This window comes from Sphingopyxis soli, assembly GCF_018682675.1.
In the GTDB taxonomy this organism is placed as follows: Bacteria; Pseudomonadota; Alphaproteobacteria; order Sphingomonadales; family Sphingomonadaceae; genus Sphingopyxis; species Sphingopyxis soli.
Window position 1 is genome coordinate 1 of the sequence record NZ_JAFMTR010000068.1, and the last position, 55,773, is coordinate 55,773.

General features: G+C 66.3%; 55 protein-coding genes (1 of these 55 only partly in view). 31 read left to right on the plus strand and 24 right to left on the minus strand.

Annotated elements, in window-relative coordinates:
- Positions 1–94: 94 nt before the first annotated feature.
- On the minus strand, positions 95–1,066 hold the full coding sequence (locus tag J1N50_RS11035; RefSeq protein WP_215353510.1) for an NAD(P)H-dependent flavin oxidoreductase: 972 nt from the start codon (positions 1,064–1,066) through the stop codon (positions 95–97).
- Between the two features lie 67 nt (positions 1,067–1,133).
- Positions 1,134–2,024, minus strand: coding sequence for an AraC family transcriptional regulator (locus tag J1N50_RS11040; RefSeq protein WP_215353511.1), 891 nt, complete (start codon positions 2,022–2,024; stop codon positions 1,134–1,136).
- A gap of 136 nt (positions 2,025–2,160) precedes the next feature.
- On the opposite strand from J1N50_RS11040, the gene J1N50_RS11045 reads away from it, so the two are divergent.
- Complete coding sequence (locus J1N50_RS11045) at positions 2,161–2,916, plus strand: SDR family oxidoreductase (protein WP_215353512.1); 756 nt, start codon at positions 2,161–2,163, stop codon at positions 2,914–2,916.
- Positions 2,917–3,135: 219 nt separating this feature from the next.
- On the opposite strand, the gene J1N50_RS11050 is transcribed toward J1N50_RS11045, so the two are convergent.
- Together J1N50_RS11050 and J1N50_RS11055 are read right to left on the minus strand one after the other, a co-directional pair.
- Entirely contained in the window at positions 3,136–3,630 is a 495-nt protein-coding gene (locus tag J1N50_RS11050; RefSeq protein WP_215353513.1) for a hypothetical protein, read from the minus strand.
- A 59-nt stretch (positions 3,631–3,689) separates the two neighbouring features.
- Positions 3,690–3,848, minus strand: coding sequence for a hypothetical protein (locus J1N50_RS11055; protein ID WP_246553391.1), 159 nt, complete (start codon positions 3,846–3,848; stop codon positions 3,690–3,692).
- 18 nt (positions 3,849–3,866) lie between these two features.
- On the opposite strand from J1N50_RS11055, the gene J1N50_RS11060 reads away from it, so the two are divergent.
- Positions 3,867–4,049, plus strand: a complete 183-nt coding sequence (locus J1N50_RS11060; RefSeq protein ID WP_215353514.1) for an SRPBCC family protein — start codon at positions 3,867–3,869, stop codon at positions 4,047–4,049.
- On the opposite strand, the gene J1N50_RS11065 is transcribed toward J1N50_RS11060, so the two are convergent.
- The 3 genes from J1N50_RS11065 to J1N50_RS11075 all read right to left on the minus strand — a co-directional run bounded on the left by J1N50_RS11065 (position 4,050) and on the right by J1N50_RS11075 (position 5,987).
- Entirely contained in the window at positions 4,050–4,844 is a 795-nt protein-coding gene (locus J1N50_RS11065; protein ID WP_215353515.1) for an arylamine N-acetyltransferase family protein, read from the minus strand. It lies immediately after the preceding gene.
- Positions 4,841–5,296 (minus strand): nuclear transport factor 2 family protein, encoded by a 456-nt coding sequence (locus J1N50_RS11070; protein ID WP_215353516.1) that lies wholly within the window; start codon positions 5,294–5,296, stop codon positions 4,841–4,843. Before J1N50_RS11070 ends, J1N50_RS11065 begins: the two co-directional genes overlap by 4 nt.
- 67 nt (positions 5,297–5,363) lie before the next feature.
- On the minus strand, positions 5,364–5,987 hold the full coding sequence (locus tag J1N50_RS11075) for a TetR/AcrR family transcriptional regulator (RefSeq protein WP_215353517.1): 624 nt from the start codon (positions 5,985–5,987) through the stop codon (positions 5,364–5,366).
- Between the two features lie 80 nt (positions 5,988–6,067).
- On the opposite strand from J1N50_RS11075, the gene J1N50_RS11080 reads away from it, so the two are divergent.
- Positions 6,068–6,745 carry a DUF6445 family protein gene (locus J1N50_RS11080; protein WP_215353518.1) on the plus strand — a complete coding sequence of 226 codons (678 nt, stop codon included), beginning with the start codon at positions 6,068–6,070 and terminating at the stop codon, positions 6,743–6,745.
- A gap of 9 nt (positions 6,746–6,754) precedes the next feature.
- On the opposite strand, the gene J1N50_RS11085 is transcribed toward J1N50_RS11080, so the two are convergent.
- The 7 genes from J1N50_RS11085 to J1N50_RS18030 form a co-directional block, all read right to left on the minus strand.
- On the minus strand, positions 6,755–6,949 hold the full coding sequence (locus J1N50_RS11085; protein ID WP_215353519.1) for a hypothetical protein: 195 nt from the start codon (positions 6,947–6,949) through the stop codon (positions 6,755–6,757).
- A gap of 28 nt (positions 6,950–6,977) precedes the next feature.
- A complete protein-coding gene (locus tag J1N50_RS17965; protein ID WP_281414833.1) occupies positions 6,978–7,112 on the minus strand; it encodes a hypothetical protein in 135 nt (44 codons plus the stop codon).
- Positions 7,113–7,263: 151 nt separating this feature from the next.
- Positions 7,264–7,527, minus strand: a complete 264-nt coding sequence (gene infA / locus J1N50_RS11090; protein WP_058457547.1) for a translation initiation factor IF-1 — start codon at positions 7,525–7,527, stop codon at positions 7,264–7,266.
- Between the two features lie 2 nt (positions 7,528–7,529).
- Positions 7,530–7,736: a cold-shock protein gene (locus J1N50_RS11095; protein ID WP_093508668.1), complete on the minus strand. Its 207-nt coding sequence runs from the start codon at positions 7,734–7,736 to the stop codon at positions 7,530–7,532.
- A 255-nt stretch (positions 7,737–7,991) separates the two neighbouring features.
- Positions 7,992–8,924 (minus strand): hypothetical protein, encoded by a 933-nt coding sequence (locus J1N50_RS11100; protein WP_215353520.1) that lies wholly within the window; start codon positions 8,922–8,924, stop codon positions 7,992–7,994.
- A gap of 84 nt (positions 8,925–9,008) precedes the next feature.
- Positions 9,009–9,908: an ImmA/IrrE family metallo-endopeptidase gene (locus tag J1N50_RS11105; RefSeq protein WP_215353521.1), complete on the minus strand. Its 900-nt coding sequence runs from the start codon at positions 9,906–9,908 to the stop codon at positions 9,009–9,011.
- A 1-nt stretch (position 9,909) separates the two neighbouring features.
- Entirely contained in the window at positions 9,910–10,413 is a 504-nt protein-coding gene (locus J1N50_RS18030) for a helix-turn-helix domain-containing protein (protein ID WP_343227866.1), read from the minus strand.
- Between J1N50_RS18030 and J1N50_RS11115 the strand changes: the two genes are divergently transcribed.
- A complete protein-coding gene (locus tag J1N50_RS11115; RefSeq protein WP_215353523.1) occupies positions 10,384–10,605 on the plus strand; it encodes a DUF2188 domain-containing protein in 222 nt (73 codons plus the stop codon). The genes J1N50_RS18030 and J1N50_RS11115 overlap by 30 nt on opposite strands.
- A gap of 27 nt (positions 10,606–10,632) precedes the next feature.
- Entirely contained in the window at positions 10,633–11,565 is a 933-nt protein-coding gene (locus J1N50_RS11120) for a hypothetical protein (RefSeq protein WP_215353524.1), read from the plus strand.
- A gap of 3 nt (positions 11,566–11,568) precedes the next feature.
- Here J1N50_RS11120 and leuA read toward each other — a convergent pair whose 3' ends face one another.
- The 3 genes from leuA to J1N50_RS11135 all read right to left on the minus strand — a co-directional run bounded on the left by leuA (position 11,569) and on the right by J1N50_RS11135 (position 14,467).
- Positions 11,569–13,233, minus strand: coding sequence for a 2-isopropylmalate synthase (leuA, locus tag J1N50_RS11125; RefSeq protein WP_215353525.1), 1,665 nt, complete (start codon positions 13,231–13,233; stop codon positions 11,569–11,571).
- 261 nt (positions 13,234–13,494) lie between these two features.
- Complete coding sequence (locus J1N50_RS11130) at positions 13,495–13,983, minus strand: rhodanese-like domain-containing protein (RefSeq protein WP_215353526.1); 489 nt, start codon at positions 13,981–13,983, stop codon at positions 13,495–13,497.
- A gap of 73 nt (positions 13,984–14,056) precedes the next feature.
- Positions 14,057–14,467 carry a hypothetical protein gene (locus tag J1N50_RS11135; protein WP_425516938.1) on the minus strand — a complete coding sequence of 137 codons (411 nt, stop codon included), beginning with the start codon at positions 14,465–14,467 and terminating at the stop codon, positions 14,057–14,059.
- A gap of 141 nt (positions 14,468–14,608) precedes the next feature.
- Here J1N50_RS11135 and J1N50_RS11140 point away from each other — a divergent pair, with 141 nt between their 5' ends.
- From J1N50_RS11140 to J1N50_RS11210, 15 genes are all read left to right on the plus strand, one after another.
- Positions 14,609–15,094 (plus strand): YHS domain-containing (seleno)protein, encoded by a 486-nt coding sequence (locus J1N50_RS11140; RefSeq protein ID WP_215353528.1) that lies wholly within the window; start codon positions 14,609–14,611, stop codon positions 15,092–15,094.
- A gap of 481 nt (positions 15,095–15,575) precedes the next feature.
- Positions 15,576–16,163, plus strand: coding sequence for a hypothetical protein (locus J1N50_RS11145; protein WP_246553393.1), 588 nt, complete (start codon positions 15,576–15,578; stop codon positions 16,161–16,163).
- Between the two features lie 293 nt (positions 16,164–16,456).
- Complete coding sequence (locus J1N50_RS11150) at positions 16,457–17,350, plus strand: OmpA family protein (protein WP_215353530.1); 894 nt, start codon at positions 16,457–16,459, stop codon at positions 17,348–17,350.
- Positions 17,351–17,775: 425 nt separating this feature from the next.
- A complete protein-coding gene (locus J1N50_RS11155) occupies positions 17,776–19,014 on the plus strand; it encodes a glycosyltransferase family 4 protein (protein ID WP_215353531.1) in 1,239 nt (412 codons plus the stop codon).
- Between the two features lie 243 nt (positions 19,015–19,257).
- Positions 19,258–19,626: a BlaI/MecI/CopY family transcriptional regulator gene (locus J1N50_RS11160; RefSeq protein WP_215353532.1), complete on the plus strand. Its 369-nt coding sequence runs from the start codon at positions 19,258–19,260 to the stop codon at positions 19,624–19,626.
- Positions 19,623–21,314, plus strand: coding sequence for a M56 family metallopeptidase (locus J1N50_RS11165; RefSeq protein ID WP_215353533.1), 1,692 nt, complete (start codon positions 19,623–19,625; stop codon positions 21,312–21,314). Before J1N50_RS11160 ends, J1N50_RS11165 begins: the two co-directional genes overlap by 4 nt.
- Before the next feature lie 157 nt (positions 21,315–21,471).
- On the plus strand, positions 21,472–22,389 hold the full coding sequence (locus tag J1N50_RS11170; protein ID WP_215353570.1) for an MBL fold metallo-hydrolase: 918 nt from the start codon (positions 21,472–21,474) through the stop codon (positions 22,387–22,389).
- Positions 22,374–22,604, plus strand: coding sequence for a hypothetical protein (locus J1N50_RS11175; RefSeq protein ID WP_215353534.1), 231 nt, complete (start codon positions 22,374–22,376; stop codon positions 22,602–22,604). The genes J1N50_RS11170 and J1N50_RS11175 overlap by 16 nt, the downstream gene beginning before the upstream one ends.
- Entirely contained in the window at positions 22,601–23,248 is a 648-nt protein-coding gene (locus J1N50_RS11180; protein WP_215353535.1) for a DUF4230 domain-containing protein, read from the plus strand. The genes J1N50_RS11175 and J1N50_RS11180 overlap by 4 nt, the downstream gene beginning before the upstream one ends.
- Before the next feature lie 61 nt (positions 23,249–23,309).
- Positions 23,310–24,023 (plus strand): adenylate cyclase, encoded by a 714-nt coding sequence (locus tag J1N50_RS11185; RefSeq protein WP_215353536.1) that lies wholly within the window; start codon positions 23,310–23,312, stop codon positions 24,021–24,023.
- A gap of 71 nt (positions 24,024–24,094) precedes the next feature.
- Positions 24,095–25,084 (plus strand): quinolinate synthase NadA, encoded by a 990-nt coding sequence (gene nadA, locus J1N50_RS11190; protein WP_215353537.1) that lies wholly within the window; start codon positions 24,095–24,097, stop codon positions 25,082–25,084.
- Positions 25,085–26,192: 1,108 nt separating this feature from the next.
- Complete coding sequence (locus J1N50_RS11195; protein WP_197410113.1) at positions 26,193–26,465, plus strand: GlsB/YeaQ/YmgE family stress response membrane protein; 273 nt, start codon at positions 26,193–26,195, stop codon at positions 26,463–26,465.
- Between the two features lie 301 nt (positions 26,466–26,766).
- Positions 26,767–27,951 (plus strand): efflux RND transporter periplasmic adaptor subunit, encoded by a 1,185-nt coding sequence (locus J1N50_RS11200; RefSeq protein ID WP_215353571.1) that lies wholly within the window; start codon positions 26,767–26,769, stop codon positions 27,949–27,951.
- Positions 27,952–27,997: 46 nt separating this feature from the next.
- A complete protein-coding gene (locus J1N50_RS11205) occupies positions 27,998–31,414 on the plus strand; it encodes an efflux RND transporter permease subunit (protein WP_215353538.1) in 3,417 nt (1,138 codons plus the stop codon).
- Between the two features lie 70 nt (positions 31,415–31,484).
- Positions 31,485–32,750 (plus strand): DUF445 domain-containing protein, encoded by a 1,266-nt coding sequence (locus tag J1N50_RS11210; RefSeq protein WP_246553395.1) that lies wholly within the window; start codon positions 31,485–31,487, stop codon positions 32,748–32,750.
- A gap of 28 nt (positions 32,751–32,778) precedes the next feature.
- Here J1N50_RS11210 and J1N50_RS11215 read toward each other — a convergent pair whose 3' ends face one another.
- On the minus strand, positions 32,779–33,570 hold the full coding sequence (locus J1N50_RS11215) for a Rossmann-fold NAD(P)-binding domain-containing protein (protein ID WP_215353539.1): 792 nt from the start codon (positions 33,568–33,570) through the stop codon (positions 32,779–32,781).
- A gap of 47 nt (positions 33,571–33,617) precedes the next feature.
- Between J1N50_RS11215 and pepN the strand changes: the two genes are divergently transcribed.
- A complete protein-coding gene (pepN, locus tag J1N50_RS11220; protein WP_215353540.1) occupies positions 33,618–36,218 on the plus strand; it encodes an aminopeptidase N in 2,601 nt (866 codons plus the stop codon).
- Positions 36,219–36,278: 60 nt separating this feature from the next.
- On the opposite strand, the gene J1N50_RS11225 is transcribed toward pepN, so the two are convergent.
- Positions 36,279–36,926 (minus strand): TetR/AcrR family transcriptional regulator, encoded by a 648-nt coding sequence (locus J1N50_RS11225; protein ID WP_281414834.1) that lies wholly within the window; start codon positions 36,924–36,926, stop codon positions 36,279–36,281.
- A gap of 112 nt (positions 36,927–37,038) precedes the next feature.
- Between J1N50_RS11225 and J1N50_RS11230 the strand changes: the two genes are divergently transcribed.
- From J1N50_RS11230 to J1N50_RS11240, 3 genes are read left to right on the plus strand one after another with little or no spacing between them, the layout of a single operon-like run.
- Complete coding sequence (locus J1N50_RS11230) at positions 37,039–38,205, plus strand: efflux RND transporter periplasmic adaptor subunit (RefSeq protein WP_215353541.1); 1,167 nt, start codon at positions 37,039–37,041, stop codon at positions 38,203–38,205.
- A gap of 10 nt (positions 38,206–38,215) precedes the next feature.
- A complete protein-coding gene (locus J1N50_RS11235) occupies positions 38,216–41,383 on the plus strand; it encodes an efflux RND transporter permease subunit (protein ID WP_215353542.1) in 3,168 nt (1,055 codons plus the stop codon).
- Positions 41,376–42,776 (plus strand): efflux transporter outer membrane subunit, encoded by a 1,401-nt coding sequence (locus J1N50_RS11240; protein WP_215353543.1) that lies wholly within the window; start codon positions 41,376–41,378, stop codon positions 42,774–42,776. The genes J1N50_RS11235 and J1N50_RS11240 overlap by 8 nt, the downstream gene beginning before the upstream one ends.
- A 15-nt stretch (positions 42,777–42,791) precedes the next feature.
- Here J1N50_RS11240 and J1N50_RS11245 read toward each other — a convergent pair whose 3' ends face one another.
- A complete protein-coding gene (locus J1N50_RS11245; protein ID WP_215353544.1) occupies positions 42,792–43,763 on the minus strand; it encodes an XdhC family protein in 972 nt (323 codons plus the stop codon).
- 33 nt (positions 43,764–43,796) lie between these two features.
- Between J1N50_RS11245 and J1N50_RS11250 the strand changes: the two genes are divergently transcribed.
- Positions 43,797–44,375, plus strand: a complete 579-nt coding sequence (locus J1N50_RS11250; RefSeq protein WP_215353545.1) for a nucleotidyltransferase family protein — start codon at positions 43,797–43,799, stop codon at positions 44,373–44,375.
- A 16-nt stretch (positions 44,376–44,391) separates the two neighbouring features.
- Here the strand turns inward: J1N50_RS11250 and paoC are convergent, their stop codons facing one another.
- From paoC to paoA, 3 genes are read right to left on the minus strand one after another with little or no spacing between them, the layout of a single operon-like run.
- Positions 44,392–46,599 (minus strand): aldehyde oxidoreductase molybdenum-binding subunit PaoC, encoded by a 2,208-nt coding sequence (gene paoC / locus J1N50_RS11255; RefSeq protein ID WP_215353546.1) that lies wholly within the window; start codon positions 46,597–46,599, stop codon positions 44,392–44,394.
- A 4-nt stretch (positions 46,600–46,603) separates the two neighbouring features.
- The gene (locus J1N50_RS11260; RefSeq protein WP_215353547.1) at positions 46,604–47,554 is read right to left on the minus strand and encodes an FAD binding domain-containing protein; all 951 of its coding nucleotides are present in this window, start codon (positions 47,552–47,554) and stop codon (positions 46,604–46,606) included.
- Positions 47,551–48,195: an aldehyde dehydrogenase iron-sulfur subunit PaoA gene (gene paoA, locus J1N50_RS11265; RefSeq protein ID WP_215353548.1), complete on the minus strand. Its 645-nt coding sequence runs from the start codon at positions 48,193–48,195 to the stop codon at positions 47,551–47,553. Before paoA ends, J1N50_RS11260 begins: the two co-directional genes overlap by 4 nt.
- Before the next feature lie 262 nt (positions 48,196–48,457).
- Here paoA and kduI point away from each other — a divergent pair, with 262 nt between their 5' ends.
- The 3 genes from kduI (at position 48,458) to J1N50_RS11280 (ending at position 51,227) form a co-directional block, all read left to right on the plus strand.
- Positions 48,458–49,300, plus strand: a complete 843-nt coding sequence (gene kduI / locus J1N50_RS11270; RefSeq protein WP_215353549.1) for a 5-dehydro-4-deoxy-D-glucuronate isomerase — start codon at positions 48,458–48,460, stop codon at positions 49,298–49,300.
- A gap of 139 nt (positions 49,301–49,439) precedes the next feature.
- Complete coding sequence (gene kduD / locus J1N50_RS11275; RefSeq protein WP_215353550.1) at positions 49,440–50,207, plus strand: 2-dehydro-3-deoxy-D-gluconate 5-dehydrogenase KduD; 768 nt, start codon at positions 49,440–49,442, stop codon at positions 50,205–50,207.
- Positions 50,208–50,216: 9 nt separating this feature from the next.
- Positions 50,217–51,227: a sugar kinase gene (locus tag J1N50_RS11280; protein ID WP_215353551.1), complete on the plus strand. Its 1,011-nt coding sequence runs from the start codon at positions 50,217–50,219 to the stop codon at positions 51,225–51,227.
- 6 nt (positions 51,228–51,233) lie between these two features.
- Here the strand turns inward: J1N50_RS11280 and J1N50_RS11285 are convergent, their stop codons facing one another.
- Positions 51,234–52,286 (minus strand): LacI family DNA-binding transcriptional regulator, encoded by a 1,053-nt coding sequence (locus J1N50_RS11285; protein ID WP_215353552.1) that lies wholly within the window; start codon positions 52,284–52,286, stop codon positions 51,234–51,236.
- 275 nt (positions 52,287–52,561) lie between these two features.
- Between J1N50_RS11285 and J1N50_RS11290 the strand changes: the two genes are divergently transcribed.
- The 3 genes in view from J1N50_RS11290 to uxaC are tightly spaced (at most 24 nt apart) and all read left to right on the plus strand, a layout consistent with a single transcriptional unit that may run on beyond the window.
- Positions 52,562–53,245 carry a 2-keto-4-pentenoate hydratase gene (locus J1N50_RS11290; RefSeq protein WP_343227867.1) on the plus strand — a complete coding sequence of 228 codons (684 nt, stop codon included), beginning with the start codon at positions 52,562–52,564 and terminating at the stop codon, positions 53,243–53,245.
- Positions 53,246–53,269: 24 nt separating this feature from the next.
- Complete coding sequence (locus J1N50_RS11295) at positions 53,270–54,577, plus strand: MFS transporter (protein ID WP_215353554.1); 1,308 nt, start codon at positions 53,270–53,272, stop codon at positions 54,575–54,577.
- Positions 54,574–55,773, plus strand: partial view of a glucuronate isomerase gene (gene uxaC / locus J1N50_RS11300; RefSeq protein ID WP_215353555.1) — the 5' portion only. It continues 213 nt past the right edge of the window; only the first 1,200 of its 1,413 coding nucleotides appear in the window; the start codon lies at positions 54,574–54,576; its stop codon lies off the right edge, out of view. Before J1N50_RS11295 ends, uxaC begins: the two co-directional genes overlap by 4 nt.

A 55,773-nucleotide genomic window follows, 5' to 3' on the forward strand; every position in this document is an offset into this window, starting at 1 on the left:
AGCCCATGGATGCTGAAACGAGTTCAGCATGACGAGAATTGAAAGGCTGGAATCCACCCCAAAACCGTCATCGCCGACAGATCGGCGGCGGGGCTCAAAGGCGCACCTTCGCCTCCAGTTCGCGGCGGGCGGCGAGGTATTGCGCCTCGAGTTCGGCGACGAATTCGGCGACCGGGCGCACCGCGGAGACCGAACCGATGCCCTGTCCCGAACCCCAGATATCCTTCCACGCCTTCGCCTTGGTATTGCCACCCGAACCGAAGTTCATCGTCTTGAGGTCGCCCTCGGGCAGGTTGTCGGGGTCCATGCCTGCAGCGACGATCGACTGGCGAAGATAATTGCCGTGGACGCCGGTAAAGAGGTTCGAATAGACGATGTCGGCCGCGCGGCCCTCGACGATGCCGTTTTTGTAGCCCGGATCGGCGTTGGCTTCGGCGGTGGCGATGAAGGCGCTGCCGATATAGGCTAGGTCGGCACCGCACGCCTGCGCGGCAAGGATCGAGCGGCCGTGGCCGATCGCCCCCGACAGCGCAATCGGACCGTCGAACCATTCGCGGATTTCCTGCACCAGCGCGAACGGCGACTGGCGGCCGGCGTGGCCGCCCGCACCCGCGGCGACGGGAATCAGGCCGTCGGCGCCCTTTTCGACCGCCTTGCGCGCGAAGCGGTCGTCGATGACGTCATGGAGCGTGATGCCGCCCCAGCTGTGGACCGCCTGGTTGAGTTCCTCGCGCGCGCCGAGCGAGGTGATGGTGATCGGGACTTTCCACTTGGCGCAGGTTGCGATGTCCTGCTCGAGCCGGTCGTTCGATTTGTGGACGATCTGGTTGACGGCATAGGGCGCCGAAAGGCGGTCGGGATTGTCGCGATCCCACGCGGTGAGTTCCTCGGTGATCTGGTGGAGCCATTCGTCGAGCAGCGACTGCGGGCGCGCGTTGAGCGCGGGAAAGCTGCCGACGACGCCGGCCTTGCACTGCGCGATGACGAGTTCGGGCCCCGACACGATAAACAGCGGCGAGCCGATGACGGGCAGGCGCAGGCGGTCGAAGATCGGGGGAAGGCTCATGAATCACACTCTCCGGTTGCGGTTTGAAACTTACCTTAACGTAAAGGGAAGGTCGCGCAAGAGGGGATCAGGCCGCCGCGAGGGTGCGGCCCCGGGCGATTTTCATATCCTGCACGGGCGGGAGTCCGAACATCCGGCGATATTCGCGCGTGAACTGGGGGACGCTTTCGTAACCGACCGCGAAGGCGGCGCTGCTGGCGTTTGCACCCTCCGCCAGCATCGTCCGGCGTGCCTCGATCAGCCGCAAATGCTTCTGAAACTGGATCGGCGAGAGCGAGGTGACCGCCTTGAAATGCTGGTGAAAGGAGGAAGGCGACATGCCAGCGGCCGCGGCCAGCCGCTCGACCGCGATCGGCTGCGCATAGTCGGTACGCAGGATCGCCACCGCGCGCGCGATGCGGGGAACGTGGCCGTCGGGCCATCCGAGGCGGCGGATCGCCGCGCCATGACGGCCGGCGAGCAGCCAGTAATGAATCTCGCGCACCAATTGCGCCTGCAGCACCGGCACCGACTGCGGGCGGTCGAGCAGCCGGATCAGCCGCGCCGCGGCGTCGGCGACCTCGCTGTCGGTGGCGCCGATCCGTACCGGCGCTTCGTCGACCGGCTCGACCGCGTTCATCTCCGCCGACAATTCCGCGATCACGGCGGGGTCGAGTTCGAGCACGAAGGAATAATAGGGCGCCGCGATGCTGGCGCGCGTGATCTGGCTGACGGTCGGGACGTCGGCCGTGATCAGCAGCGATTCTCCGGCGCCGAAGGCGAAGCCCTGCGTCCCCATGGTCACATGTTTCGCGCCCTGAACGACGAGCGCGACCAGAGGGCGCGAAATCGCATAGCTGATATCGCTGGGCGCCAGCGCGCGGATCGTCGAAAGCCCGGCGATCGGCGTCGGGGCGACGCCATCGGGCCCGACATGCGCATCGGTGTAGCGGCGGACGGCCAGAAGGAGATCGTTCATGGCATCGTCATAGCAGCCTTTGCCCGGACCTGCACGGGCTTTGGAGGATCAGGCAAGAATTGGAAAGGGCGAGGCAACACGGCCCCCGCCTGGGCGGCCATAAGGATGAGGCCAACCAAGCCAAGGAGTGAAGACCATGACCAAGATCAGCCTTATCACCGGTGCCAGCCGCGGTCTCGGCCGCAACATGGCGCTCAGCATCGCCAGGCGCGGCGGCGATGTCGTCCTGACCTATCATAGCAACGCCAAGGCCGCCGACGCCGTTGTTTCGGAAATCCGCGCCATGGGCCGTAAAGCGGCGGCGATCCAGCTCGACACCGGCATGGTGTCGGCTTTCCCCGGGTTCGCGGAGAATCTGGCAACCATTCTTCGCGACGTCTGGGGCCGCGACACGATCGACCATCTGGTCAACAACGCCGGCCATGGCGACTATGCCCTGATCGGCGAGACGACCGAAGCGCAGTTTGACCGGCTGGTCGATGTGCATTTCAAGGGCGTCTATTTCCTGACGCAAACCCTGTTGCCGATGATCGCCGACGGCGGCCGGATCGTGAACCTGTCGTCGGGCCTGACGCGCGTCGCCTATCCCGGATATGCGGCCTATGCCGCGGTCAAGGGCGCGATCGAAGTGGTGACGCGCTATCTGGCGAAGGAAATCGGCAGCCGCGGCATCGCGGTCAACACGGTGGCGCCCGGCGCGATCGAGACCGATTTCGGCGGCGGGGCAGTGCGCGACAACCCCGAACTCAACGAACAGTTCGCCGCGATGACTGCGCTCGGCCGGGTCGGCCTGCCCGACGATATCGGACCGATGGTCGCGAGCCTGCTGTCCGAGGACAATCGCTGGGTCACCGCGCAGCGGATCGAAGTGTCGGGCGGTCAGGGCATCTGATTCAGGGCATCTGATCGGGCCACCGATTGCGGTGCGCCATGGGGCGCCGGGTCATCCCGGCGCCCCTAGAGCGCGTTCGGTTCTGATTGAATCAAAACCGGCACTCCAGATTCTTGTTTTGCCGTGTTTTCCGAGTCGCCAGGTGATTCCACCAGCGGGGGATGCAAGTTCGGATCGGCCGGCGATGGATCCCCGCCTGCGCGGGGACACCAGGGCTTCTCAGGCCGCAGCGCGTTTGCGGCTGGCCCGGAAGGCGAAATAGCCGAGGGCGAGCATCGCGATCAGCAGCGAGCCTTGCGCGGCGGCGAACGGCGGCTCGTTGCCGTTGGGAGCAAGCGCGTTCAGCGCGGGCACCTTCAGGAACGACTGGACGACCAGCACGAACAGGTTGAGCCACAGGCCGATCGTGGCGGCGATGGCGTAGATCGCCCCGGCGCGCCCGGCGAGCTTGCGGCCGTACCAGGCCCAGAGCGCGACCGCGAGGATCAGCGTCGAGAAGATGCCCACACCGAGCGCGGGGGTGAAGGCGACGATCGGGAATAGGAAACCGGTCAGGCTGGTGAGCAATGTGAACCACAGGAAAATCACGTTGGCGCGGGGCAGAATGTGGCCGCGGGCGAAGGCGGGGAGGGCGATCAGGCCGGCGACGATGCCGACGAAGCTGATCAGGACATGCAGCGTGGTGAATTGCGGAATGGTCAGACCGAGGATCATGGCACGTCTCCTTTGGAAAGAGAGGAGGCGCGGTTGGGGGAGCCCGCGCCTCCGGTGTATCAGCTGTTGATGAAGTCGAGAAGGTCGGCGTTGAACCGGTCCTGATGGCTGACCGTCAGGCCGTGGTCGGCGCCCTCGTGGATCTTCAGCGCCGCATGCCTGACGATCTTGACGGTCGAGCGCGCCGTGGCATCGAGGCGCCCGACGAATTCCCGCACCGGGAGGATTGCAGGCGCGTGACTTCGTTTATCGAACTCGAACCTGCCGGCGATGCGACGCGCGTGCGACTGACGTCGACCGGCTATCCGGACAATGAGGGCGGCCGGGCGCTGCTGTCTTTCTTTGCCAAGGGCAATGCGGCGACGCTCGACGCGCTGCGCCGATCGTTCGCCAAGCCCGAGGACCTGCCGGCGCCCTGACTATCCGAGCCGCGCCCAGATCGCGGCGGCGTCGGCCGGATCGAGCCCGAAGCGGTCGCGGAGCGCGGCGGCATAGCCGGCCTGGTCGGCAAGCTCGCGCCGTTCGGTGCCGCCGGCATTTGTGCGCATCAGCGCGGGACCGACGAGAGAGTCGAGGCCGTTCGGGCCGTAACGCTGGATCACGACATTCTGGCGGAAGGGCGAGCCGGGGTCCGACTGCAGCCATTGGCACGCCCCCTCCAGCAGCGCCTCGTCGCGGACGTCGGGGGAGAAGTCGAAGCTGGGCGGCAGCACATCGGACTGGTTGTGGAAGCGCCACCAGCCGTCCGCCAAAGGGCGCAGGCCGAAGGTCGCGTGGCGCTGGACATAATCGCCCTCGGCAAAGGGGATCGGTTCGACCAGCCCCGACCCGAGTCCGACGTCGGCGAGATAATCGCGATCGAGATGAACGATGAGCAGGAGGTGATTGCCGATGGCATTCTCGCCGAGCTGTTCGCGCATCACCCCCGCCGCGAGATGTGTCACCGAAAAGCCGATCGCCTCGAGCATCCAGCCGAACAGCCCGTTCATCTCGTAACACCAGCCGCCGCGGCCGCCGGTGACGATCTTGTCGAACGCGGCGCGCGGGTCGCGGGTCGTCGGGCGGCCGAGGAAGCAGTCGATGCACTCCCACGCGACGCTGTCGACATGCGCGCGGTGAAGCGCGGTCAGCGTTGCGAGATCGGGGCGCACGTCGCCCACGCCCCCGATGCGCGCCAGATAGGCGGCGAGCTGCTCGGGCGTCGCGCCGGTCATGCCGCAACCTCGTCGCACGCCCCGACGCCGAGCTGCGCCTGGATCGCGGCGAGGTCGCACCAGACCTGTTCGCTGCGGATCAGGTCGCCCTCGAATTCGAAGACGTGAAGCATCCGGAAGGTCACGCTGCCGGTGCGGCCGTCGCACAGGAAGATCGAACCGTCGATCACGCGCCCCTGCCACAGCACCTCGTCGACGACGAAATCGGGGCCATAGAGGCGGCGAACCGGCGTGACCTGTTCCCCGGCGAGCGCGTCGAACAGACGGCGGTAGAAGGCGCGCGCGGCGTCGCGGCCGCGGATCGGGCCGACGGGCGAGGGGACGACATGGTGCGCGGCGTCGGGGGTCAGGCTGGCGACGACGGCGTCGACATCGTCGGTCGCCTCATAGCGGAAATGATCGTCGATGAGCTGGTCGATACGCTCGCGGGTGAGGGCGGGGGCGGGACTCATGGCGCAATTCTCCTGGAACAATGGCGCACCTATATTGAGACTTGCGTCTCATGTAAAGATCAATATCTCACGCTTCTGCCTTGAGCGCCGCGGCGAGCAGCGCTTCGGCCGCCCAAGCCAGCGTCGCGCGCGCCTCGACGTCGTCGGCGCGGCAGACATCCTTCATCACGACGAGCGGTTCGATCCCCATCGTCAGCGCGAGCGCGGCGTGCAGCCGCCGCGCCTGCGCGGCCGGCAGCGCTGCGAGTTCGGGAGCAAGCGCGGTCGCGATCCAACGCATCCGCCGACCCTCGCGGACGTCCGGCGCCGCCTCACCCTTTTCGCGCGCGGTGAACCAGGCGTCGAGATAGGCGCGCAGCGCGGCGCGCATCGCGGCCTCCTCGGCGATCGCCGTGTCGAGGAATCCCGTCTGCAGCTTCAGCAGGTGCGCGCGGGCGTCGTCGCCGGGCGCGCGATCGAGCAGCGCCTCGACCGCGTCGGCGGGGCGATGCGCCGCGACTTCGACGAGCAGCGCGTCCTGTGTCGGGAAATAGCGATAGGCGGTCGCGCGCGACACTTTCGCCGCCGCCGCCGCCTCCGCGACGGTCGGGCGAACGCCGGTGCCGAGCAGCTTGATCGCCGCCTCGACAATCGCGCTGCGGGTGCGCTGTTTCTGGTTGGCGCGGGAGTCGTGTCCGGGTGAGATATTCATTTCGCCATGATACACCTGTCTCTCGATTCGCCAAGCCGCGCGGACTGGCCCTTCGCCCGTCCCGTCTCTATGCTCGGCGCATGACAACGGCGACGGTCCGGATCGGGAGTATCGGCGGGGAGGCGCAGCCGATTGCGGTCATCGAGGATTTCGCGCCCGATCCCGGCGCATTGCGCGCCTTTGCCGCCGGGGCGGCGTTCGGGCCCGCACGCAACCACTATCCCGGCGTCCGCGCCGCCTTGCCCGCCGCCTATCTTGCCGACCAGCTTCCGGTCATCGTCGCCGCGGTCGCCGATGCGTTCGGGCGGCGCGGCGCGGCGGAGGTGATCGATGCGAGCTTTTCGATCGTCTCGACGCCGCCCGGGGCGCTGGCGGTGCCGCAGCGGCTGCCGCACGTCGACGCCTTCGGCGCCGACCGCATCGCGCTGGTCCATTATCTCGACCCGGCGGGCGGCGACGGCACCGCCTTTTTCCGCCATCGTGCCACCGGGTTCGAGACGGTGACCGAGGCGCGGCGCGAGCTGTTCTTTCGTCACCTCGACACCGAGCTGCGCTATGGCGGACCACCGCCCGCCGCCTATGTCGCCGGCGACACGCCGCTGTTCGAATGCATTCGTACCGAGCCCGCGGCGTATAACCGCGCGCTGCTCTATCCGAGCTGGAACCTGCACAGCGGGGCGATTTCGCCCGGTGCGGCGCTGTCGGCGGACCCGCGGCGCGGGCGGCTGACGGTCACCGCCTTCCTGTCGATCGGCTGAGACGTCGGGTCAGACCTTCGCGGCGGCGATCGCCGCTTCCTTTTCGGCGCGCAGCTTTTCGGAATGGAGCAGCTTGTCGGCCATCGCCTGCCACGCCGCGGCGGCGCGGAGGTTGCGGTCGCGGACCTGGTTCAGCGGCGAGGCCTTGGCCTCTTCCGAACATTTGCCCGCCTGCGTGAGGTAGAATTCGATCGTGGCCGACATGGCTGCTTCCTTAAGGTTGGGCGGTCGATCAATCGACCATATCGGCGATCAGACGCCTGAGCTCGCGGCGCGACAGCGTCGGGCGGCGGCGGCGCGACGGGCTGGCCGTCTGCGCCTTGCCGGCCAGCGACAGCGCGGGCAGAGCAGGAAAAATAGAGTTCATATTCATAGGGATAGTCATCATCTTTATCTTTGATTTTACATGTTTGTTGGTTGGAAGCGGCGCGCGGTGCGCCGCCTCCCGGATCGGAGCCCGCGCCGTTTGCGCTGGCCCCTCATCTTAGGGCCCGCGCCGTTTGCGCTGGCCCTTCAGCTTAAAGCCCGCGCCGCTTGCGCTGGCTGGGCGGAACCGGCCCGCCCCCGCGTTCGCGGTAGACAAGGCGGCCCTTGCTGAGGTCATAGGGCGTCATCTCGACGCGCACGGCGTCGCCGACGACCGACCGGATGCGGAAACGCCGCATCCGGCCCGCCGTATAGACGATCACCCGATGACCATTTTCGAGTACGACGCCGAAGCGTCCGTCGGGCAGGATCTCGTCGATCTGCCCCTCGAACGTCATCAGTTCCTCTTTTGCCAAAATCAGGCCGACTGGAGGTTGATCGCCGAGACCTTGCCGTTGCGGCCGGTTTCGAGTTCGTAGGAGACGCGCTGTTCCTTGTGGAGCGTGTCCATGCCCGCGGCCTGAACCGCGGTGATGTGGACGAAGCTGTCGCCCGAGCCGTCTTCATTTTCGATGAAGCCGTAGCCCTTGTCGGTGTTGAAGAATTTTACGGTGCCGATGGCCATGGGGTGTTTCCTTTCACGAGAAACGGGAATCCACCGGCAAAAGCACCGGCGGAGCTGGTAGCGTGTGAAGGGAAGAGTCTGCCCCAAGGGGCCGTCAAATTCCGTCGCATGCGACGTTAGCCTTGCCGATATGGGCGGTTTTTCCTGAAAAGTCAAGGTTGGGGGCCGGGCGGGGTACGCCGCGGCGCAAAACGGGCACCAGAATCCACTCCTTTCGTCACCCCGGGTCAAGCCCGGGGTGACGATCGGGATGGGTTAACCGCTCGCGCTTTTGCGGACCGTCCCGCCTTCGAGCGCCGGGTCGTTGGCGGGGGCGGGGAGGGCGAAGAAGGCGCGGCGGGCGGCTTCGCCGGCCCGGTACAGCGGAGCGACCTCTGCCATGCGCCGCACTTCATAAAGTTCGAGCTCGTCGTCGTCGAGCTCGCGGGCATAGGCGGGATCGCCGAACTGCCCTTCCTCATAGCCGTAGAAGCCCTCGGGCGGCGGGAAGTCGGTGCGCCACTCCCCGGCGCGGTCGTCGAACCAGACGGTCATCGCCGCGGCGGCCTCTTCGGGCGTTTCGGGGGTTGGGCCATCGCCGTCGAAACCGCCGGAAATCTGCGCAACTTCACTCGCGATTGCATCGTCCGCGGACAGGGCGACGAGCGGGTTGGCGCGGTTGTCGCGGCCGGCGAGCCAGAGCGCGAGGGCGGCGTTATGCCCCTCGGCTTCGGCGTTATCCGCGTCCACGTCGAAAAGCGAGAGGAAGCCCGGCCAGTCGCCGGCGATGATCTGCGCCAGCATCTCCTCGCCCGCCTGCGCGCGCGTTTCGACCATCTTGTCGAGCCGCGCGAGCATCGCGAGGCCAAGGCGCGATTCGATGCGGCGGCGTTTGGTGAAGCTGCGGTCGTCCTCGCGGGTGACGGTGGTGATCTCGTCATGCCCCCAGATTGCGCGGTCGAGCAGCTCGTCGGCGAGCCGCCCGCGCGCGATCAGAATGGCCGCCGCCCAGCCGAGCCGGAACGCCGCGCCCTGCGGCTTGTGCCGAAGGTCGTAGGTCGCGCGCGGCGACATGCCGACCGAGGTGCTGGCGATCTTCACCGACCCGGTGGTCGCCAGGCTCTCCAGAAACGCGCGCTGGAGTGCGGGCGTCCAGTGATAGCTGCCGGGGGCGGGGATGTCGGCGGGATTGGGGGCGGCGTCGTCCATCGATTCGTCCTTTCGGTTGGGTGAAACCGTAAGAGTGAACCATATGGGTTAAATGTAGGAAGGGGAGATTTGTGTGTTGGAAACCTAGAATCGGTGTTTCGCTTCCATTCGGTCGCGATATCTCTCTTTTGCCGTTTTCCCTTCCTCAGGATCGTAATCCTCGTCGTCCTCGCTTTCCTCGCACCACAGCATGATCAGGGCGAAAGTGTCTTTTTGAAATAGGACTTGTTCATAAACTCGCGGAAGGCGCTTTCCCCATTCGCTTTCCAGCCAAAACTCGCTTCGGCCAATTTCCATTCTGGAGAGTGAACCGGGCGACGATGTAGGAACGTTGAGCCGCGGTAGCGTTGATCCGGGAGCAACACACAACTTTGGAAGCGTCGAGGAGCGGTAGATTCTCAGAATACGATTGTTGTGTGCTACTACGACGGCCACTCTGCCCCGGTGATGGGAAGCGTAGGCTCGAGCGGCCGCCTCCTTCGACACGTCGAAGTGTTCATGAATGGCAAGAGCCTGCTCCAAGTGCGGATTGCCAAAGCCGTTCATGAAGCGTCGCAAATGTGGGGGAGGGAGAAGAATTGCAGCAGCAAACCTGTTTGCCTCGGCTTCCATCCTTACTGCTCGGTCTTGTTGATTGTTCGACCACTTGTTGAGATCGCGAGCGGAGCAGAGAAACCCTTGAGGGGTTGCGGGTCTATGAGTGGGGATCAGGAAATGGCCAAGTTCATGCCCAATCGTGAAGCGCCTGCGATGTCGATTCATTCCCTTGCGAACAAGGACTATTCCGGAACTTCGAACGTCGTCAGTGATTAGGCCGCCTTCAAATCCCTCCGTTGTTAATTCTGCAATATCTTGAATGTCGAGCTGCCGCGCTAGATCTTCGATTGGCACAGGTATTACGAGACTTGGCTCGGCCTCCAATATCTTGCCTGCCAATCCAAGGGGTGAGCCTGTTCCATCTAGATCCAGCCGCGTGACCTGCATCCTACTCCCGACGTTTAAGGCGCTCCATCATTATCTTTATTGTTTCCCGATCATTTTCGGATAGTTCTTTTAAATCTCGGAACATTGCAAGCACTTCTGGCTCATCGCCATCAGAGTCAGCGCTCTCTCCGATCAACTCGGCAACGCTGGTGCCAAGGGTGTTGGACAGCTTCACCAGTAGTTCAATCGTCGGATTTTTCGCCCGCCCCGTTTCTAAATCCCAAATGTGCGCTTTTGATGCACCAACTTTGGTCGCTAAGTCTTGGAGCGACATCGCATTTTTAATTCGAAGTTCTTTAATTTTATTGGCCAGCGCCATGATTACTCCCCAGCGGAATCGGCATTGGCCGAAACCGCTGCGCGGTTTCGGCCACCAGACGGTATCGTACCACGTGAGTTGACAGCGCGCAACCGTACGGATATAACAGTACGTAATCGTCGGCAATCGTGCCGCGGGATGTTTGGGAATGAGCGTATGGGAAAGAACCAACATGTGGTTCCGCATGGCGATGGCTGGGCCGTTCGCGGTGCGGGCAATGAACGGGTGACATCCACTCACCGCACCCAAGCCGAAGCGCAGGCTGCGGCTAGGGAAATCGCGATCAATCAGAGGAGCGAGGTGGTGATCCACCGCCCCAATGGTCAGATCAGGGACAAGGACTCGTACGGGAACGATGACTTCCCGCCGCGTGGATAACTAGGGCCGCCGAAAGGCGGCTTTTTTTTGGAGATTTTTGAAATGCGAATTGGTCGAAAGAGAGTTCGAAATATCGATCTTTACTGGGGCGTTGTGCCTGAGGGCGAAGGCTTCCGCCTCATGTACGAGATCGAAAATCCCGATGAATTGACGCGCATGGGTCTGAGCGAAGATCCCGGCGCGGGCGAGACGATCTTGCCGTCCATCGTGGGGCCCATTTCTCGTTTTAATGCTGAGGGTCGTTGGATCGCTCGGCGCGATCTGCCCAGAGAGATGAGGTATATTCGCACCATCAGTTGGTCCTGGACCACGTGGGATGGCACAGAGCACACCGAGCACAAGGACATCACTCGCCTTTGTTATCAGCGTGATTTGGTTTCGCCGCCGAGCGTTGAATTGACTTACGTTGAGAATGACACGCAGCGCATAGTGATGTCCGACGTTCTTTACCGCTCAGTCACTCATCGCGATCGTGCATTGCATACGATCAACCTGTTCCTCGAACTATTCGGTTCGTGCGAGATCGCTACGGTGCAACTGGACCGCATCGTCTTGCCTGCAATTCGGAAAGCGAACTGGAAGCTGCTTCCCACCGGAAAATATCCTTGGGAACAAATCCAAGAGCACGTCGACCAAGCCACTGCACGCATGAACCCCAAATCGCGCGAGATTGTTCTTGATCGACAGAAGGCGCTTGAAGACTTCGGTCCAGATGAGCGTTGGGTCGGCGAAGGCGGGTTCGACGACTATATGGCTTACGTTTTTCGGGGCGACGGCATTATCGTCCTTGAAAGCCTCCGAAGGGACAACGCCATCTACGTCTTTACGGGCGATTGGCGGCCTATTTCGAAACTTACCAAGGGTGAAATTCTGAGGGAGAGCCTTCACCACGCTCGGATTGTGCACTCCGAAGGCTGGAAGGGGCGCTTGGCCGCGCTGTTCAGAAAGCGTGCAGCCTAGCTGCTAAGCCCCATTCGCCGCGCTAAGTATCGCCCGCACGCTCGCCGTCGCGACGTCGGTATCCAGCCCGCACCCGAACAGGCTCTTGCCGTCGGCGGTGCGGCATTCGACGTAGGCCGCGGCCTGCACATTGCTGCCCTGGCCGATCGCGTGCTCGCTGTAGTCGACGATGTCCATCACGGGGCCGCCGCTTTCGCGGAGCGCGGCGATGACGCTCGACATCAGGCCGTTGCCGCGCCCGCTGACGCTGCGGGGGGTGCCGTCGATGGTGAGCTTGCCGGCGAAGATGCGGTCGGCGCCGCTGTGCGTTTCCGACCAGTCGACGAGCTGGAAGCGCTTGGCTTCGGTCGTCAGATACTGGCGTTCGAAGGCGTGCCAGATGTCCTCGGCGCCGAGTTCGCGGCTGGTTTCGTCCGCCAGCGCCTGGACGACATGGCTGAAGCTCGCCTGCATCTTCTTGGGCAGTTTCAGCCCCTTGTCCTGTTCGAGCACCCAGGCGACGCCGCCCTTGCCCGACTGGCTGTTGACGCGGATCACCGCTTCGTAGCTGCGCCCCAAGTCGGCGGGGTCGATGGGCAGATAGGGGACTTCCCAGCGCTCGTCATTCTGGCGCTCGCGCGCGGCGAAGCCCTTTTTGATCGCGTCCTGATGGCTGCCCGAGAACGCCGTGTAAACGAGCTCGCCGCCATAGGGGTGGCGCGGGTGGACGGGCAGGTTGTTACAATATTCGACCGTCTGGATGACCTCGTCGATGTTCGAGAAGTCGAGTTCGGGATCGACGCCCTGCGTGTACAGGTTGAGCGCGACGGTGACGAGGCAGGTGTTGCCGGTGCGCTCGCCATTGCCGAACAGGCAGCCCTCGACGCGGTCGGCGCCCGCGAGCAGGCCGAGCTCGGCCGCCGCGACGCCGGTGCCGCGGTCGTTGTGGGTGTGCAGGGAGATGATCGCGGTGTCGCGGTTCGGCAGGTTCTTGCAGAAATACTCGATCTGGTCGGCGTAGATGTTCGGCGTCGACGCCTCGACCGTTGCGGGGAGGTTGAGGATGATCGGGTTCTCGGCCGTCGGCTGGAGGATCTGCATCACCGCCTCGCAGCATTCGATGCTGAAATCGAGTTCGGCGGTCGAGAAGGTTTCGGGGCTGTACTGGAAGCGCCAGTCGGTGCCGGGGAGGCGCGCGGCATTGTCGCGGAGCTGCTTCGCGCCCTCGATCGCGATGCCCTTGATCTCGGGCATTTCCATGTTGAACACGATCTTGCGCCACGCGGGGCTGACCGCGTTATAGACGTGGACGATCGCGGTCTTCGCGCCTTCGAGGCTGTCGAAGCTGGTGCGGATGAGGTCGGCGCGGCTTTGCGTCAGCACCTGCGGGGTGACGCCCTCCGGGATGCGGCCGCCGCGGACGAGGCCCTGGATATAGTCGAAGTCGGTCGCGCCGCTGGCGGGGAAGCCGACCTCGATCTCCTTGAACCCGCACTTGACCAGCAGGTCGAAGAAGCGGGTCTTTTTCTCGGCATCCATCGGGTCGATCAGCGACTGGTTGCCGTCGCGCAGGTCGGTCGAGAGCCAGATGGGCGCCTTGGTGGTGACGCGGCCGGGCCATTCGCGGTGGCTCAAGGGAACCTGCGGGAAGGCGCTATATTTGACCGAGGGGTCGCGGAGCATGGTCATGGGGTGTAAACTTCTTCTGCGGAGTTGGTGTCGCTTGTCGATCGGACCCTTGAGCGGGTGGCCGCGACAGCTGCGCAGCCAGTGTCACGCCCAAGGGCGTGTAAGTCGCAGAAGAAGAAGGGCGTTGCCGCGCATGGGGGTGCCAATGATGCAAAATGTCGCGCTTGGCAAGGGGGGAGTGCGAAAATTGCGTGGCTGCCACCCTTCCGTCATCCCGGCGAAGGCTGCGACGACGAGGGTGGCTTGGGCCGCCTGCTCCGGTTACCCCGTCACCCACTCGACCTTCGGATCGCGCAGATCGACGACGTCGGCGAGCTCGGCGACGTTGGGATAGCCATAGCCGACGAGGTTGATGAAGGTCTGGATATTGAGTGCGAGCGCGGCCGCCTTGACGGGCACGGGGCTTTGGTTGTTCGAGAAATTATTGTTGCAATAGATGAGGATGGGGCGGTTCGCATCGGGACCGATCACCGCCGCGAGGCTCTCCGCCGTGAAATCGGTGAGCGGCAGGTTGACCGCGCCCGCGATATGCCCCGCGGCAAAGGCGTCCTTCGAGCGCGCGTCGAGGAGCAGGGCGCCAGGCTTCGCGGCCTCGGCCTTGAAGCGATCGAAGGCGAGCAGGCGGTCGGCGCGCTGCGGCGCGACGCGGGCGGTGAGCGTCTGGAACGCGGGATAGTCGATCTGGGGGTTGGCCTGCGCCAGCGCAGGGGTGGCGACGAGCGCCGCGGCGACCAGCAAGGCTTTGCGCATGATTTCCTCCCTTGAAGAGCGGCGACGTTATGCGCGCGCCATGCTGGCTCTGCGATGAATGCGGCTTGCTGCCTCAGGGGGTTCCGGCGCGGCGCGCCTCGAACCATTGGCGCAGCGCCGCGGCGGCGCAGCCGGTGAAGCCGTAGCTGCCGACGGGCGAGCAGCTGTCGGGACGCGTCTGGCGCGCGACAGCGTCATACCCCTCGACCTTCGACGCCCACGAGCCTCCGCCGGCGGGCGCCTCCTCATTCTGGTGGCGCAGATCCTTGGGTACGCGGTAGCGGTCGGATTCGGGCTGCTGCGCGCAGACGACGATTTCGTCGCCCGTCGTCTCGGGGCAGGGATCGTCGCCATAGGTGTAGAGGATCGACGTCCTTTGCGGTGGAGACCCGGTCTGCGCGAGATCGTCGTCCTGCGCGTGCGCGTGCGCGGGCGCGGCGAGCGCCGCGAGGAGGAGGATCGCATAAGGGGCAGGTGTCTTCATCGCGCGCATTCCCTGATCCCCGGAAGATAGGGGTTAACACGTCAAGATGAACGCCAGCCGAACCGGGGCCGCGCCAAGCGGGTGTAACCGTGCGCCATTTTCCGGCGAACTGGCGGCATAATGTCTGTCGGAGTCGGTCCCATGAAGAAGCCATTTCTGTTCGCGCTGCTGGCGGCGGCGGCGCTGCCGCTGTCGGCGGCGGCGTTCACCCCCCATGCCTGGGCCAAGCCGGTCTATGTCGGGGTCGAGGGCGGCCATATCGCGGTCAGCGGCTATGATGCGGTCAGCTATTTCGAAGGCGACGGCGTGCCGGTGAAGGGCGACGCCGCCTTTGCCGTCGAGCATGACGGGGCAATCTATCATTTCGCGAGCGCGGCGCATGCCGCGATGTTCAAGGCCGATCCCGCGGCCTTTGCGCCGCAATATGGCGGCCATTGTTCGTGGGCGATGTCGCGCGGCTATCTCGCGCCCGGCGACCCGCTGGCCTATGCCGTGGTCGGCGGCAAGCTGTACCTGAATTTCAACCAGGATGTGAAGGCGAAGTGGGACCAGGACCGCGCCGGCTTCATCGCCGCCGCGGAGAAGAATTGGGCGGTGATCCCCGATGATGCGAAGTTCGGGGGGTAGGGGATCGGTTCGGGTTGGGTTGGGGAGCGGATGTTCGATCCTCCCCGCTTGCGGGGCGGTGGCTGCGCCCTTCGATTGTCTTGCAGGCGCTCAGGATAAACTGCGTCTCCGGCGCAGCGCTGACGGAGGGGCTCGCGTCGTGCCGCAGCGCCGCTTCAGGACGCCAGCCCCTCCACCGCCTTCGGCGGTCCCCCTCCCCGCAAGCGGGGAAGATTTTGTGGCAGCACATTCGACAGCCGGTCGAGCCGACGACAGGCGGCCGCCTTGCCGGGTGCGCCCGCGATCCCGGGGCGAGCCCCTTCGGTGAAAAGGCCGCTTCGGAGAGAAGCTCGCCCGCGCTCCGTTCGTCCCGCCGTTGCCACGGCTCGACCGAACGGGGGTATTTTCGGGCGCGCTGGCGCGTTTGACGGGCATCGCAAACCCCATGCATTCCCGATGCAATCCAAGGAGAAAGCCCGAAATGCGCAAATATGCAGGCCTGATGACGTCCCTCTCCCTCGCCCTTGCCGCCACGACCGGCACCGCCGCGCTGGCGCAGGCGCAGCCTGCCGCGTCGACCGTCAAGCTCGACGTCGGCGCGAAAGTCCATGATTCCGAAGGCGTCGAACTCGGCCCGATCGCCAGCAACGACGGCAGCGTCGTCGTGGTCGACTTCGGCGGCCGCCAGGCGGCGCTGCCCGCGAACGTCTTTGCCCAGACCGACAAGGGTCTGGCGATCACGATCACGGCTGCGCAACTGACCGCTGCGCTCGACAAGCAGGCCGCCGACGCGGCGGCCGCGCTGGAAACCGCCCTGGTGCCGGGCGCCGAAATTCGCGGTGTCGGCGGCACGTCGGTCGTCGGCAAGGTGAAGTCGGCCGATGCCGACGGCGTTGTCGTCGCGACCGACAAGGGCGAGGTGCGCGTGCCGCGCAAGGCCTTCTTCCTGACCGAAAAGGGATTGGCGATGAGCTTCAGTGCCGACCAGTTCGCGGCGGCCGTCGCCGAAACGGCGGGCGCGTCGGCAGCGGCCGACACCGGCGCCGATCCGGCGCCGGCGAACGAACCGGCGCCGACCCCGGCGGGGTGATCGCCCGCCAGCGGACCGAAAAGCGCGGGAGCCCACGGTTCCCGCGCTTTTTTTTAACAGCCACCCGCCTGCCGCCAACTACCGGGGACTCGCCAAGCCTAGGGCGTTGGTCTTGTTGCGAAAAGCGACGGCAGGCGCGGATTTCCGCCGTAATGAGCGGGCAGGCGATCCTCGATTAGCCGTGCAAGGCGCCCGACGACCCGCGCAACTTTCGCCGTGGCCGCGAGTATTCCTGTGCCAGAAGGGGTCATGCGAACGCGCGTGCCCCTGCCACCCCGTTGAAGGAGTAGCATATGGGTGCCGTTTCGAAGAGTTCCGGAATTTTGCTGACACTGGCGATGCTGGCCGCGCCCGCGTCGGCCAGCCTTGCCGCGCAGGAGTCGCAGGACACCGCACAGGGCACGGCGGGCGGCGATGCTGTCGCGACCGTCTATGCCCAGATCCCGCCGCTGTCCGAGCTCACCGAAGGGCCGAAGCTCGAGGGCATGATCTCGGCGCGCAGCGGCAACCGGATGCAGGTGACGGCGGCCGACGGCACCAACACCGTCATTTTCCTGAGCGAAAGCACCAAGGTCAAGGCGAACGGCGGCTTCCTGGGCCTCGGCAGCAGCAAGATGGCGACGAATGCGCTGCTCAACGGGCTGCCCGTCACGGTGGAGACTCTGCAGTGGGACGGCGGGCTGGTCGCGAACCAGGTCGTGCTGAAGAGCAAGGATCTGCGTACCGCGAACATGATCCGCACCGGCACCGACCAGCGCTTTGCCGAGCAGACCGCGGCGACCGAAGCGCTGCGCGGCCGCATGGGCGACATCGACAAATATAATATCAAGAGCACGACGAACGTGAACTTCGACTCCGGCAAGGCCGTGCTGTCGGAGCAGGCGAAGGCCGATCTGTGCGCCACCGCGAGCCAGGCCGAGGGCATGGACAATGCCCTGCTCCTCGTCGTGGGCTACACCGATTCGGTGGGCAGCGAGGAATATAACCAGGTCCTCAGCGAGAAGCGCGCCGGGCGCGTCGTGAACTATCTGCAGCAGGCATGCGGCTGGAAGCCCTATCGCATGTTGACCCCGACCGGGATGGCCGAAGCCGACCCGACGGCGGACAACAGCACCCCCGAGGGCAAGGCGCAGAACCGCCGTGTCGCGGTGAACGTGCTGGTCAGCAAGGGGCTCGACGGCCTGTAAGGCGCCTTTTCCGGGTCGCAGACGAAAGGCGCGAGGAGGAAGCTTCTCGCGCCTTTTTCGCGCGCGCGGGCCGGACGCTGCCGATGACGGGATCAAAGCATCCGGGGGGCGGGGCCTTTCGGCCGCTCCGCCCCCCGTTTGCGTCGGGGGCAAGTGGGGATTTCCGGAGTGGGGGCAGGGGACATCAGGGACCAGACTGATGTCCCCCACCGCTCCATTGAGCGGAACACTCGGGAACATCTTATACCATACAAGGCGCGTGCCAATTTTCGGGCAACGGCGATTCCGGCGGCACACGCTGGTTAGCGATTCCTTACCGGGGCGCGGGGGTGTCAAAAATCCCGACAGCTGGCGCCATCCCATATTGGTCCAATTGTCCGGCGCGGGTGTTGGCAGGGCTGCACGACAGAGATAGACAGTCCGCAATGAAAATCTTCTGCGCTCTTGGGCCGGGCAACATCGTCGCCGACGCGATGCGCGAGGGCGGCATTGCGGCCGGCGTCACCGGCTTTTCCTTTTCGCAGCAACTCCGCCGCCTGCTTGTCGCCCACGGCATCACCGGCGTACTGGTCACCAGCAACGCGGACGCGGGCAGCATCGAACAGGACGGCCTGACTTTCCGAAACCTGCCGCGCCGCGGCGAGAGGGCGACCGGCCCCGGCTTCCATCTTTCGCGTATTTGGTATGGCGTCCGGCTTGCCGTCTATGCACGGCGCATCGGGGCCGATTTGGCGATCATCGATTCCGGATCGACGCATTATTTCATGCTTGCCCTGTTCAAGTTGCTCGGCATCCCGGTCGCGGTGAATTTTCACAATGTGCGCTGGCCGAACGGCTTCGAGCCGCGGGGAACGCTCAAGAGACTTATCCGGAAGCTGGATTCGTGGTTCTTTCGCCATATTGCCGCCGGGGCGATGGGCTGTTCGCCCGAATGCGGCGTGCAGGCCCGCTCCGACGGCGCCGCGCACCTGCCGTATTTCGGATGGACGTCGCAGTTTGCCGCGAGCGATCCCCATCCCGCCGATCCGTTCGCGGATCCCGCCTCGCCATTCAGGCTGCTGTTTTCCGGTCGTGTGGAACGGAACAAAGGGGTATTCGATCTGCTCGCGATGGCGCAGGCGCTTCGCGATGCGCCGGGGCGCGCCGTATCGATCGACGTTTGCGGGGACGGCGGGGCGCTGTCCGAGCTTCGCGCCGAGGTCGATCGGCTCGGACTGGGAGACTGCGTTACGCTGCGCGGACGCCTCGAACGTCGCGAACTCGATGCCGCCTATCATGATTGCCACGCTCTTATCGTGCCGACCCGCGGCGACTTTTGCGAGGGCATGCCGCTTGTCTGCGCCGAGGCTGTCCTTACCGGCAAGCCCGTCATCACCAGCAGGTTGTCCAATGCGCTCCCCGTGATCGGCGAATGTATCCTGGAAGCTGTGCCCGAGAATATCGACTCTTATCTTGCTGCGATCCGAACGCTGGCCGGCGATTCCGCCACCTATGCCCGCCTCCAATCGGCGTGCGCCTCCGCCTCGGCCCAGTTTACCGAACGATCGCTTGGATATGCCGCGGCGGTCGACCGGTTGATCGCGAGCATCTTCTCGGCGCACGTTCCGCTTCCCGACTATGACGGGCTCTATGACGCGGCGCCGGTCGCGAATGCGGTCGCCTAGCGAGGGGGGCCAGCACCGAGCGAAGCGCGCGGCTTTCGCCGAGCGGTTCCGCGCGATCGCGCTGGCGCGGGTCGTCTTCGCCACTGCCGACTTTTGTTCCGCGGCCTACATGGCGCGCCGCTCGCTATCGATGGTGTGGTGACAGCTGCATCGGGTGCCGTTCATCTTGTTCATGAAGCATTCAGCCGATTGACTACATTTGTAGTCGCGTTGCAGATCAACGCCTAGAGGAGGGGTTCCACCATGGCGGAAAGAGCAAGCGATTCCGAAATGCAGGTGCTGTCGGCGCTGTGGGACAAAGCCCCGCAGACCGCGGCCGACCTGACCCAGCGTATCGGCAAGATCAACGGATGGACGCAGGCGACGGTGAAGACGCTGCTGGCGCGGCTGGTCCAGAAGGGCGCGGTCACGGCGGAAGCCGACGGGCGCCGCTATCTCTATAGTCCCGCGGTCGAGCGCGCCGACGCGGTCGGCGAGGAATCGCAGCGCTTCGTCGACCGGCTGTTCGGCGGGCGGGTGAGCCCGCTGATCGCGCATCTCGCCGAGCGCGAGGCGCTGTCGGACACCGACATCGCCGAGATCGAAGCCCTGCTGCGGAAGCTCAAGTCATGAGCGCCGCGATGATCATGCAGGTCTGGGGCGACACGATGGTCGCCACCGCCGCGCTCGTCCTTGCGGTGCTCGTCATCCGCAAGCCCTTTGCCCGCCATTTCGGCCCGCAGCTCGCCTATACGTTGTGGCTCGTCCCCGCGCTGCGGCTGGTGCTGCCGCCGCTGCCCTTCGCCGATCCGGCGCCGGTGGTGTCGTCGGCGGTGCCCGCCGACGTGGTGCTGATGGAGGTCGTCGACGCTGCCCAGGCGGTCGGGACGCCGGTCGCCATTCCCGAGGCGAGCTGGACGCTTGCCGATGCGCTGCCCCTGCTGTTCGTGCTGTGGGCGCTGGGCTTCGTCGCGGTGCTCGTCAGCGCGGCGCTGTCGCATCAGCGATTTCGTGCCGGGGTGTTGGACGGAGCGGTCGAGCTCGAGCCGCTGGGCAGCATCCGCCTGATCATGACCGACGCGGTCGACGGGCCGGTCGCGTTCGGCCTGTGGCGGCGCTTCGTCGCGGTGCCGCACGATTTCTTCGCGCGCTACGCGACCGAAGAGCGCGCGCTGGCGATCGATCACGAGCTGTCGCACCATCGCCACGGCGACTTGTGGGCGAATGCCGCGGCGCTGCTGCTGCTCGCGGCGCAATGGTTCAACCCCCTTGCCTGGCGCGCGATCCGCGCCTTCCGTTTCGACCAGGAGGCGGCGTGCGACGCGCGCGTCCTGACGATGACCGACACCGCCCCGCGCAATGTGCGGACCGCGCGCTATGCCACCGCGATCGCCAAGGCGGCGGTCGGATCGCGGCTGTCGCTCGCGGCGCCGATGGCGGTCCACGACAATCTGCAGGAGAGACTGACGATGCTGATGCAGCAGGATATTTCGAAGAAGCGCGGGCTGGTCGGCCGGCTGCTCGTCGGCGGTGCCGCGGTGGCGGTGCTGGCGACGACCGCGACGCTGGTGCCCGCTGCGACCGCGAGCGTGCAGGCCGATGCCGAGGCCGCTGCGCCGCCTGCACCCCCCGCCGCGCCCGACGCGCCGCTGCCGCCCGAGGCTCCGGCGGCGCCCGATGCGCCCCATGCGATGATCTTCGCCGAGCAGCACGACGGCGACGCTGCCGAAAAGGACGGCAAGAAGCGCGAGGTTCACCGGATCGTGATCCGCCAGGACGGCGATGGCGAGGGCAAGCCCGCGGTGATGCTGGCGCCCGCCGACGGCAAGTATAAGCGCGTCGAGATCCGCACCCCCGGCAGCCTGTCGCGCGACGATGTGCTTGCGACGCTCAAGGAGCAGGGGATCGGCGGCGCGCAGGCCGAGGCGATCGCCGACAAGCTGGAGGCGAAGCGCAAGGAACGTATCCGCACCGTGATGGCGCCGATGCCTCCGATGCCGCCCCTGCCGCCGATGGTCGCGCATGGCGCGTGGCAGAGCTTCGATGGCAAGGCGATGGTGATGGGCAAGTGCGGCGACGGGTCGAAGACCGCGCCGATCGTCAACCGCGAGGAGGTCGACGGCAACAAGCGCCAGCACATCTATATGATCCGCTGCGGCGACACCGCCGAAAGCAAGGCGGCGCGGCTGGCGGCGCTGAAGAAGGCGCGCGACGGCTTCATGAAGGCCGAGACGGCGCGCGGCCTGTCGGAGAACATGCGCGCGAAGGTCGCCGCCGACCTCGACAAGGCGATCGCCGATCTCGAGAAATCGGGCGACTGAGGCCCGACCATCTTCCTGGCCGGCGCCCATTCCCCGGTGGCGCTGGCGATAGGGGCGGGGAAAGGGGGCGGCCATGTTCGCTCCCTTTCTCTATTGGTGCCGCCTTTTTCTCCCGCTGCCCTTTTCCTTCGCGCCGCGCGGTGCCACATGGACGGGCATGAGCGACGAAAGGCCCTGGCCCGACACGATCCGCGCCGGCGACTGCGAGCAGCATGAGCCGCTGGTGCGCCGCGTGCTCGCGCCCAATCCCTCACCCTATACCTTCACCGGCACCCAGACGTGGATCGTCGGGGCGGGGAGCGACGTCGCGGTGATCGATCCGGGCCCGACCGGAAGCGGCCTCAGCATCGGCGACCCCGCCGACATCAACGGCGTCGGGCATGTCGAGGCGATCCTGCGCGCGACCGCGGGCCAGCGCATCGCCGCGATCCTCTGCACGCACACGCACCGCGACCATAGTCCCGCGTCGCGTCCCTTGCAGGCGGCGACGGGCGCGCCGATCATCGGCTGCGCGCCGCTGGCGCTGGCCGACGACGGGCCGCGGGCGGATTCGGCCTTCGACAGCGACTATGCGCCCGACCGCGTGCTCACCGACGGCGAGCGGATTGCGGGCGACGGCTGGACGATCGAGGCGGTCGCGACGCCGGGGCATACGTCGAACCACCTCTGCTTCGCGCTCGTCGAAAGCGGGGCGCTGTTCACCGGCGACCATGTGATGGCGTGGTCGACGAGCGTGGTGAGCCCGCCAGACGGCGATATGGCCGCCTATATGGCAAGCCTGTCGAAGCTGTACGAGCGCGGCGACCGCATCTATTATCCGGCGCACGGCCCCGCGGTGACCAAGCCGAGGCAACTGGTGCGCGGGATGCTGGGCCATCGCAAGCAGCGCGAGCGGCAGATATTGCGCGAACTCGACAAGGGGACGCGTGCGATCCCCGAGATGGTGAAGCATATGTACAAGGGTCTCGACCCCCGGCTGACCGGCGCGGCGGGGCGGTCGGTGCTTGCGCACCTGCTCGACCTTCAGGCGCGCGGCGTCGTGCGGGCGCAGGACGACGAGTGGGTGCTGGCCTGATGCCGATGGCGCTCGTGCTGGCGGCCGCGGCGACCTTCCCGCGCAGCTCGCGCCGGTCGGAGGACAACAGCGCGGCCAGGCTGAAGCGTGCCGATCTGGTGCGCGCGCCCGATCCCCGTTGCAGCTATGATCGCGTGCTGCACTACAACCCCGCGACGTCGCGCCGTGAAATGGACCGGCCGGCGCCCGACTGTTCGGATTACAAGGCACCATGACCACGCCCGCGTCCTCGCCCGCACCGCGCCTGTTGCCGCGCCTGATCCTGCTCGCCGCTGCTGCGTTGCTCGCGCTCGCCGCCTGGTGGGCGGTCAGCGTCTGGCGCGACTGGCAGAAGGGCTTCGACCCAGAGACAGTTGTCGCAGCGAGCCTGCAGGGATTGCAGGAACAGAATGTGCTGGTGCCCTTCACCGCGCGCTATGTCGCGGTCGTCACCTCGACCCAGTCGCGGCTGGGCCTCGAAGCCAAGAAGACGCTGATCATGCCCGGCACCGTTCGCTACGAACTCGACCTTGGCAAGCTCAGGCAGTCCGACCTCGACTGGGATGCCGCGACGAAGGCGCTGACGGTGACGCTGCCGCCGCTCCGCCTCGCCGGGCCCGAGATCGATCTGGATTCGATCAGCGAGTTTCGCGACGGGGTGATCCTGTTGACGCTGACCGACGCCGAAAAGACGCTCGACGCCGCGAACCGCAAGGCGGCGCAGGAAGAGCTGATCAGGCAGGCGAAGGCGACGGTGCCGATGCGCCTCGCGAAGGGGGCGGCGCGCACGGCGGTCGAACAGAGTTTCGCGATGCCGCTGAAGGCGGCGGGGATCGACGCGAAGGTAGCCGCGCGCTTCGCGGACGACCCCGCGCGCTGAGGCTTTCGCACCGGTCCCGCTTGCGATAGTCTCCGCCCGGGAATGGCTTGGGGAGTGGGGTATGGCGACGATCGTCGAGGGTGCGGTGCGCACCGAACGTTTCTGGCAGCGAATGGCGATCGGGCTCGCCATCTTCATCATCTTCGGCTTTTTGCAATTCGCGCTGCGCGGGTTCGTCGATCCGGTGCGGGCGCCCTTCTGGGTGCATCTGCACGGCGTCGCGATGCTGGCCTGGCTGGGGTTGCTGATCGTCCAGCCGACGCTTGAGCTTCGCGGCAACCTGGCGCTGCACCGGCGGCTCGGCTGGGCCGGGGCCGCGCTCGCCGCGCTGATCGTCTGCCTCGGCATTTTCGTCGGGCTGGCGTCGCTGGCGCTGAACCGCTTTCCACCCTTTTTCACGCCGCCCTATTTCCTGGCGTTGACGACCGTGGAGTCGCTCGCGTTCGGGCTGACCGCGATGGCGGCGATCCGCCGGCGGCGCGACACCGAATGGCACCGGCGGCTGATGATCGGTGCGACGATCGTCATTCTCGAACCGGCGCTCGGCCGGTTGTTGCCGATGCCGATGATGATCGGCTGGGCGGACATTCCGGTGGCGCTGATCCAGCTTGGCGTCGTCGGGATCGTCGCGCTGCACGATCGGCGCGCGCTGGGGCACGTCCATCCGGCGACGAAAGCGGTGGCGCTGCTGGTCATCGCGGTGCGCGTGACCGTCTATCTTCTGTCGCTGACGCCGCCGGTGGTTGCGCTCGCGGCGAAGCTCGCGGGAAGCTGATACGGCGAATTGCCCTTGGGGCGGCCGCGGTGTAGAGCGCCGCCCAAGGCAAAGCCATATAAGGAAAAGCCATGACTGCTCCCGTTCGCGAAAATCTGTCGGGTCTCGACCTGCGCGCCGAAATCGAGCGCCTGCGCAAGGAGCGCAACGCCGTCATCCTCGCGCATTATTACCAGAAGCCCGAGATCCAGGATCTGGCCGATTTCGTCGGCGACTCGCTCGAGCTGTCGCGCAAGGCGGCCGACACCGACGCCGACGTGATCGCCTTTTGCGGGGTCAAGTTCATGGCCGAGACGGCGAAGATCCTGTCGCCGCAGAAGACGGTGATCCTGCCCGACATGGATGCGGGATGCAGCCTCGAGGACAGTTGTCCGCCCGAACAGTTCGCGCGTTTCCGTGCGCAGCATCCCGACCATATCGCGCTGACCTACATCAACTGTTCGGCGGCGGTGAAGGCGCTCTCCGACATCATCGTCACCTCGTCGAGCGCCGAGACGATCATCAGCCAGATCCCCGAAAGCCAGAAGATCATCTTCGGCCCCGACCGGCACCTTGGCGGCTATCTCAACCGCAAGTTCGGGCGCGACATGCTGCTGTGGCCGGGCGTGTGCATCGTCCACGAGGCGTTCAGCGAGACCGAGCTCCTGAAGCTGAAGGCGCAGCATCCGGGCGCGCCGGTCGCGGCGCATCCCGAATGTCCGCCGCACATCGTCGACCATGCCGACTATGTCGGATCGACGAGCGGCATCTTGCAGTTCGCGAAGAGCTTCCCCGGCGACACGCTGATCGTCGCGACCGAGCCGCACATCATCCACCAGATGGAGCTGGCGCTGCCCGAAAAGACCTTCATTGGCGCGCCGGGCGCGGATGGAAACTGCAACTGCAATATCTGCCCGTATATGGCGCTCAACACGATGGAGAAGCTCTACCTCGCGCTCCGCGACCTCAAGCCGCGGATCGAGATGGACGAAGAGCTTCGCCTCGCGGCGCGCAAGAGCCTCGACCGGATGCTCGAAATGGCGTCGGGGACGGTGGGCAAGGGCGACCTCGGTCGCGCTTGAACCGCGACGGCGAGTCGCCTTTTGCGGTTTCGCGAATCGAGTCGCGGCGATGAGTCGGGAACCGCGGTCGGGGCGACGACTCCGAAAATGCTGCGCTAATGTTACAAAAATGCCGCGGCGAATCCGCTTGTTGCTAATGCCGGACTTATCCACAAGCGAACGGGTATGATTGCTGCTTTGCGTGCGTTTTCTGTTGGCGGCATCCCGCGTTCGTGACAGCTTCAAATCATCGGACGCCGGAGACGACGGACCGCCGGGACGAGAAGGGCAGTTGCAAGACTGGCCGGACGAGAACGGAGAGGGACGACGAGGAAAGCAACCGATAGCCGGATCACGGAACGCAGCGATTCCCACGAGTTGAGGCGGACCCGATCGGGTACGGAAATGCAGGCCATCGCTTTGAAAGCGCAGCTGTTTCGGCAGAGGCACGGACGAGATGATGAAGGGCTTTCCAGGTGAGGCCGGCCCCCGAAAGGGGGCCGACCGAACCATCGCCGGACCGTTCCGGCGCACGCGGCGGCGCGGCGTTTTGCGGGTCACTGACCGAAAGGACAGGGAGCCGGGATGCAGCGGCGAAGCGCGGCGAGGGACGCAACCGGATAGTGGGGGTTGGCAGCGATGTCGGCCCCCATTTCGTATGCGCCCGGCTTTATATGCGCGCCCTGCGGCGCGCCCGCGGGTCCGTTGTTCCGGCGCTCGCCGCTGCCGCCCGCCTGCGGCCCATCACCCGAAAAAATTCGAACCAGTGATCGCCGTCACATCGCGGTCAAACAAGGCTGCTTATCCCGTCCTTGCGACCCGGAGCAGTTCCCCGACCGGAACTGATCCTCCTCTTCCCGGCCGTGGCCTTCGGGCGACGGCCGGGAACCTTTTCCTCCCCTCTCGCATTATTCGCCTATCGGCTGCTGCCCGATCGCCCGTTGACGGGCTCGCCGACCGGAAAGGGGAGATCATAGGGATGATCGATTTCGTACCTTGCGCCTGTCCTCGGTGAACGGCGCCCCGGCAACCGCGCGCGCTCCTCCATTTCGCTAGGCGATTGCAGTGATTTAGGGTAGCACAGACTGTCCGCAACGTCGGGCAGACCATTGATCGTAGGGGGTCAATCATGATTAGTTTCATTATCGCTATTGTGATGGGTGGCATTATCGGCTGGCTTGCCAGCATCGTGATGCGCACCGACGCCCAGCAGGGCATTTTCCTGAATATCATCGTCGGGTGCGTGGGCTCTATTCTGGGCCGGCTGCTGCTCGGCGGCGTGTTCGGCGGTGGGCATCTGCGCGGCGACGCGTTCGACTGGCGGACGCTGGTCACGGCGTTCATCGGCGCGATCATCCTGCTGGCGATCGTCAACCTGATCCGGCGCGGCCGGGTACGCTGACGCCGCGAACCGCCGGGTCCGATCCGGACCTGGCAGCGAAGAAATCGGGGGCGGCCGACGCATGTCGGTCGCCCCCATTTTCGTAGCCAAGCACTGGAATTTGCTGCCCGACCAGCTTATGACGCCGTGCCCGGAGGGTGGGGCGAGGGGGCCTGTTTCACCCCTTGCGCGCGGTGATTTAATAGGGTAATACACCGACCGGAAATCTGGCTGCGCCCCTGCGGTGCGGCTTGCACTGCCGTCGGCAGCAGGTCGACGGCCGAGGGGATGTGGCGTGAATTACGAGCGGAAAGTGGATTCGATGGACAGCCTGGCGGGGACCGAAAGCTTTTACGAAGCCGATGACAACCGCCGCAAGCGGATGCTGACGATCGCGGCGGTCGCGCTGATCGCGGTCATCCTGCTCGGCGTCTGGTATGCGTTCGCGCACAGCAAGGGCGCCGATACGGCCGCGGGCGGCGCCGGCGGCGCCGGCGGCGCGGGGGCGCAGAATGTGCCGAACGTCACCGTCGTGATTCCCGGCCGCGTCTCGGTGCAGGCGGCGATCGCCGCCAACGGCACGATCGCGGCGCGCCGCGAAATGCCGGTCGGCATCGCGGGCGAGGGCGGACAGGTCGTCCGCGTGCTCGTCGAGCCCGGCCAGTGGGTCGGCGCGGGCCAGACGCTCGCAGTGATCGACCGCGCCGTGCAGTCGCAGCAGGCGGCGAGCCTCGCTGCCTCGATCAAGGTCGCGCAGGCCGATGCCGATCTGGCGCAGGCGGAGCTGGAGCGCGCGCAGGCGCTGGTCGGCCGCGGCTTCATCTCGAAGGCGGACATGGACCGCAAGCGTGCGACCCGCGATGCCGCCAACGCGCGCGTCCGCGTGTCGCAGGCGCAATATCAGGAAGCACTGGCGCGCAACGGCCGCCTCAACATCGTCGCCCCGGCGGCGGGGCTGGTCCTGACGCGTCAGGTCGAACCCGGCCAGGTCGTCGGCGCGGGCAGCGGCGTGCTGTTCCGCATGGCGCGCGGCGGCGAGATGGAAATGCTGGCGCAGCTTGCCGAAGCCGATTTGCAGCGCGTCAAGGTCGGCACCCGTGCGACCATCACGCCTGTCGGCACCAACCTGCAGATCGCCGGGCAGGTGTGGCAGGTTTCGCCGATCGTCAACATGGACACGCGGCAGGGCACGGCGCGCATCGCGGTCCCGTACAGCGCCGCGCTGCGCCCCGGCGGCTTTGCCGACGCGCGGCTCGTCTCGGGCACCGAACAGGCGCCACTGCTCCCCGAAAGCGCGGTGCAGAGCGGACCCGACGGCAATTTCGTGCTGGTCGTCGGCGCGGACGACAAGATCGAGCGCAAGCTGGTGAAGGTCGGCACCGTCACCGACGGCGGCGTGTCGATCGCGTCGGGACTGACCGGCAACGAGAAGGTCGTCGTGCTGGCGGGCGCATTCCTGAACCCCGGCGACAAGGTGAAGCCGGTGGTCCAGAAATCGTCGCAGTAGAATTGGTCGCACACGCAGCCTGCGGGCGCACAAGGGCGTTTGAATCATGAGCTTTCGCAACATCTCCGCCTGGTGCATCCGCAACCCGGTGCCGCCGATCGTGCTGTTCGCGCTTCTGTTGATGGCAGGGCTCGTCAGCTTCAACCGGATGGACGTCAACGACAATCCGGACATCGAATTCCCGGCGGTGCAGGTCATCGTCGTCCAGCCGGGCGCCGCGCCGTCCGAACTCGAGACGCAGGTGACGCAGCGCGTCGAAGCCGCGGTGCGCAGCGTTAGCGGCGTCGACGAAATGTCCTCCTATGTCAGCGAGGGCAACAGCCGCACGATGGTGCAATTCGCGATCGGCACCCCGATCGACCGCGCCTATAACGACGTCAACCAGGCAATCTCGCAGATCCGCAGCGACCTGCCCGACGGCATTCTCGAACCGCAGGTCGTGCGCGTCGATATCGCGGGCGGCCCGATCACCTATTTCGCGGTCGAGACGCGCGACATGACGCTGGAGCAGCTGTCGTGGTTCGTCGACAATACGGTCGCAAAGGAACTGCTGTCGATCCCCGGCATGAGCCAGGTGCGCCGCTCGGGCGGCGTCGACCGCGAGATCCGCGTGATCCTCGATCCCGCACGGATGCAGAGCTATGGCCTGACCGCGAGCCAGGTGAACCAGCAGCTGCGTCAGGTGAACGTCAATGCCGCGGGCGGGCGCACCGAGATTGCAGGCAGCGAGCAGGCGGTGCGCGTGCTCGGCAACGCCGCGAACGCGTTCCAGCTCGGCGACACGCGCATCTCGATCGGCAACGGCCGCACGATCCGCCTGTCGGACGTCGCGAAGGTCACCGACGGCTATGCCGAACAGCGCAACCTCGCGAAGATCGGCGGCAAGCAGGTGCTGAGCTTCTCGATCGAAAAGGCGAAGGGCGCATCCGACGTTACCGTCCATGACGAGACGATGAAGAAGCTCGCCGAGATCAAGAAGAACAACCCCAAGGTCGACTTCAAGATCCTGTTCACGCGCACCGAATATACGAAGGAGCAGTATCGCAGCTCGATGGCCGCGATGATAGAGGGCGCGGTGCTGGCCGTCGTCGTCGTCTTCCTGTTCCTGCGCGACTGGCGCGCGACGCTGATCAGCGCGATGGCGATCCCGCTGTCGGCGATCCCGACCTTCTGGTTCATGGACATGATGGGCTTTTCGCTGAACGGCCTGTCGCTGCTGGCGCTCAGCCTCGTCGCCGGGGTGCTGGTCGACGACGCGATCGTCGAGATCGAGAATATCGTCCGGCATATGCGGATGGGCAAGACTGCCTATCAGGCCGCGATCGACGCCGCCGACGAGATCGGCCTTGCGGTCGTCGCGACGACGATGTCGATCGTCGCGGTGTTCCTGCCCGTCGCGCTGATGCCGGGCATTTCAGGGCAATTCTTCATCCAGTTCGGCATGACCGTGGTGTTCGCGGTACTCGTCAGCCTGGCGGTCGCGCGCATGATCACCCCGATGATTGCCGCCTATTTCCTGTCGGCGCAGGGCGAGCAGGATCACGCCTCGGGCCCGTGGGTCGACCGCTACGAACGCATCCTTGCGTGGACGCTCGACAATTCGAAGCACAAGGTGAAGCGGGCCGAGTTCGACGCGGAACCGACGAAGCTCGGCTATCTGGGCCTGCCGCTGGCGATGGCGGGGTTGTATGTCCTGTACGCGATCTATGCCTATTTCCAGCCGGTGCCGCTCGGTCAGGAGGGGCGCAACCCGGCGCTCTATTTCCTGCTGCAGGTGCCTTTCTTCGCCGCCTTCATATATCTGTTGAGCAGTCTGGTCATGATCCTGCTCGGAGCGCTTGCCTGGCTCTGCGGGGTGCGCCAGTTCGCGTTCACGGGCTGGGCCAAGTTCATGGTGCAGCGTGCCTACGCGCGCCTGTTCGACCATCGCGTCTGGATCGTCGGGATCGGCGTCGCGGCTTTCGCGACGAGCATCTTGCTGTTCGCGACGCTGCCGCAACAGTTCCAGCCGACGATCAACAGCGATTACAGCCAGGTGCGCTGGGAGCTGCCGCCGGGGTCGACGCTGGCGCAGAGCGAGCATATCTCGAACGAGATCAACGATATTCTCGAAGCCGACAAGACGGTCGAGAATGCCTTCTATGACGTCAATGTTGGCGGCGGCACGGTGTACATCACGCTCAAGAAGAAGCGCGAACAGACCAGCGTCGACTGGGAACGCGGGCTGCAGCCGAAAATGGCGGCGATTCCCGACGCGCGGGTGTCGTTCCAGAGCCAGGCCGGCGGCTTTTCGGGCCGCGACCTGACCTTCATCATCGGCGGCGACGATCCGGCGCTGCTCGAGCGTCACGCGATGAAGATCGTCGGCGAGATGAGCAAGCTCAAGGAACTGCGTTCGCCGCGGATTGAGGGCGACATTCCGCGCCCCGAAATCATCGTCAAGCCGCGCCTCGACCTGGCCGCCGAACTCGGCGTCACGACCTCGGCGCTCAGCCAGACGATCCGTATCGCGACGATCGGCGACATCGACCAGAACGCCGCGAAATTCTCGCTGTCCGATCGCCAGATCCCGATCCGCGTGCTGCTGTCCGAGGATTCGCGCCGCGCGCTCGCGACGATCGAGAATCTGCCGGTGCCGACTTCGCGCGGGACCACCGTGCCGCTGAAGTCGGTGGCCGAGATCGGCTTCGGCGCCGGCCCGACCGAACTGCGCCGGTACAACCAGACGCGGCGCATCGTGATCGGCGCCGACCTGGCGCCCGGCCTTGTCACCAGCGACGCACAGAAGAAGATCGACGCGCTGCCCGCGATCAAGGACATGCCGCAAGGGGTGCGCAAGATCATCCAGGGCGACGCCAAATGGCAGGCGGAGTTGATCAACAACTTCCTGATCGCGGTCGTCTCGGGCCTGCTGCTCGTCTTCTCGACGCTGGTGCTCCTCTATCGCCGCTTCCTGTCGCCGCTGGTCAACATGTCGTCGCTGTTGCTCGCGCCGTTGGGCGGGCTGCTTGGGCTGCTGATCACGGGCATGGAAATCTCCATGCCCGTCTATATCGGCCTGCTGATGCTGCTCGGCATCGTCGCGAAGAATTCGATCCTGCTGGTCGATTTCGCGATCGAGGAAATGGATCATGGCGTCGGCAAGATGGAGGCGCTGCTCGATGCCGGCCGCAAGCGCGCGCAGCCGATCGTCATGACGACGGTCGCGATGGTTGCGGGCATGGTGCCGACCGCGCTGTCGCTGTCGGGCGACGGCGCGTGGCGCGCGCCGATGGGCGTGGTCGTGATCGGCGGGTTGACCCTGTCGACGCTGCTGACGCTGCTGATCGTGCCCGCAGGGTTCAGCCTGGCCGACAGCATCGAGAAGCGCCTCGGCCGCTTCTTCTCGCGCAACCTTCTGACCTATCGGAAAGGCGACGATGTGAAGCCGCACGGCGCCCCGGCGCCCGAACCGGCGGAATAATGCCGACGAACCGGCGCGACAGGTCGCTGCGCCGGTTGCAACCTTTGCGGCGTTTCGCCATTTGGTTCGCATGACCGACCGCCTTCTTTCCCGGCCGATGGGCGTCGCCATTCCGGCGCGGGGCTCCAATATCCGTGTGGTGGCGACCGGATTGCTGATCGTGATGGCGGCGGTGTTCCTCGCCGCGCGCTATTTCGGTCACGTCCATCCCGCGATCGGTTTCGTGCGCGCCTTTGCCGAGGCGGCGATGGTCGGCGGGCTGGCCGACTGGTTCGCGGTGACCGCGCTGTTCCGCCATCCGCTGGGCCTGCCGATCCCGCACACCGCGATCGTGCCGCGCAACAAGAACCGCATCGGCGACACGCTGGCGCGCTTCCTGCTCACCAATTTCCTGCTGCCGCGGCTGATCGCGCGCAAGATGCGGACGGTCGACGTCGCGGGCGCGGTCGGCAAATTCCTGTCGCAGCCGGCCGAGGGCGGCGGGCGGCTCAGGCTCGGCGCGTCGCGGATCATCGCCGACGGGCTCGGCGCGCTCGACCAGCAGCGGCTGGGCGGGATGGTCAAGTCGGCGATCGCCGATCGCCTCCGCGACCTCGACGTCGCGCCGTTGCTCGGGCAGGCGCTGCAGGCGGCGCTCGCCGAGGGGCGGCACCAGCCTTTGCTCGACGCGATGGTCAAATGGGGATCGAAGACGCTCGAACTCAACGAGCATCTGATCCACCAGATGGTCCACGACAACAGCAACGCGATCGTGCGCTTCACCGGGCTCGACGAGAGCATTTCGAACCGCATCGTCGCGGGGCTCGGCAAGCTGCTCAGCGAAATGGCGGTCGACGAAACGCACCCGCTGCGCATCCGCGTCGAGGAAGGACTCGCCAAGATGGCGCTCGACCTGCAGCACGATCCCGAGGTGAAGGCGAAGGTCGCCAAGGTCCGCGACGAGCTGCTCGAGAACAAGGCGGTCAAGCGCTGGCTCGACGGATTGTGGGAACAGGGGCGCGCCGCGCTGCTCAAGGCCGCGCGCGACCCCGAAACGATGCTCGCGGGCCGGATCGGCGAGCTCGTCACCCAGTTCGGCACGATGCTGGGCGAGGACGAGGGGCTGAAGCGCACGCTCAATCGCTATGCCCGCCGCGCGGTGGTCGGCATGGTCGACAGTTACGGCGAGACGGCGCTGAAACTGGTGTCCGATACGATCCGCGGGTGGGACGCCAAGACGATCACCGACCGGCTGGAAAATGCGGTCGGCGACGACCTTCAATATATCCGCATCAACGGCACGCTGGTCGGCGGGCTGGTCGGGGTGTTGATTCACGCGGTGGACGTGCTGCTCTAGACAGGCTCGTTGATCTAGGGTCAGGATCCTAGACAAGGCTGGCGAGCCCTTCGCGAAACGTCGGATAACGTGGCGCCCAGCCGAGGAGCCGCTTCGCCTTGCCGTTCGCGACGCGGCGGTTCTCGGAATAGAAAGCGCGCGCGGCGGGCGAGAGGCCGGCTTCGTCGAGCGGCAGGAGCGGGGGAAGGGGCGCATCGAGCATCGCGCAGCCCCATTCGACCAGCCGGTTCTGGTGGCAGGGCTCGTCGTCGGCGAGGTTGTAGATGCCCGCCGGTCCGCGGAACGACGCGATGACGCCGCCCGCGATGTCGTCGACATGGACGCGGCTGAAAACCTGGCCGGGCAGGTCGATCCGGTGCGCGCGGCCTTCGTTGATCCGGTCGAGGATCGAGCGGCCGGGGCCGTAGATGCCGGGCAGGCGAAAGAGCCGCACGTCGCCGCGCAGCGCCGACCATGCGGCGTCGGCGGCGTTGCGGTCGGGGCGGCGGCCCTTGATCGGCGCGCTTTCGTCGACCCACGCGCCGCCCGTGTCACCATAGACGCCGGTCGAGGACAGGTAGCCGACCCATGTTGCGGGGGCGACGCCCAGCGCTTGGCCATAGCGATCCAGCACCGGGTCGCAGCCGTTGACGGGCGGGACCGACGAGAGAATATGCGTCGCCGACCGAAGGGCGCCGATTACCGCCGCCTCGTCGCCGAACGCAATGCTGCCGCTGCGGCCATCCTGCGTCGTCCCCGCGACCTCCCAGCCGCGCGCGTCGAGCCGGGTGGCGAGATGCCCCGCCGCATAGCCCATTCCGAAAATCAGCATCTTCGCCATTGCAGCGCTTATTGCGCGCCTGCGGCGCCGCGCCTAGACCCTCGTTCATGACCGACGCCTCTTCCACGCCCGCCATTCCCGTCACCATCCACCGCGGCGATTACCGGCCGCCCGAATGGCAGCTTCCCGACATCGCGCTCGATTTCGCGCTGGGGATCGACGAGACGCGCGTCACCGCCGCGCTGTCGGTGGTGCGTAGCGCCGATGCGCCGGCGCCGCTGACGCTGCGCGGCGACGGGCTCACGGCGCTGGCGGTGCGCGTCGACGGCGAAGGGTGGAACGACTGGCGGATGGAGGGGCCCGACCTTGTCGTCGATCTCGGCGACCGGACCGCGGCGGTGGTCGAGGTCGAGACTGCGATCAACCCGGCCGCCAACACGCAGCTGATGGGCCTCTATGCGTCGAACGGGATGCTCTGCACCCAGTGCGAGGCCGAGGGCTTTCGCCGCATCACCTTCCATCCCGACCGGCCCGATGTCCTCAGCCGCTACAAGGTGCGGATGGAAGGCGACAAGGCGCTGTTCCCGATCCTGCTGTCGAACGGCAATTGCATCGAAAAGGGCGAAAGCGAAGGCGGGCGGCACTGGGCGCTGTGGGAAGACCCCTGGCCGAAGCCCTCCTACCTCTTCGCGCTCGTCGCGGGCGACCTGGTGGTCAATCGCGACGAGTTCGTCACCCTGTCGGGGCGCAAGGTCGAACTCGGCATCTGGGTGCGCGAGGGCGACGTCGAACGCACGAGCCACGCGATGCAGGCGCTCAAGAACAGCATGAAATGGGACGAGCAGGTCTATGGCCGCGAATATGACCTTGACCTGTTCAACATCGTCGCGGTCAGCGACTTCAACATGGGGGCGATGGAGAACAAGGGGCTCAACATCTTCAACACCCGCTATATCCTCGCCGATCCCGACACCGCGACCGATCTCGACTATGACGGCGTCGAGGGCGTCGTCGCGCACGAATATTTCCACAACTGGTCGGGCAATCGCGTCACCTGCCGCGACTGGTTCCAGCTTAGCCTGAAAGAAGGTTTCACGGTCTTTCGCGACCAGAGCTTCTCGGCCGACATGGGCTCGCCGGCGGTCAAGCGGATCGAGGATGTTCGCCTGCTCCGCGCTGCGCAATTCCCCGAGGATGCGGGGCCGCTCGCGCATCCGATCCGGCCCGACTCCTATCAGGAAATCAGCAATTTCTATACCGCGACCGTCTATAACAAGGGCGCCGAGGTCATCCGGATGATGCACGCGATGGTCGGGGCGGAGCGTTTCCGCAAAGGCACCGATCTCTATTTCGAGCGCCACGACGGCGAGGCGGCGACGTGCGAGGATTTCGTCCGCGCGATCGAGGATGGCGCGGGCGTCGACCTCACGCTGTTCCGCCGCTGGTACGAGCAGGCGGGGACGCCGCGCGTCACCGCGCGCATCGAGAGCGACGAGGACACCGGCGAGCGCGTGCTGCACCTTGCGCAGGCGGTGCCCGCGACCCCCGGCCAGCCCGACAAGGCGCCGACCCTGATCCCGCTGCGGATCAAGGCGTTCGATCTGGACGGCGGGCATGGCATCGAGGAGGAACGGCTTGTCCTGCTCGACCGCGGCGAGATGGCGGTGCCGCTCGGCCATTATCGCAGTCGGCCGATGTTGTCGCTGAACCGCGGTTTTTCGGCGCCGGTGATCGTCGATTTCGCGCGCGCGGGCGGCGAACTGGCGTGGCTTGCGGCGCACGACGACGATCCGTTCGCGCGCTACGAGGCGTTGCAGCAGCTGATGCTCGACACGCTCGTCGCCGCCGTGTCGGGCGAGACGGTCGACCACAGCGTCGTGATCGACGCCGTCGCGCAGACGCTTGGCGGACGCGCCGCCGATCCGGCGTTCGTTGCCGAGGCGGTGCTGCTGCCGAGCGAAGCGTTCGTCGGCGACCAGATGGTCGTCGTCGACCCCGACGCGATCCGCCGCGAGCGGCTGGCGTTGCAGGCGGCGATCGGCGGCGCGCTGGAAGCCGAGTGGCGCGCGATCCTGGCCGAAACGCCGCCGCCCGCGGCGATCCTCTCGCGCAAGGCGAAGGGGGGCCGACGCCTGCGCGGCGTCGCGCTTGCGTACCTCGCGGCGACGGGATTGCCCGATACGCCGGCGGTCGCATTCGGCATTTTCTCCGACGCCGACGGGATGACCGAGCGGCAGGCGGCGCTCGCGACCTTGGCGCATGGCGACAGCGACGAACGGGTGGCGGCGCTCGATATCTTCTATCAGCGCTATCGCGACAATCCGCTGGTGCTCGACAAATGGTTCCAGGTGCAGGCCTGGTCGCTGCGTCCCGACACCGTCGACGCGGTGAGGGAACTGGCCGGGCATCCCGACTTCACGCTGGCGAACCCCAATCGCGTGCGCTCGCTCTATGGCGCGCTGACCGGCAATCAGGCGGCGTTTCATCAGGCCGATGGCGCGGGCTACCGGCTGATCGCCGATCTTGTCATCGCGCTCGACCCGAAGAATCCGCAGACCGCGGCGCGGATGATCCCGCCGCTCGGCCGCTGGAAACGCTTCGACGAGGCGCGGCAGACGATGATGAAGGCCGAACTGCAACGCATCCTCGCGCAACCGGGCCTGTCGCGCGACGTGACCGAACAGGCGTCGAAGAGCTTGCTGGGGTAGCGTCGGCCTCGGGCTGGCCCGAACCTGTCGTCCGATCTGCGGTGGCCGTCGTCCCAGCCGTCAGGCGATCCTGAAATGGCTGAAAAATGGCTGTAGCCGCCAGCGGATCTGCGCTTCGTCGAGCATACCGTCTTCCACGCCGAACAGGCGGTTGAGCATCATGTCGCCCGAAATCGTCGATAGAAAAAGATGCGCGGCCGCTTCCGGATCGTCGATCGCCGCCTTGCCGGTGGCAGCCCATTCGGAGAATAATGCCGACACCTCCGCAATGAAAGGAAGGTGAAGGTCGCGATAGGTCTGCAACGCGAAATCGCGGTCGCGAAGGCCTTCGGAAACCAGCATCCGCAACAGCGCTACCGTGCGCGGCGATTGCCAAAGCCCGATCTCGCGGCGGACGAAGCCCATCAGGATATCGACGGCCGACGCGTCGGGCGCCTCCACCTGATTGACCCGGCCCTGCATCGTCTCGTCGCGCCAGCGAACGGCGATCGCATGAAGCAGGCCCTGCTTGTTGCCGAACAGTTCGTAGAGGGTTGCGAGCGAGCCGCCCGAACGCCGAACGATCTCGGCAAGACTCGTCCTGTCATATCCCTGGTCCATGAACAGCGCTTCGGCGGCGTCGAGAATCGCCTCGTGCCGCCGTTCGCGCGGACTGGTGGGTCCCTTGGGTCTATCGGTTTGACATGGAGTCGCTTCATTCTCGACCAACGGCCCGTCCTCTCTCTTGCTCTTTTCTGTAATTTAAATTACACGGCACCAAAGCGCAACGGTTTCCATCCGTCGCCTTTCACCGAAAACAACGAATTTTTCAGGGGTCCCTATGAGTCGCGTCCGTCCCTTTGCAAGCGTCGCCGGCGCTGCGCTGGCCCTGTTGCTGGCTGGCTGTTCGTCGGAAGCGCCGCCCGCGCCGCCGCCGCCCGAGGTCAACATCGTGACGGTCGGGACGCAGCCCGTGCCCAACATCATCGAGCTGCCCGGCCGCGTGCAGGCCTATCGCACCGCCGAAGTGCGCGCGCGCGTCGACGGGATCGTCGAGCGCCGCCTGTTCGAGGAAGGCAGCTATGTCGCCGCGGGCAAGGCGCTGTTCCGCATCGATCCGCGCCAGTTGACCGCGAACGTCAATGCGGCGCGCGCCCAGCTTGCCCGCGCGCAGGCGACCGCCGCCAACGCACGGCAGGTGGTCGGCCGCTATCAGCCGCTGCTCTCCGAACAGGCGATCGGCAAGCAGGAGTATGATGCCGCGGTTGCCGCGCAGCGCACCGCCGAGGCCGATGTCCAGTCGGCGCAGGCCAATCTCGATTCGGCGCGGCTCAGCCTTGGCTATGCGACCGTGACCGCGCCGATTGCCGGCCGGGCGCGGCGCGCCGAGGTGACCGAGGGCGCGCTGGTCAGCGCGGCGCAGGGCACGTTGCTGACGACGATCGAACAGATCGACCGCGTCTATGTCAATTTCGGCCAGTCGAGTTCGGATCTGATGGCGATCCGCCGCGACATCGAAAGCGGGAAGCTCCAGATTCCGCCGGTGGGCCGCGTCGAGGTGCAACTGGTCCTCGAGGACGGCACCCCCTATCCGGTGGTCGGGCATCTCGACTTCCTCGACCTGTCGATCGACGAGGCGACCGGCACCGCGGCGTTGCGCGCCGAATTCCCCAATCCCGCCGATACGCTGCTGCCGGGGCAGTTCGTTCGCGCGCGTATCAAGGCCGGTTTCAGACCGAACGGCATCCTGATCCCGCAGCGCGCGGTCAAGCTGTCGGCCGATGCGGCGACGGTGATGATCCTCGACGAAAAGAACATCGTCACCATCCGTCCGGTGAAGCTCGGGATGATGCAACAGGGGCAATGGGCGATTCTCGACGGGCTGCGGCCCGGCGACCGCGTGATCGTCGACGGGCTGCAGAAGGTCCAGCCGGGGCAGACCGCCAAGGTCGGCGGAACCGCGGCGACGCGGCCGACGCCCGCCAAAACCGCGACGAAGAAACGCTGAGTTCCGCAGCATGAGCCCCCGCTTTTTCATCGACCGGCCCATTTTTTCGTGGGTCATCGCCATCGGCATCCTGCTGGCCGGAATCATCGCGCTGCGCGGTTTGCCGGTCGAACAATATCCCTCGGTCGCGCCGCCATCGCTGACGATCAGCGTCACCTATCCGGGCGCCGATGCGAGCACGCTCGAGCAGAATGTCACGCAGGTGATCGAGCAGGAGCTGAACGGGGTCGAGGGTTTCCTCTACATGGCCTCGACCAGCGAATCGAACGGCACCGCGTCGATCACGCTGACGTTCGAAGCCGGCACCAATATCGATGACGCCCAGCTGGAGGTGCAGAACCGTCTTCGCCGGGTCGAACAACGCCTGCCCGACGATGTGCGCCGTCAAGGCATCTCGGTCACCGAGGCCAATTCGGGCTTCCTGCTGATCGTCGCGATCACGTCGAAGAGCGGCAACACCGACCCGATGGAGGTCAATAATTTCGCCAACACGCGCGTGCTCGACGAGCTGCGCCGCGTGAACGGCGTCGGCAACGTCCAGGCCTTTGCCCCCGAATATGCGATGCGCATCTGGCTCGACCCGCAGAAGCTCGCTTCGCACAATCTGTCGCCCGCCGAAGCGCTAGGCGCAGTGCAGGAGCAGAACAGCCAGACGCCGGGCGGCCAGCTAGGCGACCAGCCGCTTGCAAAGAATGCGCAGCTCAACGCCGTGATCACGACGCAGGGGCGTTTCACCAAGCCCGAGCAATTCGAAGGCATCATCCTGCGCGCCAACCCCGACGGTTCGGCGGTGACGCTGGGCGACGTCGGGCGCGTCGAGTTGGGGGCGGCGAACTACGTTTTTTCCTCGGAGCTCAACGGCAAGCCGATGGCGGGCCTTGCCGTCCAGTTGACGCCGGGCGCCAACGCGCTGTCGACCGCGGAAGGCATCCGCAGCCGGATGGAAGAGCTGTCGAAGGGCTTTCCGCCCGATATCACCTGGTCGATCCCCTACGACACGACGCCCTTTATCAGCCTGTCGATCGAGGAGGTGGTGAAGACGCTGGGCGAGGCGATGGTGCTGGTCTTCCTGGTCATGTTCCTCTTCCTTCAGAACTGGCGTGCCACGGTCATCCCGACGATCGTCGTCCCGATCGCGCTCGCGGGTGCGTGCCTCGGCCTGTGGATCGCAGGCTTTTCGATCAACGTGCTGACCCTGTTCGGGATGGTGCTGGCGATCGGCATCCTTGTCGACGATGCGATCGTCGTGATCGAGAATGTCGAGCGCATCATGAGCGAGGAGCATCTGTCGCCCTATGAAGCGACGGTGAAGGCGATGAGCCAGATCACCTCGGCGATTATCGGCATCACGCTGGTGCTGATCGCGGTGTTCATCCCCATGGCCTTCTTCCCCGGCTCGACGGGCGGCATCTATCGGCAATTCTCGCTGACGCTCGCGATTTCCATCGCCTTTTCGGCCATGCTCGCGCTGACCTTGACCCCGGCGCTCTGCGCGACGCTGCTCAAGCCGCACGATGAGGAGAAGCGGAGCGGGCCCATCGGCCAATGGTTCGACCGCTTCTTCGCCCGCTTCAACGGCTGGTTCGGCCGCACGACCGATCGCTATCAGGGCCGCGTCGGGCGCATACTGTCGTCGCCGTTGCGCTGGCTCGGCGTCTTTGTGGCGATGGTCGCGGTGACCGCGCTGCTCTTCACGCGCCTGCCGGGGTCGTTCCTGCCGCAGGAGGATCAGGGCTATCTGATCACCGTTGTCCAGGCACCGCCGGGCGCGACGACCCAGCGCACCGATCTGGCGTCCGATCAGGTGAAAAAATTCTTCGCCGCCCAGCCACAGGTTGCGAACACCGTGCTCGTCCGCGGTTTCAGTTTCTTCGGTCAGGGGCAGGCGAACGCGATCATGTTCACCCCGCTCAAGCCGTGGGACGAGCGCACGGGCGACGGCGACAGCGCCGATGCGATCGCCGGCAAGGCGATGGGCGCGTTCATGGGAATCAAGGAAGCCTTCGTCTTCTCGCTGAGCCCGCCGTCGATTCCCGAACTCGGCACCGCGAGCGGCTTTACGTTCAAGCTGCAGGACCGCGGCGGCAACGGCCGCGCGGCGCTGATGCAGGCGCGCAACCAGATGCTGGGCGGCGCGATGCAGAGCAAGCTGCTCGCGAACGTCCGGCCCGAGGGGCAGGAGGATGCACCGGTGCTGAAGGTCGATATCGACCGCACCAAGGCGCGCGCGCTCGGCCTGTCGATCGGCGACGTCAACGCGACCCTCGCGATCGCCTTTGGCAGCGCCTATGCCAACGACTTCACGCGCGAGGGGCGCGTGCTGCGCGTGCTGATCCAGGCCGACGCGGCGAGCCGCATGACCCCGCAGGACGTCACCGACCTCAAGGTGCGGAGCGCGGCGGGCGAGATGGTGCCCTTCGGTTCGTTCAGCACCGCCGAATGGTCGGCCGAGGCGCCGCAGCTCCAGCGCTACAACGGCTATCCCGCGATGACGATCTCGGGCGAACCCGCGCCCGGCCAGTCGACCGGCGAGGCGATGGCGGAGATGGAGCGGCTTGCGGCCTCTTTGCCCGCAGGTTTCTCCTATGAATGGACCGGCATCTCCTATGAGGAGAAGCAGTCGGCGGGGCAGATCGGGATGCTGCTCGGCCTGTCGCTCGTCGTCGTCTTTCTGCTGCTCGCCGCGCTCTACGAAAGCTGGTCGGTGCCGGTCGCGGTGCTGCTGGTGGTGCCGCTGGGCGTGCTCGGCGCGGTGCTGTTCTCGATGATGCGCGGGCTCGGCGCCGATATTTATTTCAACGTCGGGCTGATCACGATCATCGGCCTGTCTGCAAAGAATGCGATCCTGATCGTCGAATTCGCGATCGAGCAGGAGGCCGAGGGCAAATCGACGCTCGACGCGGTGATGGAAGCGGTGAAGCTGCGGCTGCGCCCGATCATCATGACCAGCCTGGCGTTCATCCTGGGCATGGTGCCGCTGGTCATCGCGAGCGGGGCAGGGGCGGCAAGCCGCATCGCGGTCGGATCGGGCGTCATGGGCGGCATGATTGCGGCGACTTTGCTCGGCATCTTCTTCATCCCGCTGTTCTATCTGTCGGTACGCAAATGGCTGAGCCGCAAGCGGCCGCCGGCGCCCGGCGAGAAAGGCCATCACGATCCGGAGCCCGGCCATGCGTAAGTTCGCCGTCCTCTTCGCCGCGACCGCGTTGGCGGGCTGCGTCAACCTTGCGCCCGACCATGTGCGGCCGCCGCTGGCGACCGATGCGCATTATCCGCAAGGATTCGAGAATGACGTGACATTGGGGCAGCGCGCGACCGACGTCGCGTGGCGCGACTTTTTCGCCGACCCGCAGCTGGAGGCGCTGATCGCGCGCGCGATCGAGCGCAATCGCGATCTGGCGGTGGCCGTTGCGCGGATCGAGGAGGCGCGCGGCCTCTATCGCATTCAGGACGCGGATCGCCTGCCGACCGTGGGCGCGAGCGCCGACGCGGTGCGTAGCCGTGGCCCGTCGCCGAGCGGCCCCGGAACCGACACGTCGAACCGCTATTCGGTCGGCGTTGGCGTCACTTCGTTCGAACTCGATTTCTGGGGCCGGGTGAAGAATCTGTCGGAGGCGGCGCGCAGCCAGTATTTCGCGACGCAACAGGCCGAGCGCGCGTTCCGGCTGACGCTGGTTCGCGACGTCGCATCGACCTATTTCGCCTCGCACGGCGCCGAGGAGCAGATCGAGCTCGCCGAGGCGACGGTGACGAGCCGGCGCGAAGGACTGCGGATCGCCAAGCTGCGCCTCGACGCCGGGGTGACTTCGGCGCTCGATTACCGCCAGTCGGAGACGCTGCTCACGCAGGCCGAGACGCAGCTTGCGAGCCTGAAGCTCGCGAAGGCGCAAGCGGACAATTTCCTCGCCGTGCTCGTCGGCGGTCCGCTTCCGGCCGATCTGCCCGCGGCGCTGCCGCTGGCCGCCCAGTCGTCGCCGCCGACGCTGTCGGCCGGCCTGCCGTCGGACCTGCTCGTCGCGCGGCCCGACATCGTGGCGGCGGAGCAACAGCTTCGCGCGGCGCGCGCCAACGTCGGCGCGGCGCGCGCCGCCTTCTTCCCGTCGATTTCGTTGACCGGCAATGTCGGTTTCGCGTCGGGCGCGCTCGACGGCCTGTTCACCGACAATGGGCTGACGTGGAGCTTCGGGCCGTCGATCACCCTCCCGATCTTCGATTTCGGGCGCAACAAGGGCAATCTGACCGTCGCCGAGGCGCGCGAGAATATCGCGGTCGCAACCTATGAAAAGACGGTCCAGTCGGCCTTTCGCGAAGTCGCCGATGCGCTCGCCGGGCGGCGCTATCTTGCCGAACAGGTCGAGGCGCAGGAGCGCGGTACGCTGGCGACGCGTCGCATCGCCGATCTGGCGCGCAAGCGCTACCGCGAGGGCGTTTCGACCTATCTCGAAGTGCTCGACGCCGAACGCAGCCTGTTCGCCGCCGAGCAGGCCTTGATCGAACTGCGCCGCGCGCAGGCCGACAATCTGGTGACGCTGTACGTCGCGCTGGGCGGAGGGTTGGTCGGGCCTGCCTGACGGCGCGCCCGCCGGTCAGTCGTAGAGGCCTACGGTTTCCGCCGCTTGCTTTTGCGCACCCGCCCCATCGGCCTGATAGGCGGCGACGATTTGCGCGATGACCGACAGGGCGAGCGTCGCCGGGTCGCGCGTTGCCGGAATCAGTCCGGCGGGATTCCGGAAATGCGCGAGGGTCGGTTCGTCGAATCCCTTGTCGCGCAGCATCCTCAGCCGGTCGCGGCGGCTCTGCGCGCCGCCGATGGCGCCGACATGGAGATGCGGTTGCCGCAGCGCCCAGGGGAGCAAAACCTCTTCCCACTCATGGTCGTGGAACAGCAGGGTAAAAGCGGTCCAGCGGTCGCCCCGAAGCGGGGGAGGCGCGCGGTGGTCGATCGGGGTTGCCGCGATCCCGGCGGCGGCAAGCCCGGCCACGTCGGTCGAAGCGGGAGAAAGAGCGCGAACATCGGCGCCGAGGAAATGGGCAAGGCGCGCGGTCGCGACCAACGCATCGCCGTGTCCCATCGCGACGATGCGCAGGGACGGAACGAAGGGGCGGAGAAAGCCGTCGCCTGACCAGCCGCATGTTGCGGCGGACCGGGCAGCGGTTATTCCAGCGCCCGAGATAGAGATCGCGGCTGGTTCACGCGCATCGAGGCGGGCAAGCGTTGCGGCGATCGCCCCCGGGTCGGGGCGGGGTGTAAACAGCAGGTCGATCCCGCCGCCGCAGGGCAGGCGGATGTCGATGTAGGGCGACCCCGCGCCGAAGCGGACGATGCGGCTTTCCCCGGCCCTGAGGATTGACCGCGCCTCGCCGACGATCGCCGCCTCGATACAGCCGCCGGAGAAAGAGCCGCGATAGTCGCCGTCGGATCGGACGACCATCTGTGCCCCCAGCGCGCGCGGCGACGAGCCCGCGATGCCGACCAGCGTGACGAGGACGGCTTCCCCGGCAGGCGCGTCGAGCGCAAAGCGCAGGATGTCGGCGGGGGTGGTTGCCAGCGGGGTCATTTTGCCGGACAGTCGCGCAACGGAGGAGGCGACATGATCGATCCGGGCGCGGTTGCCGCCATCTTTCTGGCCGCGGGCCGGTCGAGCCGGTTCGGCGCCGCCGACAAGCTGCTCGCGCCGCTCGATGCCATGCCCGTCGCGCTGCGCGCGGCAGCGGCGATCGTCGAACTTGCGCCAGCGCGGCGGATCGCCGTCTGCCCCGATCGTGACGGTGACCTTGCGACGCTGCTCGCGGCCGAGGGGTTCGAGATCGTCGCCAACCCGGATACGGAAGCCGGCCTGTCGGCCTCGCTGCGGAAGGGCATCGACGCTGTCGCGGCCGGGCCCGAAAGGGCGGCGCTGCTCTGCCTGGCCGATATGCCCCTCGTGCGCGCGGCGCACCTGCGCGCGCTTCTGGCGCGGTTCGATCCCGAAACGGCGCCGGTCGTCGCATCGAGCCGCGATGGCGTGCCGATGCCCCCGGCGCTGTTCGCGCGCGCGGTGTTCGGCGAACTGGCTACGGCAACGGGGGATCGGGGAGGGCGCGCGCTGCTGGCCTCGGCGGCGCTGGTTCCGGCAGCCGCCGGCGAACTGGCCGACATCGACCGCCCCGCGGACCTGTCCGCGTGGTAGCGGCCACGCCGCCGCATCAGGCGATCGCCGGCAGGCGGTCGATCAGCTTGTCGAGCGTCACCGGATAGTTGCGCACGCGAATGCCGGTCGCGTGATAGACCGCGTTGGCGACCGCCGCCGCGACCCCGCAAATCCCGAGCTCCCCGACGCCCTTTGCCTTCATCGGCGACGTGGTCGGATCGACCTCGTCGAGGAAGATCACGTCCTGCGACGGAATATCGGCGTGGACGGGCACTTCGTAGCCCGCGAGGTCATGATTGACGAAAAAGCCGAACCTTTTGTCGACCGCCAACTCCTCCATCAGCGCCGCGCCCGCGCCCATCGTCATCGCGCCGATGACCTGGCTGCGCGCCGCCTTCGGGTTGAGGATGCGCCCCGCCGCACACACGGCAAGCATCCGGCGCAGACGGATCTCGCCGGTCGCGGCGTCGACCGCCGCCTCGACGAAATGTGCGCCGAAGGTCGATTGTTGGAAGGTCTGCGCGAGGTCGCCATATTCCATCATGTCTTCGGCTACGACCTCGCCGTCGGCCGCCGCCCTGGCGAGCGCGATGCTCTTTCCGCCGGCGCTGACCTTGCCGTTCGCAAAGGCGGCTTTTGCCGGATCGAGACCCAGTTTTTGCGCGATAGCGGTACGCAATTTGGCGCAAGCGGCGTAGACGCCCGCGGTCGAGCTGTTCGCGCCCCACTGGCCGCCCGAGCCCGCGGATACGGGGAAGAGCGAGTCGCCGAGGCGGACCTCGACCCGATCGAGCGGTACGCCGAGCATTTCGGCGGCGGTCTGCGCGATGATCGTATAGCTGCCGGTGCCGATGTCGGTCATGTCGGTCTCGACGATCACCCGGCCCGCGCGATCGAGCCGCACGCGCGCCGCCGATTTTTCGTTGAGATTGTTGCGGAAGGCGGCGGCGACTCCGGTGCCGACGAGCCAGCGGCCGTCGCGGGTCAGGCCGGGCTTCGGATTGCGCGATGCCCACCCGAATTTGTCGGCACCGATCCGGAGGCATTCGTTGAGCTGGCGCTGCGAGAATTTGCGCTCGGGCTTCTCGGGATCGACCTGCGTGTCGTTGAGGATACGGAAGGCGACGGGGTCCATGCCCAGCTTTTCGGCCATCTCGTCGATTGCGATCTCCAGCGCCATCAGGCCGGGCGCCTCGCCGGGCGCGCGCATCGCGTTGCCCTCGGGAAGGTCGAGGACGGCGAGGCGCATCGCGGTCATCCGGTGCGGCGCGGCATAGAGCAGGCGCGTCTGCCCGACCGCGGTTTCGGGGCCGCCGCCCTTGAGGTCGCCCGACCAGCTTTCATGGCCGATCGACGTCAGCTTGCCGTCGGGTGTCGCGCCGAGGCGGATGCGCTGGATCGTCGCGGGGCGATGGGTCGTGTTGTTCGCGATGAGCGGACGCGGCAGTGCGACCTTGACCGGCCGACCGGCTGCCTTGGCACCCAGTGCCGCGAGGATCGCGTCGGCGCGGACGAACAATTTGCCGCCGAACCCCCCGCCGATATAGGGCGACACCAGCCGGACATTTTCCCTGGGAATGCCGAGCGTTTTTGCAACGTCGCCGACCGACCAGGCGATCATCTGGTTCGATGTCCACAGGGTGAGCTTGTCGCCATCCCAGCTTGCGATAGAGGCGTGCGGCTCCATCATCGCATGGCTGTGGTCGGGGGTCGTATAATGTTCGTCGAGCTTGACCGGTGCCGAGGCGAAGGCGGCGTCGAAATCGCCGAAGCTGCTGTCGGGCTCGGTGCCGAAAAAGGCCGGCGGCTTGATCGCCCCGTCGAGCGAACTCGCAAGGTCGAAATTGCCCTTATCGCGGGTGTACCGGACGCGGACGAGCCCGGCGGCCGCGCGCGCTTGTTCGAAGCTCTCGGCGACGACGATCGCGATTGCCTGATGATAGTGCTGGATTTCGGGTCCGCCGAGCAGGCGGGCGGTGTTGAAGTCGCCTTTGCCTAACGTCCCGGCGCTGGCCGCGGTGACAATGGCGAGAACGCCGGGCGCCGCCTTCGCCTCCGCGAGGTCGATCGACGCGATGCGGCCCTTGGCGATCGCCGAGCCGACGATGAAGCCATAGGCCTGGTTGGGCACGGCGTCGTGGCGCTCATAGGCGTAGGGCGCGGTGCCGCTGGTCTTGAGCGGCCCCTCGATCCGGCTGGTCGGCTTGCCGACGACCTTGAGCTGGTCGATCGGATTTTCGGTGGCAGGCGTGTCGAACTTCATCGGTTCAGCCTTTCGCTTGCGCCAGCACCCCGGCGAGCGTGCGCTCGACGAGGGGCAGCTTGTAGGCATTTTCGTGGCTGGTCTTCGCGCCCGCGAGCAGCGCCGAGGTGACTGCCTTCGCGCCGCGCGGCAACTCCGCATCGGCTGCCTTGACCCGCCACGGCTTGTAACCGACCCCGCCGAGCGCGACCCGGCCGCTGCCGTCGGGCTGGACGACGACGCCGACCGAGACGAGCGCGAAGGCATAGGAGGCGCGGTCGCGGACCTTGTGATAGATGTGCGTGCCGCCGACGGGTTTCGGCAGGGTCACCGCAGTGATCAACTCGCCCGGCGCCAGCGCGGTTTCGAGGTGCGGCGTGCTGCCCGGCGCGCGGTAGAAATCGGCAAGCGCGATGCGGCGTGCCTTGCCTGCCTTGTCGACTGTCTCGACCGTCGCGTCCAGCGCCTGCATCGCGACCGCCATGTCGCTGGGATGGGTGGCGATGCACGCCTCGCTCGCGCCGACTACGGCGTGCAGGCGGCTGAACCCGCCGATCGCCGCGCAGCCGCTGCCCGGCTGGCGTTTGTTACACGGCTGGTTGGTGTCGTAGAAATAGGGGCAGCGCGTGCGCTGGAGGAGGTTACCCGCGGTCGTCGCCTTGTTGCGCAGCTGGCCCGAGGCGCCCGCGACGAGCGCGCGCGAAACGAGGCCGTAGTCGCGGCGGATGCGCGCGTCGGCGGCGAGGTCGGTGTTGCGCACCATCGCCCCGATCCGCAGCCCGCCATCGCTCGTCGGCTCGATCGTGTCGAGCTTCAACCGGCTGACGTCGATCAGATGGGAAGGAGTTTCGATCTCGAGCTTCATGAGGTCGAGGAGGTTGGTGCCGCCCGCGATGAAGCGCGCGCCAGGCGTGCGGGCAAAGGCGGCGGTGGCGGCGGCGGGGGTGTCGACCCGCTCATAGGTGAAGCTCTTCATGCCTTCACTCCCGCGGCGTCGACAATCGCGTCGACGATGTTCGAATAGGCGCCGCAGCGGCAGATGTTGCCGCTCATCCGCTCGCGCAGTTCGCGCGGCGTGACGGCAGGGGCGACGGAGAGGTCGGCGGTCACGTGGCTCGGGATGCCGGCCTTGATCTCGTCCAGCACCGCGACGGCCGAGCAGATCTGGCCGGGCGTGCAATAGCCGCATTGATATCCGTCGTGGACGACGAAGGCCTCCTGCATCGGATGCAGATTGCCCGGCTGGCCCAGCCCCTCGATCGTCGTGATCCGGTCGCCGTCGTGCTGGACCGCGAGCGACAGGCAGCTGTTGATCCGCCGCCCGTCGACGAGGACGGTGCAGGCGCCGCACTGGCCGTGGTCGCATCCCTTTTTGGTGCCGGTCAGGCGCAGATGCTCGCGCAGCGCGTCGAGCAATGTCGTGCGCGTATCGAGTTCGAGCGAGTGCGCGGTGCCGTTGACTTCGAAATCGACCTTTGCGGTCGGCGGGCTTGCCGGAGCCCTGGAGGGCGCCGCTTCGGCCATCGCGGGTCTGGCGACTGCCGCCGTGGCGACCGACGCAGCGCCGCCGGCCAGCAGCCCGCGCCGCGAAATGGGAAAGTCGTCGGATGGCGCCATGTCATGTCCCCGATCGTCTGGTGCGCCCGCGGATTGCAGTCCCCGCAGCGCTTTGAGCCATTATGTGCCGGATGGGACGATGCATGCCGCCCCGCACTCTTTTCGGATGTGCGGGAACGGTATCATAGGGATGTGCGGTAGGGCAATCGGGAGTCTGGCGGCGTCGCCGCCTTCTTCTCGATAGCGGTTGCCGCAGAGCATTGACACCGGTTACCTAATTGCCTATCGCAGCCGGAAACCAATCTTGTTCGAGGATGCCGCCATGTTCGATCGCACCTATTACGCCACCCATCCCGCGATGATGGAGGATGTGTCGAACGCGGAGCTTCGCGACCGTTATCTGATCCGGAATCTCTTCCGCCCCGGCGAGTGCGTTCTCAACTACACCCATGCCGACCGCTTCGTCATCGGCGGGGTCGCGGTCGGCGGCGCGCCGGTCAAATTGCCGGCGCAGACCGAGCCGCCGTCGGCGGCCGGGCACCCGTTTCTCGAACGGCGCGAGCTTGCGATCGTCAACATTTCGTCCGTCGAAGGCACGGTCACGGTCGACGGGGAGGTCTTCACGCTCGGCAACAAGGATTGCCTCTATGTGACGATGGGCGCGACGGACGTCGAGTTCGCGGGGCAGGGTGCGCGCTATTATCTGGCGTCGTGTCCGGCGCACAAGGCGTTCACGACGCGCAAGCTCGGCATCGCCGACGCCAACGCGCTCGACCGCGGCAGTCTCGCCGAATCGAACGAGCGCACGATCTATCAGCTCGTCATTCCCGGCGTCTGCGACAGCGCCCAGCTCGTCATGGGGCTGACCGTGCTCAAGGAAGGCAGCGTGTGGAACACGATGCCGCCGCACATTCACGAGCGCCGCAGCGAGATCTATTTCTATTTCGAACTCGACAATGTCGAGACCGACCGCGTGATGCATTTCATGGGCGAGGGCGAGGCGACGCGCCACATCGTCATGCAGAATGAGGAAGCGGTGATCAGCCCGCCGTGGTCGATCCACATGGGGGCGGGTACTAAATCCTATGCCTTTATCTGGGCGATGGCGGGCGAGAATCAGGATTATACGGACATGAACGTTCTCGACATCTGCCAGCTGTCGTAAAGAGCGTTCCGGTCTTCCTCGTCACCCTGAACCCGTTTCAGGGTCCATGGCTGGACCTTTCCTAAAGCGCCGCGCCGGACGAGGGGGCAGGCCGTGGATGCTGAACCAAGTTCGGCATGGCGAGAGGATGAGACAAGCGATGTCATTGTTCGACCTCACTGGAAAAGTCGCGCTGGTCACCGGCGCCAACACCGGCATCGGACAGGGGATCGCGGTGGCGCTCGCCGGGGCGGGGGCCGACATTGCCGCTGCGGGCCGCTCGCCCGCTGACGGGACCGTCGACAAGGTGCGCGGGCTCGGACGGAAGGGCGAAAATTTCGTCGCCGATCTGTCGAGCGTCGGCGCGGTGCAGCCGCTCGTCGATGCGGTGCTCGCCGAATTCGGCCGCATCGACATCCTCGTCAACAATGCGGGCATCATCCGCCGCGCCGACGCGGTCGATTTCACCGAAGAGGATTGGGACGCGGTGATGGACACCAATCTCAAGACGCTCTTCTTCCTGTGTCAGAGCGTGGGTCGCCACATGATTGCGCGTATCGAGAAGGAGGGGGGCTCGGGCAAGATCATCAACATCGCCTCGATGCTCACCTTTCAGGGCGGCATCCGCGTGCCGAGCTATACCGCGTCGAAATCGGGGGTCGGCGGGCTCACCAAGCTGCTCGCGAACGAATGGGCAGCGAAGGGCGTGCAGGTCAACGCGATTGCCCCGGGCTATATCGCGACGAACAACACCGCCGCGCTCCAGGCCGACGAGACGCGCAATCGCCAGATCATGGAGCGTATTCCGGCGGGGCGCTGGGGCGATCCTGCCGACATCGGCGGCGCCGCGGTGTTCCTCGCTTCCCCGGCGTCGGACTATGTGCAGGGCCATATCCTCGCCGTCGACGGCGGCTGGCTCGCGCGCTAGCATCGCGCCATGACCGGCCGCCTTGTCTTCTTCGGCGAACTGCTGATCCGCCTGACGGCGCCGGGCAACGAGCTGTTGATGCAGTCGCCCGCCCTGTCGCTTCACGTCGGGGGCGCGGAAGCGAATGTCGCGATCGGGCTCGCGCACCTCGGCCACGACTGCGCGATGGTCAGTTCCATTCCACCCAACGCTCTGGGGCGCGGAGCGGTAGCGGCGGTACGCAGCGCCGGCGTCGACTGTGCCGCTGTCACCAGCCGCCCCGGGCGGATGGGGCTCTATTTCCTGAGCGTCGGCGCCGGGTTGCGCGCGTCGGAAATCGTGTACGACCGTGCGGGATCGAGCTTCGCGGCGACCGGGCCGGAAGATTATGACTTCGACCGATTGCTGGCGGGGGCCGGGCTGCTGCACCTGTCGGGGATCACCCCCGCGCTCGGGCCACGTTCGGCCGAAGCCGCGCTCGCGGCGGCGCGGGCGGCGAAGCGGCTGGGCGTCCCGGTCAGTTTCGACGGCAATTACCGCGCCATGCTGTGGGACGCGTGGGACAGCGAGCCGCGTGCGATCCTGTCGGCGTTGATCGGAACCGCGGATATCCTTTTCGGCAACCACCGCGACCTGTCGCTGGTGCTGGGGCGCGCGTTCAGCGGAGAGGGCGAGGACCGGCGGCGCGAAGCGGCCGAAGCCGGTTTTGCGGCGTTTCCGGGCCTCAAGCTGATCGCCTCGACCGCGCGGCACACCGTCACCGCCGACCATCATCGCATCGCGGCGCGCATCGACCTGCGCGAAGCGAGCCACCAGACGGCCGACATCGACGTGACCGGCATCGTCGACCGCATCGGCGCCGGCGACGCTTTCGCAGCGGGGGTGCTTCATGCGCATCTGTCGGGCGGCGATGCGCGCGCGATGGCAGAAAGCGGACTCGCGCTCGCCTGCCTCAAACATTCGTTGCCGGGCGATGCCAGCCGTTTCGGGCAAAGCGACATCGACGCCTTCCATTCCGGGGCGCTCGACGTCCGGCGATAGGGCAGGTCAGCCGCGCGGCGGCGCGACCGACTGGCGTTCGATGAAGGTTGACGGCATCACCGGATTCTCGTCGTCGGCTGCCTTGGCGCCGGAGCCCAAGAAATCGGCAACGAGCGTGCGCGCGGCGCGCGATCCCATCTCGCGGATCGGCCACCGCACCGTGCTGAGCGCAGGCCAGATATGCGTTGCGGTCGGCGAATCGTCGAAACCGATAATCGACAGGTCGGCGGGAACCGACAGACCCTTGCCATGTGCAACGCTCATCACGCCTGCTGCCATTTCGTCGTTCGACACGAAGACGGCGGTCGGCGGCTCCTCCAGCGACAGCATCGCCTCGCCCGCCTCGACTCCCGCGGTGTAGCGATAGTTGCCGGGCGCGTAGAGCTCGTCGGGAAGCGACAGCCCCGCAGCGGCGAGCGCGGCGCGAAATCCCTCTTCGCGTTCGGCGGCCGAGCGGAAGCCCGCGGGGCCGCGCACGAAGCCGATGCGGCGGTGGCCAAGCGCGATCAGCTTGCCCACCGCCTCGGCGACGACTTCGCGATCGTTCGACGACACGCAATGCCTTGCATCGTCGAGCGGCGCCGATCCGACGCGGACATAACGGACGCCCAGATCCTCGCAGATCTTTGCAAGATCGTCATTCTCCGAAATCGGCGGCAGCAGCATAGCGCCGATCGGGCGCTGCTTTTCGAGGAACAGGCGCACGTCGTCGAGCAGCTTGTCCGAGCCGCGATCGACCGGGCGGACGAGCAGCGCAAGATCGCTGTCCTTGATCGCGTCGAGAACGCCCTGCTGGAAATTGAGCACCGTCTGCGCGTTCGGATTGTCGTGGAGCAGCGCGATCAGGAAATTCCGGCGAAAGGCGAGGGCGCGCGCCTGCGGATTGGGAACGAAGCCGAGCGTTTCGATCGCCTGCTGCACCGACTTGCGGGTCTTGTCGCTGATGAACTCGGACCGGTTGATGACGCGGCTCACCGTCTTTTTCGATACCCCGGCCATCGCCGCGACGTCGTTGATTGTCGGTTGCTTGCCGCCTTGTCCGCCCGCGCGTGCCGCCATGATAACGCTTTCTCTCCACCGCGCCGCACGCCCGAAGCGCCAAGCCCACCTGTCGGCCGGTACCGTCCCTAGTGAAGGCTTGGCCCCGCAAAATCAACCGTGGCTGCGGCTATTCGCTTGCTTTTGACACCGGTGTCTTTTAGGACATTCGGCGGAAGAGGGAAATCACAAAAATGCCGGCAACGAACGAACAGCAGAATATCGCCCAGGCGTTTCTGGCGGCGCGTCAAAAAAAGACACCGCTTACCTCGTATCCCGGCACGATGCCGGCCAGCATGGCGGAGGCCTACGCGATCCAGGATGCGGCGATCGCGTCCGACGGGCGCCGTGTCGGCGGCTGGAAGGTCGGCCGCATCGCCCCCGAACTGGTCGGCGCCTATGGCGACAACCGCCTGACCGGCCCTGTTTTCAGCGACGAGATATTCGACGGCAGTGCGGGGCAGCGGCCCATAATGCCTGTCTATGCCGACGGTTTCGCGGCGGCCGAGGCCGAAGTCCTGTTGTGTCTCGGCGACGTCGGCACGCGCGATTACGACCTGGAGTCGGTGAAGGATTGCATTATCGAAGTGCGAACCGGCATCGAGATCGCAAGCTCGCCCTTTCCCGCGATCAACCAGCATGGCCCGGCGGTCACGGCCTCGGACTATGGCAATAACAAGGGGCTGATCCTCGGCCCCGCGATTTCCGGCTGGCGCGACGCCGACCTGATCCGCATGCCCGTCGAATTTTTCGTCGACGATGCACCGGTCGGCGCCGCGACGATGGAGACGATGCTCGACGGTCCGTTCGGATCGGCGCTCTTCCTGATCCGCACGCTGCGCGCGCGAGGTATCGCGATCGCCCCGGGCACCTGGGTGTCGACCGGGGCGATCACCGGAATTCACGAAATCCGGCCCGGCCAGCGGGGCGATGCGCTCTTCGACGGAAAAATCCGCGTCGGCTGCGCGGTTACAGGATAAGAGACAGACCAGCGGGAGAGACAAATGGCAAAGGCAATCGCGAACGGAGGCGCTGTGCCGCGGATGGGTCGCTACCGCTGGCTGATCGTGGCGGTGCTCTTTGCCGCGACGACGGTCAACTATATCGACCGCACAATGCTCGGTCTGCTCGCGCCGACGCTCGGCGACGAGCTGGGGTGGAGCGAGAATGACTATGGCAACATCGTCACCGCCTTCCAGGCCGCCTATGCGCTCGGCTTCCTGCTCATGGGCTGGCTGATCGACCGCTTCGGGCCGAAGATCGGCTATGGCATCGCGATCTCGATCTGGACGATCGGCCATGTCGCGCATGGCTTCGCCTCGTCGGTGGCCTCCTTCATGATGGCGCGCGTGATCCTGGGGGTCGGTGAGGCGGGGCATTTCCCCGCGGTCGTCCGCGCGTCGAGCGAATGGTTTCCGCAGAAAGAGCGATCCTACGCGATCGGCTGGGTCAACAGCGCGACGACGATCGGCGTCATCCTGACCGCCCCGACGATCGCCTTCTTCATGCGTGTTCTCGGCTTCGACTGGCGCGAAACCTTCATCGTCACCGGCGCGTTCGGCGTCGTCCTGCTGCTCCTGTGGCTCTGGCTCTACAGCAATCCGCGCGAGAGCGGCAAGGTCAGCGCCGCCGAGCTTGCGTGGATCGAGCATGACCCGCCGGAGAAGATCGAGCGGCTCGGCTGGGGCGCGGTCGTCACCAAGCGCGAGGCATGGGCCTATGCTCTCGGCAAGTTCCTCACCGATCCGGTCTGGTTCCTGATGCTCTTCTGGCTGCCGAAATATTTCAGCACGACCTATGACGTCGACCTGAAGGTCGTGCTGCTGCCGATGATCGTCATGTATCTGCTGTCGGACGTCGGCAGCATCCTGGGGGGCTGGGTGTCGTCGAAGCTGATCCAGACGGGGCACAGCGTCAATTTCGCGCGCAAGGCGACGATGCTGGGTGCGGGATGCTGCGTGCTGCCTTTGCTGTTCGTCTCGGGGCTCGACAATATGTGGCTCGCGGTGGTGTTGATCGGCATCGCGCTCGCGGGGCACCAAGCCTTTTCATCGACGATCCTTTCGATCCCGCCCGACATGTTCCCGAAGCGCGCCGTCGGGTCGGTGATCGGGCTGGGCGGCTTTGCCGGCGGGGTCGGCGGCATGGTCATGGCGAAGTCGACCGGGCTGGTGCTCGATGCAACGGGGGGCAATTACACGGTCATCTTCGCCGCCTGCACGACCGTCTATTTCCTAGCGGTGCTGGCGATCCACACCCTCAGCCCGCGCCTCGCGCCCGTTGCAATAGAGAGCGAAGCTGCCGCGGCATGACGCGTCCGCTGACCCTGCATCCCGACCGCCTCTTTCCGTCCGATCCGGGGCAACGCGACATTGCGCGCCGATTGTACGCGGAGGTGGCCAGCCTTCCGATCATCAGCCCGCACGGGCACACCGACCCGAGCTGGTTCGCGGGCAACGCGCCCTTCGGCAATGCGGCGGAGCTGCTGCTGCATCCCGACCATTATCTGTTCCGGATGCTCTATTCGCAGGGCATATCGCTCGATGCGCTCGGCATCGGAAATCCGGGCGCCGATCCGCGCGAAAGCTGGCGGTTGTTCGCCCGGAACTATCATCTGTTCCGCGGCACCCCTTCGCGGATGTGGATGGACTGGGTGTTCGCCGATGCGTTCGGTTTCGACGTGCAATTTTCGGGCGAGACGTCGGACCTCTATTACGATCGCATCACCGAGGCGTTGGCGACCGACGCCTTTCGCCCGCGCGCGCTGTTCGACCGCTTCGGGATCGAGGTGATCGCGACGACCGAAAGCCCGCTCGATACGCTGGGTCATCACGCCGCGATCCGCGCCGCCAATGCGAGCGGCGAGTGGAGCGGGCGCGTGATCACCGCCTATCGCCCCGATCCGGTGGTCGATCCGGAGTTCGGGGGCTTTCGCGATAATCTTGCGCGCTTCTCCGAGCTGTCGGGCGAAGATGCCTTCAGTTACGCCGGTTATCTCGCCGCGCACCGCAACCGCCGCGCCTGTTTTGAGGCGATGGGTGCGACCTCGACCGACCATGGGCACCCGACCGCAGCGACCGCCGACCTGTCGGACGCCGAGGCCGAGGCGCTGTTCGCGCGCGTTACCGGCCCCGCGGTCAGCCCCGCCGACGCCGAGCTGTTCCGTGCCCATATGCTGACGGTCATGGCGGGGATGAGCCTCGATGACGGGCTTGTCATGCAGATCCATCCCGGCGCGTTCCGCAATCATAACGCCTGGCTGTTCGAGCATTACGGCCGCGACAAGGGCGCCGATATTCCGACGGGCACCGATTATGTCCATGCGCTGCGCCCGCTGCTCGGCCGCTATGGCAATGAGGCGGGACTCACGGTCATTCTCTTCACCCTCGACGAGACAAGTTACGCGCGGGAGCTGGCGCCGCTCGCGGGCCATTATCCGGCGCTGAAGCTCGGCCCGGCCTGGTGGTTCCACGACAGCCCGGAGGGGATGCGCCGGTTCCGCAGCCAG

Bases quoted from the DNA above. Each gene is read 5' to 3' on its own strand.
- J1N50_RS11035 (WP_215353510.1), bottom strand. From the start codon at position 1,066: ATGAGCCTTCCCCCGATCTTCGACCGCCTGCGCCTGCCCGTCATCGGC.
- J1N50_RS11040 (WP_215353511.1), bottom strand. From the start codon at position 2,024: ATGAACGATCTCCTTCTGGCCGTCCGCCGCTACACCGATGCGCATGTC.
- J1N50_RS11045 (WP_215353512.1), top strand. From the start codon at position 2,161: ATGACCAAGATCAGCCTTATCACCGGTGCCAGCCGCGGTCTCGGCCGC.
- J1N50_RS11050 (WP_215353513.1), bottom strand. From the start codon at position 3,630: ATGATCCTCGGTCTGACCATTCCGCAATTCACCACGCTGCATGTCCTG.
- J1N50_RS11065 (WP_215353515.1), bottom strand. From the start codon at position 4,844: ATGACCGGCGCGACGCCCGAGCAGCTCGCCGCCTATCTGGCGCGCATC.
- J1N50_RS11070 (WP_215353516.1), bottom strand. From the start codon at position 5,296: ATGAGTCCCGCCCCCGCCCTCACCCGCGAGCGTATCGACCAGCTCATC.
- J1N50_RS11075 (WP_215353517.1), bottom strand. From the start codon at position 5,987: ATGAATATCTCACCCGGACACGACTCCCGCGCCAACCAGAAACAGCGC.
- J1N50_RS11080 (WP_215353518.1), top strand. From the start codon at position 6,068: ATGACAACGGCGACGGTCCGGATCGGGAGTATCGGCGGGGAGGCGCAG.
- J1N50_RS11085 (WP_215353519.1), bottom strand. From the start codon at position 6,949: ATGTCGGCCACGATCGAATTCTACCTCACGCAGGCGGGCAAATGTTCG.
- J1N50_RS17965 (WP_281414833.1), bottom strand. From the start codon at position 7,112: ATGAACTCTATTTTTCCTGCTCTGCCCGCGCTGTCGCTGGCCGGCAAG.
- J1N50_RS11095 (WP_093508668.1), bottom strand. From the start codon at position 7,736: ATGGCCATCGGCACCGTAAAATTCTTCAACACCGACAAGGGCTACGGC.
- J1N50_RS11100 (WP_215353520.1), bottom strand. From the start codon at position 8,924: ATGGACGACGCCGCCCCCAATCCCGCCGACATCCCCGCCCCCGGCAGC.
- J1N50_RS11105 (WP_215353521.1), bottom strand. From the start codon at position 9,908: ATGCAGGTCACGCGGCTGGATCTAGATGGAACAGGCTCACCCCTTGGA.
- J1N50_RS11115 (WP_215353523.1), top strand. From the start codon at position 10,384: ATGGGAAAGAACCAACATGTGGTTCCGCATGGCGATGGCTGGGCCGTT.
- J1N50_RS18030 (WP_343227866.1), bottom strand. From the start codon at position 10,413: ATGCGGAACCACATGTTGGTTCTTTCCCATACGCTCATTCCCAAACAT.
- leuA (WP_215353525.1), bottom strand. From the start codon at position 13,233: ATGACCATGCTCCGCGACCCCTCGGTCAAATATAGCGCCTTCCCGCAG.
- J1N50_RS11130 (WP_215353526.1), bottom strand. From the start codon at position 13,983: ATGCGCAAAGCCTTGCTGGTCGCCGCGGCGCTCGTCGCCACCCCTGCG.
- J1N50_RS11135 (WP_425516938.1), bottom strand. From the start codon at position 14,467: ATGAAGACACCTGCCCCTTATGCGATCCTCCTCCTCGCGGCGCTCGCC.
- J1N50_RS11140 (WP_215353528.1), top strand. From the start codon at position 14,609: ATGAAGAAGCCATTTCTGTTCGCGCTGCTGGCGGCGGCGGCGCTGCCG.
- J1N50_RS11145 (WP_246553393.1), top strand. From the start codon at position 15,576: ATGACGTCCCTCTCCCTCGCCCTTGCCGCCACGACCGGCACCGCCGCG.
- J1N50_RS11150 (WP_215353530.1), top strand. From the start codon at position 16,457: ATGGGTGCCGTTTCGAAGAGTTCCGGAATTTTGCTGACACTGGCGATG.
- J1N50_RS11155 (WP_215353531.1), top strand. From the start codon at position 17,776: ATGAAAATCTTCTGCGCTCTTGGGCCGGGCAACATCGTCGCCGACGCG.
- J1N50_RS11160 (WP_215353532.1), top strand. From the start codon at position 19,258: ATGGCGGAAAGAGCAAGCGATTCCGAAATGCAGGTGCTGTCGGCGCTG.
- J1N50_RS11165 (WP_215353533.1), top strand. From the start codon at position 19,623: ATGAGCGCCGCGATGATCATGCAGGTCTGGGGCGACACGATGGTCGCC.
- J1N50_RS11170 (WP_215353570.1), top strand. From the start codon at position 21,472: ATGAGCGACGAAAGGCCCTGGCCCGACACGATCCGCGCCGGCGACTGC.
- J1N50_RS11180 (WP_215353535.1), top strand. From the start codon at position 22,601: ATGACCACGCCCGCGTCCTCGCCCGCACCGCGCCTGTTGCCGCGCCTG.
- J1N50_RS11185 (WP_215353536.1), top strand. From the start codon at position 23,310: ATGGCGACGATCGTCGAGGGTGCGGTGCGCACCGAACGTTTCTGGCAG.
- nadA (WP_215353537.1), top strand. From the start codon at position 24,095: ATGACTGCTCCCGTTCGCGAAAATCTGTCGGGTCTCGACCTGCGCGCC.
- J1N50_RS11195 (WP_197410113.1), top strand. From the start codon at position 26,193: ATGATTAGTTTCATTATCGCTATTGTGATGGGTGGCATTATCGGCTGG.
- J1N50_RS11200 (WP_215353571.1), top strand. From the start codon at position 26,767: ATGGACAGCCTGGCGGGGACCGAAAGCTTTTACGAAGCCGATGACAAC.
- J1N50_RS11205 (WP_215353538.1), top strand. From the start codon at position 27,998: ATGAGCTTTCGCAACATCTCCGCCTGGTGCATCCGCAACCCGGTGCCG.
- J1N50_RS11210 (WP_246553395.1), top strand. From the start codon at position 31,485: ATGACCGACCGCCTTCTTTCCCGGCCGATGGGCGTCGCCATTCCGGCG.
- J1N50_RS11215 (WP_215353539.1), bottom strand. From the start codon at position 33,570: ATGGCGAAGATGCTGATTTTCGGAATGGGCTATGCGGCGGGGCATCTC.
- pepN (WP_215353540.1), top strand. From the start codon at position 33,618: ATGACCGACGCCTCTTCCACGCCCGCCATTCCCGTCACCATCCACCGC.
- J1N50_RS11230 (WP_215353541.1), top strand. From the start codon at position 37,039: ATGAGTCGCGTCCGTCCCTTTGCAAGCGTCGCCGGCGCTGCGCTGGCC.
- J1N50_RS11235 (WP_215353542.1), top strand. From the start codon at position 38,216: ATGAGCCCCCGCTTTTTCATCGACCGGCCCATTTTTTCGTGGGTCATC.
- J1N50_RS11240 (WP_215353543.1), top strand. From the start codon at position 41,376: ATGCGTAAGTTCGCCGTCCTCTTCGCCGCGACCGCGTTGGCGGGCTGC.
- J1N50_RS11245 (WP_215353544.1), bottom strand. From the start codon at position 43,763: ATGACCCCGCTGGCAACCACCCCCGCCGACATCCTGCGCTTTGCGCTC.
- J1N50_RS11250 (WP_215353545.1), top strand. From the start codon at position 43,797: ATGATCGATCCGGGCGCGGTTGCCGCCATCTTTCTGGCCGCGGGCCGG.
- paoC (WP_215353546.1), bottom strand. From the start codon at position 46,599: ATGAAGTTCGACACGCCTGCCACCGAAAATCCGATCGACCAGCTCAAG.
- J1N50_RS11260 (WP_215353547.1), bottom strand. From the start codon at position 47,554: ATGAAGAGCTTCACCTATGAGCGGGTCGACACCCCCGCCGCCGCCACC.
- paoA (WP_215353548.1), bottom strand. From the start codon at position 48,195: ATGGCGCCATCCGACGACTTTCCCATTTCGCGGCGCGGGCTGCTGGCC.
- kduI (WP_215353549.1), top strand. From the start codon at position 48,458: ATGTTCGATCGCACCTATTACGCCACCCATCCCGCGATGATGGAGGAT.
- kduD (WP_215353550.1), top strand. From the start codon at position 49,440: ATGTCATTGTTCGACCTCACTGGAAAAGTCGCGCTGGTCACCGGCGCC.
- J1N50_RS11280 (WP_215353551.1), top strand. From the start codon at position 50,217: ATGACCGGCCGCCTTGTCTTCTTCGGCGAACTGCTGATCCGCCTGACG.
- J1N50_RS11285 (WP_215353552.1), bottom strand. From the start codon at position 52,286: ATGGCGGCACGCGCGGGCGGACAAGGCGGCAAGCAACCGACAATCAAC.
- J1N50_RS11290 (WP_343227867.1), top strand. From the start codon at position 52,562: ATGGCGGAGGCCTACGCGATCCAGGATGCGGCGATCGCGTCCGACGGG.
- J1N50_RS11295 (WP_215353554.1), top strand. From the start codon at position 53,270: ATGGCAAAGGCAATCGCGAACGGAGGCGCTGTGCCGCGGATGGGTCGC.